This is a genomic window from Neobacillus sp. B4I6, from assembly GCF_050434045.1.
Taxonomy (GTDB): Bacteria; Bacillota; Bacilli; order Bacillales; family Cytobacillaceae; genus Neobacillus.
The window spans coordinates 6,015,858-6,073,528 of sequence record NZ_JBNPWB010000002.1 but is presented as its reverse complement, the minus strand read 5'-3'; the positions used below and the strand labels follow the sequence as shown (position 1 = coordinate 6,073,528).

At 39.1% G+C, this 57,671-nt stretch carries 39 protein-coding genes and 5 rRNA genes (2 of these 44 cut by a window edge); 15 read left to right on the top strand and 29 right to left on the bottom strand.

Annotated elements, in window-relative coordinates; genetic code table 11:
- The 8 genes from QF028_RS32055 to QF028_RS32020 form a co-directional block, all read right to left on the bottom strand.
- Window positions 1-818, bottom strand: partial view of a CDP-glycerol glycerophosphotransferase family protein gene (locus QF028_RS32055; protein WP_429471779.1) — the 5' portion only. The gene continues 331 nt to the left of window position 1, outside the view; 818 of the gene's 1,149 nt are visible here — the first part of the coding sequence; the start codon lies at window positions 816-818; its stop codon lies off the left edge, out of view.
- A 46-nt stretch (window positions 819-864) separates the two neighbouring features.
- Window positions 865-1,263, bottom strand: coding sequence for a glycerol-3-phosphate cytidylyltransferase (gene tagD, locus QF028_RS32050; RefSeq protein ID WP_214715444.1), 399 nt, complete (start codon window positions 1,261-1,263; stop codon window positions 865-867).
- Between the two features lie 168 nt (window positions 1,264-1,431).
- The gene (locus QF028_RS32045; RefSeq protein ID WP_429471776.1) at window positions 1,432-3,738 is read right to left on the bottom strand and encodes a bifunctional glycosyltransferase/CDP-glycerol:glycerophosphate glycerophosphotransferase; all 2,307 of its coding nucleotides are present in this window, start codon (window positions 3,736-3,738) and stop codon (window positions 1,432-1,434) included.
- Between the two features lie 125 nt (window positions 3,739-3,863).
- Complete coding sequence (locus tag QF028_RS32040) at window positions 3,864-5,060, bottom strand: CDP-glycerol glycerophosphotransferase family protein (RefSeq protein WP_429471773.1); 1,197 nt, start codon at window positions 5,058-5,060, stop codon at window positions 3,864-3,866.
- A 31-nt stretch (window positions 5,061-5,091) separates the two neighbouring features.
- Window positions 5,092-6,258 (bottom strand): CDP-glycerol glycerophosphotransferase family protein, encoded by a 1,167-nt coding sequence (locus QF028_RS32035; protein ID WP_429471771.1) that lies wholly within the window; start codon window positions 6,256-6,258, stop codon window positions 5,092-5,094.
- Between the two features lie 22 nt (window positions 6,259-6,280).
- Complete coding sequence (locus QF028_RS32030) at window positions 6,281-7,306, bottom strand: ribitol-5-phosphate dehydrogenase (protein WP_429471769.1); 1,026 nt, start codon at window positions 7,304-7,306, stop codon at window positions 6,281-6,283.
- Window positions 7,303-8,016 carry an IspD/TarI family cytidylyltransferase gene (locus tag QF028_RS32025; protein WP_429471767.1) on the bottom strand — a complete coding sequence of 238 codons (714 nt, stop codon included), beginning with the start codon at window positions 8,014-8,016 and terminating at the stop codon, window positions 7,303-7,305. The genes QF028_RS32030 and QF028_RS32025 overlap by 4 nt, the downstream gene beginning before the upstream one ends.
- A gap of 242 nt (window positions 8,017-8,258) precedes the next feature.
- On the bottom strand, window positions 8,259-11,234 hold the full coding sequence (locus QF028_RS32020) for a PA14 domain-containing protein (protein ID WP_429471765.1): 2,976 nt from the start codon (window positions 11,232-11,234) through the stop codon (window positions 8,259-8,261).
- Window positions 11,235-11,484: 250 nt separating this feature from the next.
- Here QF028_RS32020 and QF028_RS32015 point away from each other — a divergent pair, with 250 nt between their 5' ends.
- Window positions 11,485-11,733 (top strand): hypothetical protein, encoded by a 249-nt coding sequence (locus tag QF028_RS32015; RefSeq protein ID WP_214715430.1) that lies wholly within the window; start codon window positions 11,485-11,487, stop codon window positions 11,731-11,733.
- 74 nt (window positions 11,734-11,807) lie between these two features.
- Window positions 11,808-12,002: a hypothetical protein gene (locus QF028_RS32010; protein ID WP_410882309.1), complete on the top strand. Its 195-nt coding sequence runs from the start codon at window positions 11,808-11,810 to the stop codon at window positions 12,000-12,002.
- Between the two features lie 38 nt (window positions 12,003-12,040).
- On the opposite strand, the gene QF028_RS32005 is transcribed toward QF028_RS32010, so the two are convergent.
- The 6 genes from QF028_RS32005 to QF028_RS31980 form a co-directional block, all read right to left on the bottom strand.
- Window positions 12,041-12,352, bottom strand: coding sequence for a hypothetical protein (locus QF028_RS32005; protein WP_429471762.1), 312 nt, complete (start codon window positions 12,350-12,352; stop codon window positions 12,041-12,043).
- A gap of 53 nt (window positions 12,353-12,405) precedes the next feature.
- Window positions 12,406-13,377 carry a glycosyltransferase family 2 protein gene (locus tag QF028_RS32000; protein ID WP_429471760.1) on the bottom strand — a complete coding sequence of 324 codons (972 nt, stop codon included), beginning with the start codon at window positions 13,375-13,377 and terminating at the stop codon, window positions 12,406-12,408.
- Between the two features lie 273 nt (window positions 13,378-13,650).
- On the bottom strand, window positions 13,651-14,829 hold the full coding sequence (locus tag QF028_RS31995) for a C39 family peptidase (protein WP_429471757.1): 1,179 nt from the start codon (window positions 14,827-14,829) through the stop codon (window positions 13,651-13,653).
- 213 nt (window positions 14,830-15,042) lie between these two features.
- Window positions 15,043-16,245, bottom strand: coding sequence for a DHHW family protein (locus tag QF028_RS31990; RefSeq protein WP_429471755.1), 1,203 nt, complete (start codon window positions 16,243-16,245; stop codon window positions 15,043-15,045).
- Window positions 16,246-16,262: 17 nt separating this feature from the next.
- Window positions 16,263-17,681 (bottom strand): MBOAT family O-acyltransferase, encoded by a 1,419-nt coding sequence (locus QF028_RS31985; RefSeq protein ID WP_429471752.1) that lies wholly within the window; start codon window positions 17,679-17,681, stop codon window positions 16,263-16,265.
- Window positions 17,682-18,052: 371 nt separating this feature from the next.
- Window positions 18,053-19,324, bottom strand: coding sequence for a serine hydrolase (locus QF028_RS31980; RefSeq protein ID WP_429471750.1), 1,272 nt, complete (start codon window positions 19,322-19,324; stop codon window positions 18,053-18,055).
- A gap of 374 nt (window positions 19,325-19,698) precedes the next feature.
- Here QF028_RS31980 and QF028_RS31975 point away from each other — a divergent pair, with 374 nt between their 5' ends.
- Entirely contained in the window at window positions 19,699-20,628 is a 930-nt protein-coding gene (locus QF028_RS31975; protein WP_410882295.1) for a LytR family transcriptional regulator, read from the top strand.
- A 271-nt stretch (window positions 20,629-20,899) separates the two neighbouring features.
- Complete coding sequence (locus QF028_RS31970) at window positions 20,900-21,475, top strand: 3D domain-containing protein (RefSeq protein WP_429471748.1); 576 nt, start codon at window positions 20,900-20,902, stop codon at window positions 21,473-21,475.
- Window positions 21,476-21,537: 62 nt separating this feature from the next.
- Here QF028_RS31970 and QF028_RS31965 read toward each other — a convergent pair whose 3' ends face one another.
- Together QF028_RS31965 and QF028_RS31960 are read right to left on the bottom strand one after the other, a co-directional pair.
- Entirely contained in the window at window positions 21,538-22,953 is a 1,416-nt protein-coding gene (locus QF028_RS31965; RefSeq protein WP_429471746.1) for a L,D-transpeptidase family protein, read from the bottom strand.
- A 383-nt stretch (window positions 22,954-23,336) separates the two neighbouring features.
- Window positions 23,337-24,263 carry a CPBP family intramembrane glutamic endopeptidase gene (locus tag QF028_RS31960; RefSeq protein WP_429471744.1) on the bottom strand — a complete coding sequence of 309 codons (927 nt, stop codon included), beginning with the start codon at window positions 24,261-24,263 and terminating at the stop codon, window positions 23,337-23,339.
- Between the two features lie 428 nt (window positions 24,264-24,691).
- Between QF028_RS31960 and QF028_RS31955 the strand changes: the two genes are divergently transcribed.
- The gene (locus QF028_RS31955; protein WP_429471742.1) at window positions 24,692-24,991 is read left to right on the top strand and encodes a DUF4359 domain-containing protein; all 300 of its coding nucleotides are present in this window, start codon (window positions 24,692-24,694) and stop codon (window positions 24,989-24,991) included.
- A gap of 179 nt (window positions 24,992-25,170) precedes the next feature.
- Here the strand turns inward: QF028_RS31955 and QF028_RS31950 are convergent, their stop codons facing one another.
- From QF028_RS31950 to QF028_RS31940, 3 genes are read right to left on the bottom strand one after another with little or no spacing between them, the layout of a single operon-like run.
- Window positions 25,171-26,952, bottom strand: coding sequence for a hypothetical protein (locus QF028_RS31950; RefSeq protein WP_429471740.1), 1,782 nt, complete (start codon window positions 26,950-26,952; stop codon window positions 25,171-25,173).
- 17 nt (window positions 26,953-26,969) lie between these two features.
- The gene (locus QF028_RS31945; protein ID WP_429471738.1) at window positions 26,970-27,902 is read right to left on the bottom strand and encodes a hypothetical protein; all 933 of its coding nucleotides are present in this window, start codon (window positions 27,900-27,902) and stop codon (window positions 26,970-26,972) included.
- Window positions 27,895-28,044, bottom strand: coding sequence for a hypothetical protein (locus QF028_RS31940; protein ID WP_168245755.1), 150 nt, complete (start codon window positions 28,042-28,044; stop codon window positions 27,895-27,897). The genes QF028_RS31945 and QF028_RS31940 overlap by 8 nt, the downstream gene beginning before the upstream one ends.
- Before the next feature lie 222 nt (window positions 28,045-28,266).
- Here QF028_RS31940 and QF028_RS31935 point away from each other — a divergent pair, with 222 nt between their 5' ends.
- The 7 genes from QF028_RS31935 to QF028_RS31905 all read left to right on the top strand — a co-directional run bounded on the left by QF028_RS31935 (window position 28,267) and on the right by QF028_RS31905 (window position 41,804).
- Window positions 28,267-30,030, top strand: coding sequence for a VWA domain-containing protein (locus QF028_RS31935; protein WP_429471736.1), 1,764 nt, complete (start codon window positions 28,267-28,269; stop codon window positions 30,028-30,030).
- A gap of 95 nt (window positions 30,031-30,125) precedes the next feature.
- A complete protein-coding gene (locus QF028_RS31930; protein ID WP_429471734.1) occupies window positions 30,126-33,518 on the top strand; it encodes a tubulin-like doman-containing protein in 3,393 nt (1,130 codons plus the stop codon).
- A 303-nt stretch (window positions 33,519-33,821) separates the two neighbouring features.
- Window positions 33,822-36,167: a hypothetical protein gene (locus tag QF028_RS31925; protein WP_429471732.1), complete on the top strand. Its 2,346-nt coding sequence runs from the start codon at window positions 33,822-33,824 to the stop codon at window positions 36,165-36,167.
- A 75-nt stretch (window positions 36,168-36,242) separates the two neighbouring features.
- A complete protein-coding gene (locus tag QF028_RS31920) occupies window positions 36,243-37,487 on the top strand; it encodes a vWA domain-containing protein (protein ID WP_429471730.1) in 1,245 nt (414 codons plus the stop codon).
- Between the two features lie 66 nt (window positions 37,488-37,553).
- Entirely contained in the window at window positions 37,554-38,192 is a 639-nt protein-coding gene (locus QF028_RS31915; protein ID WP_429471728.1) for a beta-mannanase, read from the top strand.
- A gap of 13 nt (window positions 38,193-38,205) precedes the next feature.
- On the top strand, window positions 38,206-39,474 hold the full coding sequence (locus QF028_RS31910; protein ID WP_429471726.1) for a TRAFAC clade GTPase domain-containing protein: 1,269 nt from the start codon (window positions 38,206-38,208) through the stop codon (window positions 39,472-39,474).
- Complete coding sequence (locus QF028_RS31905; protein ID WP_429471724.1) at window positions 39,471-41,804, top strand: hypothetical protein; 2,334 nt, start codon at window positions 39,471-39,473, stop codon at window positions 41,802-41,804. The genes QF028_RS31910 and QF028_RS31905 overlap by 4 nt, the downstream gene beginning before the upstream one ends.
- 81 nt (window positions 41,805-41,885) lie before the next feature.
- On the opposite strand, the gene QF028_RS31900 is transcribed toward QF028_RS31905, so the two are convergent.
- The 6 genes from QF028_RS31900 to QF028_RS31875 all read right to left on the bottom strand — a co-directional run bounded on the left by QF028_RS31900 (window position 41,886) and on the right by QF028_RS31875 (window position 50,744).
- Window positions 41,886-43,247, bottom strand: coding sequence for a hypothetical protein (locus QF028_RS31900; RefSeq protein ID WP_429471722.1), 1,362 nt, complete (start codon window positions 43,245-43,247; stop codon window positions 41,886-41,888).
- 37 nt (window positions 43,248-43,284) lie between these two features.
- The gene (locus QF028_RS31895; protein WP_410882267.1) at window positions 43,285-44,028 is read right to left on the bottom strand and encodes an OmpA family protein; all 744 of its coding nucleotides are present in this window, start codon (window positions 44,026-44,028) and stop codon (window positions 43,285-43,287) included.
- Between the two features lie 16 nt (window positions 44,029-44,044).
- On the bottom strand, window positions 44,045-45,568 hold the full coding sequence (locus tag QF028_RS31890; RefSeq protein WP_429471720.1) for a MotA/TolQ/ExbB proton channel family protein: 1,524 nt from the start codon (window positions 45,566-45,568) through the stop codon (window positions 44,045-44,047).
- 293 nt (window positions 45,569-45,861) lie between these two features.
- Window positions 45,862-45,978 (bottom strand): 5S ribosomal RNA (gene rrf / locus QF028_RS31885).
- Window positions 45,979-46,053: 75 nt separating this feature from the next.
- Window positions 46,054-48,991 (bottom strand): 23S ribosomal RNA (locus QF028_RS31880).
- A 203-nt stretch (window positions 48,992-49,194) separates the two neighbouring features.
- Window positions 49,195-50,744 (bottom strand): 16S ribosomal RNA (locus tag QF028_RS31875).
- The 16S, 23S and 5S rRNA genes sit together here, the layout of an rRNA operon.
- A gap of 568 nt (window positions 50,745-51,312) precedes the next feature.
- Between QF028_RS31875 and QF028_RS31870 the strand changes: the two genes are divergently transcribed.
- The 3 genes from QF028_RS31870 (at window position 51,313) to QF028_RS31860 (ending at window position 53,464) form a co-directional block, all read left to right on the top strand.
- Window positions 51,313-52,017, top strand: coding sequence for a glycosyltransferase family 2 protein (locus QF028_RS31870; RefSeq protein WP_410889877.1), 705 nt, complete (start codon window positions 51,313-51,315; stop codon window positions 52,015-52,017).
- A complete protein-coding gene (locus QF028_RS31865) occupies window positions 52,010-53,128 on the top strand; it encodes a glycosyltransferase (protein ID WP_429471718.1) in 1,119 nt (372 codons plus the stop codon). Before QF028_RS31870 ends, QF028_RS31865 begins: the two co-directional genes overlap by 8 nt.
- 141 nt (window positions 53,129-53,269) lie before the next feature.
- The gene (locus QF028_RS31860; RefSeq protein ID WP_429471716.1) at window positions 53,270-53,464 is read left to right on the top strand and encodes a hypothetical protein; all 195 of its coding nucleotides are present in this window, start codon (window positions 53,270-53,272) and stop codon (window positions 53,462-53,464) included.
- A 454-nt stretch (window positions 53,465-53,918) separates the two neighbouring features.
- Here the strand turns inward: QF028_RS31860 and QF028_RS31855 are convergent, their stop codons facing one another.
- The 4 genes from QF028_RS31855 to QF028_RS31840 form a co-directional block, all read right to left on the bottom strand.
- Window positions 53,919-54,641, bottom strand: a complete 723-nt coding sequence (locus QF028_RS31855; protein ID WP_410889872.1) for a glycosyltransferase — start codon at window positions 54,639-54,641, stop codon at window positions 53,919-53,921.
- Between the two features lie 123 nt (window positions 54,642-54,764).
- Window positions 54,765-54,896 carry a hypothetical protein gene (locus tag QF028_RS31850; RefSeq protein WP_429471714.1) on the bottom strand — a complete coding sequence of 44 codons (132 nt, stop codon included), beginning with the start codon at window positions 54,894-54,896 and terminating at the stop codon, window positions 54,765-54,767.
- Window positions 54,897-55,271: 375 nt separating this feature from the next.
- Window positions 55,272-55,388, bottom strand: a 5S ribosomal RNA gene (gene rrf, locus QF028_RS31845).
- Window positions 55,389-55,465: 77 nt separating this feature from the next.
- Window positions 55,466-57,671: ribosomal RNA gene (locus QF028_RS31840) — 23S ribosomal RNA — on the bottom strand (it continues 732 nt past the right edge of the window).

Here is a 57,671-nt window from a genome sequence, read left to right as displayed (position 1 = left end):
GTGATAAGCAACAGTTCATTAGCATCATAACGTGAGGATGAATAATCATAAACAAAATTAGAATATAATTCATTGTTTTCCAATGAACTTTTTATCGCAGGATGGAAACGGAGCAACAAAACATATTCATCACTGAGCTCCTGATACATTTTTTCTAAATCCAATTTTAATTCAAATTGATCTAATTGATGATCCCTGTATGTTGGGGCATACAAGATCACCTTTTTGGATGTTAATTCAGGATTCTCATCTAATAATTTAGAAATAATTGCTTTATGTTTGTTCTCATCAAAAAAAAAGTCAGTTCTCGGTATTCCTGTTCGAAGAATGTTTTGATCCTTTAGGGCAAATACCTGTTTAAAAATATCAGCCATTTTGTCTGACCCAACAACAACCTTATGAAATTTTTCGTAAACTCGTAGAAATCGCTTATGAGCCCTATTACTACGATTGACATTGGACTCATCCTCCAGTCCAAACTTTTTAATCGCACCTGCTGCGTGCCAAAGCTGGATACATTCCACACCCGTTTTAAAATTAGTTGAAGCCAAAACCCCAAAATAGTTATCAATAATAATTTTTTTGGAAGTAGCGAGGTGATAGATGGAACGCAATAGATCGATAAACGATGTTTCAAATGGAATGACAGGAAGAGCAGGATATTTCTTAAAAAGTGAAAGTGAAGAACCCTTACATAAAAAGACAATTTCTTGTTGGATATTCTGGTGAAGAATTTCCTCGTACACATATTTGGCATTATCCCCAAAGGAAACCAGAAAGGTGACCTTATTTTTTAATGGGAATGCCTTACAAATCATAAAAAAGCACTTAAATATAAACAAATAAATGGATATGACAATTTCTCTAATCATTTTTCACATAATTTAAATCGGATTTAATTTTGGAGGTTGAGATACCGGTAGTTCTTGGCAAATAAACCACTTCACAATACCTTTTTAGAAAATCAAAATGACCTTTCCAATCATCACCCATTACAAAGACATCAATATTATGGTCAATTACGTCCTGGATCTTTTGTTCCCAGCAGGATTCCGGAATGACGTGGTCAACATAGCGAATCGACTCCAAAATTAATTGTCGGTCCTGATAACTATAGTAGGCTTTTTTATTCTTTTCGATATTAAATTCATCTGTTGATAGACCAACGATTAGAAAATCTCCTAATTCCTTAGATTTTCTTAATATATTGATATGACCAACATGGAGCAAATCAAAAGTCCCGTACGTTAATACCTTTTTCATTCTTTTCAACTCCTCACCGAGTTTTCATTGCAGCGTTTATTCACCACCTGAAAACTCTTGCAGAAAAACAATCCATTTCCCATTATATATCCCACTAGTTTTTATTTCAAACACTAGTGAAAGGATTCACGTTCGGTCTATGTAAAAATAAAACCATGATAGTTACTATCATGGTTTTATTAGTATATCCACAAATCTTTTTGCAGATTCTCCGTCAAGATCATCGAAGAATCGATGTTTAAAGCTTTCAATCTTTTTAAAATCAAACTGGTTTTCTTTCACCGTTTTGATAACCTCATCAGTAGTTTTTACAATTGGCCCTGGAACAAAGTCAGAGTATTCATAGTAAAAACCACGATCTTCGAGATACTCATCAAGGTCATATGCAAAGAAAATCATTGGTCGTTCCAATAAAGAGAATTCAAAAACTAAAGATGAATAATCACTAATTAAGATATCCGTATTGATTAATACATTATTTATTTCATTCGAACTCATATTTATAACAAAGTCTGCTGCTTCCTCTGGTATTTGAACTTTTTTGGTAACAGATGGATGAAGCTTTAATATCAGTACATATTCATCTGAAAGTTCTTCAGCCATTTTTACTAAATCCAATTTAATATTAAAATTAGCCCGCTTACCTGGACCACCTCTAAACGTGGGTGCATAAGTAATCACTTTTTTATTTTTAAGTTGTGGATAGGTTCCCAGATATCGCTGGTGAACGAATTCCATTAATTCCTTATCAAAAAAGACATCTGTTCGCGGCAATCCTAATGGGTAAATATTTTCTTCCGGCACTTCAAATGCCTCAGCATAGTGAGGAATAATCTCTTTACTTGTAACTACGGCTTTTGTGTAAATTTGATGAGCACTTCGTTCAAACTGGGTGGAATTACTTTCACGATACCCTACGGCACTATGGCCAAATTTCTTAAAAGCGCCAGCTGCATGCCAAGTTTGAATCACTTCCGTTTGCTTGCGCACACGAAGCTTATATAATGGACGATAATAATCATCTAAGATTAAATAACGGGAAGTCGCGATATCATAATACAGTCTACAGAAATCCCTGAAATTTCGCTTTTTCTTGAAATGACCTCTAATTTTGTAATCTGGGCGCTGATTAATTAATTCATCATAAATATGCTCAAATGAATCCGTTAATCTCGGAAATTTGTTGGTCGCCATCGTAATTTTCTTTTGTACAGGCAGGGTGCTAAAAAATGGAAAAGCCACCCGCCGAACAAGAGCTGTTTTCACCTTGGATTTTATTTTTTTTGATTTTACTTTAACTAGATAGAAAAAGATCGGGGAAAGATTATTTCTTTTCCATGCTTTCTTAACCGCCATGAACACTTTTTGTTTTTTCGAAGTCTCTAATGCATGTAAAGAACCGGGATCCAGTTTTGAGAAACAAACCTTTAGCCATTGTAGATACAGTTTTTTGGCAGCTGGACTTACCAGTTTATAGCGATCTGCAATTTCATAGGTCATCACTCTATGTAACGATGGAATCTGATTAAATAAATGATAATCTAAAGTTTTCACCCACTCCAAAACCAGGGTAAAGGATTCTACTTGAGTTTTTTGATCCTTGCTTACAAGCGCACTTCGAATAGCAGGCCAAATGTCTGCTGAAATAATTCTGGTATAATAACTTTTCTTTAAAGCAAATCGGGTATGTTGATTTGAAATATATTTATCCCATAATTGATCGGAAATACGTAAACTTTTAAAAATATCGGTTAAAACCTTTACTGAATTCACGCGCACAGTTTGTGATAAGGATAAATTCTCCTCCGCTTCCCTCGACCGATATTTATAAATGATTTTATCAACTGTATATATTTTATTTGCCTTCATATAGGCTTCAATCACAAATGGCTGATCCTCGGTTACATGAATATCTGCAGGAAACCGTATTCCTGTAACGATTTTAGAATGGTAAAGCTTATTGCACGGTCCCAATGAGAATAGTAACCCTGGATTGGAGACGAGGCTCTTTTCACCTGGAATGTATACACCATTATTCACGTGACTAGCGATAAACCATGTTTCTGTACTATTAAAGCTTAAAGAAGTTCCTAAAACGATATCTGCCTTTTCTTTTAACGCACTATTATACATGGTTTCTAAGGCATCTAGTGGTAAGAGGTCATCTGAATCAACAAAACTAATGAATTCACCTCTTGCTACTTCTAAACCATTATTCCGTGCTACCCCTGGTCCTGAATTTTCTTGTTTTATAAAAACAATATTTCTGTATTTATTTGCATATTCTTCAACGATTTCTGGACTTCGATCACTTGATCCGTCATCAACCATAATAATTTCAATGTGATCTAACGTCTGGTTGACAAGAGACTCCAATGTCTCCGTAATATATTCTTCCACATTAAAAACTGGGGTAATAATACTTACCTTTACATCTTCTAATTCAGGATGAATGATATATTGAAGTTTACTCATATAATATCTCCTCTGTTGTAAAAAAAACAAAGCACCATTTTTTGAAACGCTCATCTTTTTTAACTATTATTTACATCATTTTCCTCTTTTATTATTAAATAAAAGAATACGGATAAAATTCGATTCTATTTGGAATCTGCATCTACGATGAGTTGGTCTACTACACGATCGCTTGATTTCCCATCCGTATGATCAAAAAAGTAATCAACAAATGTCTCGATTTTTTCCATTTTGAAGTCTTTATTTTGAATGGTTTCAATTAATTCATCTAATGTCCTTGCTAAAGGGCCAGGGATAAATGAATCATATTTATAATAAAAATCTCGTGTTGCTATATATTCCTCTACATCTGGAGAATAGAAAATCATCGGTTTATTTAATAATGCAAACTCAAAGCAAACAGAGGAGTAATCGGTTATTAATAGATCTGAGATAAATAATAAATCATTAATTTCCCGATAATGTGAAATGTCGTAGAAAAAATCTTTATATTCTTCAGGGATTTGCCAATAGTCTTTTACAAATGGATGCATTTTAAATAGAAAAACATACTCATCATGTAAGGCATGATAAAGTTTATCTAAATGAAGATAATCCTTCGGATAATAGGCAGACTGCTGGCCGTCCCCTCGAAAGGTCGGTGCAAACATAATGACTTTTTTTTCAGATAAAAAGGGATACTTTCTGTATAATTCTTCTTTAACCTTCACTTGGTAAGCTTGATCAAAAAAGACATCCGTTCTTGGTATCCCAGTTGCAAAGACTCGATTTTCACTAATCCCAAAGCCTTCAGCATAATGCTTTGCCACACTCTTCGAACTGACGATTACCTTCGTGTAATTGCGGTGATTCAAAGAATAAGGGTCTGGACCGCCTGGAAGACCTACACGGCTGTATCCAAAGGTTTTAAACGCACCGACTGCATGCCATAACTGGATAAGATCGGCATCTTTCCGTAACTTTAATGGATAGACCATCGGATAAAAGTCATCCAACAAAATAAATTTTGCCGTTGCCAGATGAAAAGCTAAACGAACCATTTCCCAATAGGTTTTATAAGCACGCGTACTCTCTTTTAAAAAAAAATGGTATCGGTAATTTACATTTTTTCTTTTTAATGTCTGATATACAAATTCAAAGTTACCGCTTAAATCGGTTCGGCTATCTGATGCAAATAATATTTTTTTTTTATTTAACGGAAATAGGCAAAAAAGTAGGTAAAGCAATCGAAACATAACTTTACGGAAAAAACGGTAAACAAGACTAAATTGAGAGCTGTTTCCTTTACTTTCCGCTTGGTTTTCCATTTTATTTTTTAACATTATTAATCTCCTACTGGAAAATTTATGCGATCTAGCTTTTTTCAATTAAATTATCTACGATTCTTTTACTTGTTTTTCCATCAAAGTATGTAAAAAAACGATTTCTAAATTGCTCAATTTTTTTCAGATCAAATTCATCTTGTTGGATCCACTCAATCAGATCTTGCGTTTGATGAAAGAACGGCCCTGGAATGAATGACAGGAAAGGAAAATAAAAATCTCGTTCCTTTATATACTCTTCAAGGTCATCAGCAATAAAGGCAATTGGCCTGACTAATAAACTATAATCAAAAATAACCGATGAATAATCTGTTAAAAGAATATCAGCTAGAACTAATAATTGTTCAATATTGAATTTTTTCTTTACATGAAAGACAAAATCTTTATCTTCTTCCTTAATGGTGATCTCCGAACGCATATATGGATGTAAATGAATCAGTAGTACATATTCATCTCCGAGAGTTTCCCTCATAGCTGAAAAATCGATAGGACAGTGAAATGATTCTTGATAATGACTTTTCCCTCTAAACGTAGGAGCATATAAGATAATCTTTCTTCCCTGAATCTCAGGAAATTCACTCTGTAATTCTCCCATCAATCTTAACTGCTCTCGTTTATTAAAAAAATAATCTGTTCTCGGTACACCTAATGGGAATATCCTTGAGGATGGCATATCGAAGGCTTCAGCATAAAAAGGAATGACTTCCGAGGAACTCACAAATACTTTAGAATAGTTTGAATGAACCTTAACACGTTTTAAATAATCTGAACTGGGACCAAATTCTTTATCTACGGTGCTTAAGCCAAATTTCTTGAATGCACCTGCTGCATGCCAAAGCTGAACAATATCCGTTCCCTGTCGAGGTTTTATCACATAAACGGGGAAATAATAATCATCGATGATAAAATAACGGGATGTTGCTAAATGATAACTCGCTTTAACCATATGTAGGACATAGTGGAATTTGCCTAGTAATGAGCTGCTATACTTTTTAAAAAGAAAATTACACGTCCAATTGGGATATCTTCCGTGTAATTCCTTATAAATATAATAGAGATTTCCCTGAATCTCCGTGGCCCGATAGGAAGCAAAGGTGACCTTTTCATTATTTACTTTAAAAAGAAGGCATGACAGGTAAAAGATCATCTGAATGAATCCCTTCACCATAATTGTTGGAAAAATTCTCACTAAATACATCGCCATGCCTGCCTTTTTTATTTTATATTTTCCATTCGAGAATGGTTTTTCCCCACGAGTTTGTCAGGTCTTTTTCAAATGCATCAATAATATCTTGGATGTTCTTTACTTGGTGAACTTCTCCAATCAGCATGCCAAAATACTCGACCACTTCCGGGTGCTCAACCATGAAATTTACAGTGTTGACAAAATCATTTCGTCCACTTCGACTGCTGCCAATCATTGTAAGACCTTTTTCTAGAATCATTCTAGTGTTTATTTCAACAGGATATTCAGAGACACCGAGAATACAAATAGATCCCTCTGGATTAATATAATCAATCATTTGATTAATCGCAGATTGGCTGCCATGCCCGCCAACACATTCAAATCCATGATCAATCCGTAAATCATCCGGAATCTCATCAATTTGATACGCTTCATCAACAAACGAAAAATGATCCATTTTGTATTTTGTTTTCCCAAATATATAAACTTTGCTATCCGGATAGCGTTTCTTTAAAATCAGCGTGGTTATATAACCTAAATTCCCATCTCCCCATACCCCGAACGTATTTTTTCGAGCATGTGCTTTTGCCTCAAAGCGCACTAATGCATGCATACTGATGGTGATTAATTCCATAAAAGCCGCAACCGATGGATCAATTTCTTCTGGTAAAGGGACAATCCGATCCCTGTGAAGAAAAACATAGTCCTGCATAAATCCATCGTAACCACTTGAACGAAATTTACTCGATCGCAAGTAATTTTCTGCAATAACTTCATCTTTTTCAGTTGGGGTATTCGGTACCATCACAACCCGGGTACCAGGTGCAAACTCATTATTTGGATCATAAACGACCTTACCAATCCCCTCATGAATCAGCGCCATTGGCAGTTTTTTAGCCATGGCTTCTTTTCCACGTGTGCCGGTGTAATACCTTTGGTCGGCCGCACATATGGAGAGATGAGTGGGACGCACTACAATTTTATCGGACTGAATGGAACGATCTTTATAGGTCACTTCAAACTGCCGTGGCGACACTAAGCGATACACTTGATTAATCATCGTGAAACCCTCTCTTGTAGGATTGCATTAGCTACCTTCAAATCATATGGGGTTGTTACCTTTATATTAAATAATTCACCCTTGACAATCTTAACCTGTTCACCTGCAAGCGCGCAAATTTTACATGCATCCGTAAGAATCATTTTTTGTTCCTCTGTTAGCGCGTTATAATAAGTAACTAATTTCTTGATATTAAAGCTTTGTGGCGTTTGTCCCTGGTACATAGTATCCCTTACCGGAATGTTTGAGATAAATTCTCCATCCTCAGATTGGATAATCGTATCAATCGCCTCGATCACTGTATCAACAGCCCCAAACTTAATGGCCGCTTCGATATTCTCTTCAATAATTCGATGAGTTAGAAATGGTCTTACAGAATCATGGGTAATAATCACATCATCATCGTTAATTCCAAAGTTTTTTTCGATATAGCGGATGCCGCTCATGATGGATTCATTGCGATCTTTTCCACCTTCTAGCACAACAATCCTTGCGTCTTTTCCAATATATTTATTAATAATATCTTTGGCATGATTAACCCACTCTTTCGGTGTTACGACTAGAATCTTCTCAAAACGATCATTCAAGATAAACTTTTCAATTGTATGTATAATGATAGGTTTACTATTTAAAGTTAAAAACTGCTTGGGCATATTAATATTACCCATTCTTGTTCCTTTTCCTCCGGCAAGAATTTCTGCAAAAATCATTGTCCACACCCCTTATCATACTTAACATGCTTAATTTAAAGTAACTTTATTATTAAAATGATACATAATTAACCGTACCACTCTTCATCCTAATTAACAAAAAACGACAAATTTCTTGACAAAAACTCAATTAAAACTATACACTCTTTCAAATACATTTTCAAGCGAGGTAAGATTTCATTTCAGTGTCTTTATTGCAAAAAAAATGAAGGGAGGAAATCTTCCACTTCATTTTTTGGGGCTTAATAATATTTAGGGACATCAAAAACTAAAGTATAGCTATCTAGTAAACTATAAAGATTAAAAATGTTAGGTGTTTGTTTCACAGCCCAGCCAATATCGGTTGCATATTGATGTGTAGCTGGAGCCGCAGGATTCCATTTCATTTTATAAATGGTGTCCTGGCCTTTATCAATATAATTCAAGGCAACAAATCTTGCCCCACCCACAATCGCTTTATCCGGTGTAGTCCAGCCCTGATTAAATGCCCTTCTTGCTCCACAATGAAGCGGACACTTATCAAAAGCACCAACACCATACATATTATAAACGATCGCATCATAGGAGGCTGCATCACTTGCTAATTCGGTAATCTCTTCTTCTCCTGTAGCAGGATCAATGACAGGATTCCCATTACTATCAAGCTTTTTCTTTACCTTAACCCCTTTTGCTAACGGAGAACTACCATTTCCTGTTTCGAGCAGCGAATGGGAAATCAAGTAAATTTCATTGATGTTATACAGTGCACCTGCGTTAACAAAAATTTGCCCTTTCCCTGTAAGAGTTCCTTTATTCGTCAATATCTTTTGATTGACTTCGTACGCATCTGCACCGGCAATTTCAGAAAGCTTTAGAAATTGATAATAACTTGCAGTGCCAATTCCAAAATTGGTAGGGTTAATATAATAGCTAATATCCGTTGGGCTTGGATTAACCCATTCTTCATTATATTGAATCTTATACCAATAATATCCATCCTTTTGCATGGTTTTGGAATCGATTGTCACTTGTTCATTAAGATCTAGCTTTCCAAGGATCCAACCATCAACTGGTATTCCTCTAACGTTTGTATTGTCTGTGTTTACAACACCCACATTCGGTGTTGAGGCATTGACTGTTAATAAGTCACTTCGTACATAGGCATCATATTTTTTATCAGTTTGAGATACACCAATTTGTTTATCGAGAAGTTCTCCTAATGAAATATCATAATTGGTATATTGAGTAGTGGTTTTCTTAATAACCTCACTTAAGTTCACTACTAATGAGGCACTATACTTACTGTCATAATACTCAACCTTAATGATGTGGATTCCTTCCGACAATTGTTGGGGGGAAGAACTATAATTATTAACCCCGTCCTTCCAGCTATCCACTTTACGTACACCATCAACATATATACGCACGCCATCATCGGCTTTACCTGAAAGTTTATAATTACTTGATTTTGCGATATATACCTTTTTTTCAAAAACAGCAGAAAAATTATCTGCTGGGATATTGGTTATAGGAGATCCACTCCAATAAAAATTCAGCGCATCAAACGTTTTTTGAACAGGATTCCCTGTCAAATTATTGCTAGGATAGAATTTCGCTTCCCAAAAATCTTCAATGAGGTCTAATTTCATCGTGGCACTATATTTTGAATCATAATACTCAACCTTAATGGTATGGGTACCCGTCGTAAGAGTTACCTGATCATCGATGATATTCACGCCATCTTTCCATTTATCGACATTGAGTACTCCGTCTACATAAACTCGTACACCATCATCTGCTTTTCCTATGAATCTATAGTTTCCAGGTTTCGTCACAACATATTGTTTTTCAAAGGTTCCAGAGAAACCATCAGTTGGGAGCATAGGATCTGGCGAGCCATTTCCCCAAGAAAATTGTAATTCATCATAAACTTTTATTAATGGGGTACCTGTAAAATCCTTTGATGGATAATAAGTTGCTTTCCATTTAGTAGGATCAATCGTTTCATTCTCTTGATTAATTGGTTCTAAATTTAAATTCAATGAAGCGCTATATTTTGAATCATAATACTCGACTTTAACGGTATGGGTCCCAGGCTCTAGCGTAATCGGAACATCAATGTAATTCACGCCATCTGTCCATTTATCCACATAACGGATTCCGTCAATATACACTCTTGCTCCATCGTCCGCTTTTCCTACGATTTTATAATCGCCTATTTTATCAACAACATAATTTCTTTCAAAAATACCTGAGAAATTATCAGTTGGAATAGTAGAATCTGGTGAGCCGCTTCCCCAAGAAAATTGCAATTGATCATATTCTTTCTTAATAGGTGTACCTGTAAAATCCTTAGTAGGATAAAATCTGGCACTCCACTTATCAACTGGAATTGTTACCACTTCTTCTGGGATGGATTCCACTACTTCATTCATGTTAAATGCAAAGGAAGAACTCCATTTGTCATCAAAATACTCTATTAATATCGTATGACTGCCAGATGCTAGATAAACCTCTTGATTAAATGAATTAATTCCCGACTTCCACTTATCAACTTTTTTGGTACCGTCGACGTAAACACGCACTCCATCATCTGCCTTGCCTGTTAAGCTGTAATTTCCAGATTTAGTAACCTGTACTTGTTTTTTAAATACAGCCGTAAAATGGTCAGATGGAATGCCTGAAATTGGTGATCCGCTCCCCCAATGAAAGTCTAAGTTTGGATAAAATTTCTTTACTGGACTCCCAGAAAAATCAGCTGACGGATAAAATTCTGCTGACCACGAATCTGATCCAATACTTTCAGAAAGTTTTACCAAATCAATGGCTAGAGCAGCGCTCCACTTTTTTTCATAATATTGAACCTTTAGCGTATGAGTGCCTGCGGTTAAATAGATTTCTTGATTAATAGAATGTACACCGTCACTCCAAAAATCTATTCTTTTCTTCCCATCTACATAAATCCGTACCCCATCATCAGCTTTTCCTGTTAGGCGATATTTCCCTGGACTTGAGATGGTTACCGTTTTCTCAAATATTGCCGAGAAATTGTCTTTTGGAATTTTTGGATCAGGCGAATTAGCCTTCCAATCGAATTTTACATTTGTATATGTTTTAGTTATCCCAGTTCCAGTAAAATCAATTCTGGGGTAGAAAGTAGCTTTCCACGCTCCATCCTCAGCCTTAGCGGAATCATCGTTTATAAAAAGTAATCCGAAGAATCCAAGAAAGAATATCATTAATGGAATATTCAATTGTCGAAATTTGATTTTTAAGCCCTCCTAAATAATTTTTTTGTCGATATATAAACTATTATCTTAAAGTTTCATAGAAATGTTAATACATAATATAAATATAGTAAAAAAGACCCAGTATAACAACTGGAGATATGTCCCAACTAGGAATGTTTAGTTAAAATGGTAAATTTTATGTACATTTATTAATTAATATCGAATAAGTTATAGATAATCCTAGAAAGAGGTGGAAGGTATGAGTAATCAAATGTTGGAAATTCAAAAAATAAGAATTTTTTTTGAAACTGTTGATCAGGATACTTCCGTCGAGAAAATAAGAGCAATGGGACTAAGTTTGATTTCCATTATTGATGAAATGATACAACAAAATCAGCTCCTCAAGGATAAATGGCTTGAGGCCAATGAAGATCTCCACTGGCTAAGAAAAAGGGCTGATGACTGGATGTTAAGGGCTATGGAAAAGGATTCCCAAGTTAATAAATAAAGTCTACTTTAGTATGATTAATAATTTATAGGACAAAATATTATACAAAGTTAACTGAAATAGAAGGTGGTACTATGGCACTATGTGCTGATTGCGGACGGGAAGATATTTCATACTACTTAATAAATGGTTTTTGTGAGGATTGTATTGAATATAATAGTATTTCTGAATGGAATGATGAGGATGAAGATGGAGATGAAAATGGAGATACTGGCAATGTAATGCCCTTAGATCCTGTCCTTCATTTATTACAAACAGATGAAATTTGAGTTGAGTTTTTTGGAATCGGTGAGGAGTATAGTATTCCTCACCTTTTGCTTTTTACCATTGCACTTCTAAGAAATTTTATTGTTAGAGGTTTAATTCTCATTAGACGTCTGGCTTTTTCTTTCATAACAAAGATCAAATATTCCGTACTGTACCGGATATCTTCTTTCCGAATAAATTCTACGGTCTTTATATTATCTTTATCGACTCTCCTGATCTCAAACCAACCTTTTATACATGGATAAACAATATGCTCCTGCCCAGGTATTTCATAGTGATTGGCTGGTATAGATTTAATGGAAGGTCTAGTATAAGTGATTACATTTGCCCGTTTTGTTTTCATTTTCCACATGGTGGTCACCTCTATATTTTTTCTGTATTCCTCTCATGTCCAGAATAAGGTTTCTACATTTGGACTGAAGCCAGTTTATGAATATCATTTTCTTTTGCCACTTCCATAAAGTAATGGAACCGAGGTTCTAGAGAAGTAAGTAAGCTGTCATCCACATGGTTGTCAATAAATCTTTTTGTTTCACTTAACCAGTCTTTTTTTTGTTCTTGTGTTAACCGGGAAGTTAATAGATGCCCACGTAAACGGCTGGCATGTAGAAACCGATTTAAGAAAGCAACCTTTAACCTTGTTTTATATGATTCATCATGGTTACATTCATGTAAAAATTCCATGAGTCGATTAAAGGAAAAAAAGAATTGCTCTGCAGGGAAATACTTTACACTCAGATTCTCTTTCCCACGCGATACAACGAAGTAATAATGATAGTCCGCGAGTACGGTAATAACCTTAGCTGTCACATAGCATTGCATGACAAAAAGCTGATCTTCACCCACTACGGCCTTTGGATGGAATCTAAAATCATTTTGTCTCAGAAAAGAGAGCTTAAACATCTTGTGAGGTGCTAAAGAGTTAACTAAATTATCTTTGATAATATCAGCCTTCGGACGGTTCCCTTTTTTAAACATAGACCCAGGTACTTTGCGCCCATTGATACCAACATACTTGCCATAAATGACATCGGACTGATTTTTTTTTGCTTCTATATAAAGGCGTTCTAACGCTTCTTCTCCTAGGAAATCGTCATTGTCCAGGAAAAGAATATATTCACCACGAGCCGCATCTATCGCATCGTTTCGTGGAATCATTGGGCCTCCTGAATTATCAATCCGATCAATTAGAACAATGTTACTCATTAACTTACTAAAGTTCTCAATAACTTCCTTACTATTATCTGTAGAGCAATCATTCACACAAATGACCTCAAATTCTGACGCATCCATCGTTTGGTGCATTAAGGAATCCAACGTTACATTCAAATGTCTTGCCGCGTTATATACAGGTATAGCCACTGTAACCTTTAACAAGTCCATTCCTCCAACTAGGTAGTCCAAAATAAATTTATATGTATTACTTTTTCACTTTTTGTATCAATATATAACAGAAGCTTAAAAATAAGAACCTAACTTCGGGTTACATTCATTATTCCCGTATTAATCTCGTATTAATCTTGATTGTCTGTGTTATAACGCAAAAAAGGCCGCCAAAAGGCCGCCTTAAGTTTTGTATTCACGTATTTAATACCATAAATTCCTGGAAAGCACGCGAATAAGATGACAACCGGATAAAGCAATTGTTAATTAATAAGATATGGCTCGCTTACTTTGGTTGCCCCATAATCTATTAAATTCCGCTTTGCTGATTTTGGCATTCTTTTCCCCTGTCCAGCAATCATTATAGTAATAATTAGATTGATCAAATCCTGTTAGCACCAATGCATGCACTGAAAAACCATGCATACGTGAAACCAAAACAACAACCGGTTTATTATTTACTAATTGTTTTTCTATTGTTCCATTACTAGCACCTGTTAGGTTTTTGGCACTTCCAGCATATTCCTTTACTAATCCCATTAGGGCAGGAGGATAAATAGTCCATCCTGATCTTGTAAACGGATTCCCAACATAACCAAGGTTTGGATTACTTGAATGCCTTGGCATTTTTTTCGCTAAGGTGACTTTATCGACACGCACGCCTTTATACTGAAGCATCATTGTGACTGCAGTAATTTCACAACCTGTTGGCAGCTCTGGCCTTTGATTGATCAAGGGTACATTTAATTTAAGACTACTGACCTTAGATGCGTGGTTCCCGTAAACCGTTTTTGCTTGATATTGATACCATGAAAGAACGCGTTGTGTTCCTTTTTCTCTTTGAGTAGCCTGGGTCACATATCCTAAATTATTTAGGGTATAGCTAAACTTGATATTTTTCCCGTGGGTGCCATACACCGTATTAGGGTAATACTCGTATCTAGTAAGATTTCGCTGGGTTCCTTTTTCTCGTAATAAAGCATTTGACACATACCCGGAGGCATTAAAGTTCTGGACATATTTGATATTTTTCCCATGGGTACCATACACAGTGTTTGGGTAATACACATACCTCGAAAGAATTCGCTGCGTCTGTTTTTCTCTTAAAACAGCATTGGTCACATATCCAGAGGCATTAAAGTTCAAAACATACCTGATATTTTCCCCATGGGTACCATAAACCGTTTTGGGATAATAAACATATCTAGCTAGAATTCGCTGCGTTCCCTTTTCTTTTAAAACAGCATGGGACAAATACCCGGAGGCATCAAAATATAAGATATACTTAATATTATTTCCTTGTGTTCCATTTACAGCGGCTGGGTAATACACATATTTTTGAGTGGACTTATTTGGTGTCGTCGGGCTTATTGCTTGAGCATAATTCCCTAAAGCAGGGAATAAAAGCACAAGGATCAGTAAAGAAACAGATAATTTTTTACTCATTATTTTCCCCTTCCTAAAAAACCTTAGATACTATTATTATAGCATTATTCACTTATAAGGCTTTCTATAAATTTACCAAAATTCAAAAAGTTAAAAGCCATACTATACGGGTGAAGTTTGCCTAAGAACAACATCCTTATCAGAACCTGTCAACGAAAAAAGCCCTCCATTTCAGCAAAAGGCTTAGATGGAGAGCTTTTTTTACAAAGTTGTTTATTGATTTTCACCCTGCCCTGGATGGTCAAAATTTGTTAAAGCAGGAGTGACAAAAATCGAGTTAATATTATTTAACAGGACAATTTGATCAATTTTATTTTCATCTACATATTTCTCGATTGGCATTTTATTATAATGGCGTAAATCCAATACATGTATCTCTTTATAGTGAGGAACTAGAAATTGAACAAATGCATTGGCATAGGAATCTTTAATGACTAAAAGTTTTTTATTATTCGTTTGATTCGGATTTGTAATCGTCAGTTGCGCAAAATCTCCGCCTAAATAGGCCTGGTAACGATTTGTATACAGATCCTCCATGGTTAAAAAGTCCGTATTGTATAAGCCACTGCGTGATTTTATTCCCCACTTCATTACGTACGGCTTGTGGTTTTCTTTAAGCTCCGCTACAAGGATTTTATCCGTTTTTTTTGCATTTGCACTTGTTGTTTTCCTTGCATCTGAACCATAGAACGGTTTGCCTTTTAATTCCCAAGAATAATCGTTATACTGCGAAATTGAATCCTTCATGTTTTCCTTATCAATAATTTCAGACATTACATTCTGGTACGCGTAAAAAGCGGCCTTAGCTTGCCAGTGATGGTCTGAATAGAAAAACATATAGTCCTCATTCATATGTTTTTCTAAAGTAGCACGCGAGTCAATCGGATGGGTATTCTCATCTAGCTCCTTATATAAGAGGTCCATATTTTTTTGACCATAGCTTGGAAAATAAGAGGGAAATTTATTCTCCATCATCGTCGGTTTATTTGGCATTAATGCGGTATAAACACTAATGTTCTTTTTAGCTAAACTATCGGCCAACTCATTGATTCCACTAGCTATTCCTTTGGCATCAGCCGACGTTCCCTCTGCTATCTGGGATAACAAATAACCGTCTTCCGATACATAGACATCATCAATAATATTTTGTCTAAGAACATTCTTATTAATTCTGCTGTTGGTTTCAATAAACGTATCACGCATCGGAAATTGATCATTGTAATACTGCTCAAATCGCTTGGAATACTCACCGGTAAGTAGATTTTCAGAGTTTAAATCAGGTCTTTGTGCTAAATTTCTATTTTCTAAAAGCGACATTGACTTTGATGGCGTTACAAAAGTAAAGATAAAGAATCCAAAGATCGTTAGTAGGAAAATTGTAATTAAGGCGAGACCTTGTATATTAGCTTTTTTCATAATATCCTCCATACTTATTAAAACCGAAAATAAATAAATGGATTGAAGGTGGATGAAACCACGCTTACAAGCGTTAAGAAGAAAATAACAGCGTAACTTGCTGTGACAATGAAATCCCTGCTGCTTGTGACACCGACTGTTCCCTGCTTTAAGAATCTGTCTTTGATGAATGGGATAACAGGCATGGAAGCGATGATCGCAATCAAAAGGATGATTCCATATTGTGAAATATAAAAACTAGCCTGGCGGTCCCAGACAGGGTTTCCATTGGCACCGAACAAAACCTTCAGATAATTAAACCCATAAGTAAATGTCTCTGCACGGAAGAACACCCAGCCAATCATAACGGCTAATAGTGCATAAAGATGTTGGAATACCCTCGGAATATTTTTTATAAATTTCAGCAAAAAGGCTTTTTCTAACATAATCAATACACCGTAATAAACACCCCAGGCAATAAATGTCCATGCGGCGCCATGCCAAATCCCTGTAGCCAGCCAGACAATGAACAAGTTCCGATAGGTCTTAAAGGTTCCGCCGCGGTTCCCGCCTAACGGAATATATAAATAATCCTTAAACCAGGTACTTAGTGAAATATGCCACCTTCTCCAAAATTCCGTGGCCGAACGAGAAATATAGGGATAGTTAAAGTTTTCAAGGAAATCAAAGCCAAACATTTTTCCTAAACCTATCGCCATATCGGAATAACCCGAAAAGTCAAAATAGATTTGTAAGGAATAAGCAATGATGCCAATCCAGGCCAGACCAACAGATAACTCACTTGCAGGCATTGAGAAAATTTGATCAGCCACCCAGCCGCAATTATTGGCTATAATCATTTTTTTCGCTAACCCTATGATAAATCTTTTGGTACCTTCAGCAAATTTCGGTAACGATTCTTTTCTGTCGGTAATTTGGTCGGCCACCGTTACATAGCGAACAATTGGTCCTGCAATAAGCTGAGGAAACAAAGCTTTATACATCGCCATGTTAATCAGATTTTTTTGCGCCTTCCCGTCTTTCCTGTACACATCAATAACATAGCTTAGTCCCTGAAACGTAAAAAAGGAAATCCCTAACGGAAACGGGATGTTGCCTAATTCAATCGTCGTTCCAAACAAGTTATTTATGTTATCTACAATAAAGTTGGCATATTTGAAAATAATCAGAATGGAAAGATTTGCAAAGACAGTAAGGCCTAACACCCACTTTACCAATACACGTTTCTCTCTATTTTGATCGACTAACAGGGCAAAAACATAATTAAGAAGAATGGAAAGAAATAAAAACAACACAAACTTTGGTTCGCCCCATGCGTAAAAAAACAAACTTGCCAAAAGTAAGACCGTGTTCCTTAACTTTCTGGGTGAAAAAAAATATATAGTTAGTGTAAGAGGCAAAAATAAAAATAAAAATACTGTTGAACTAAATAGCACGATTCTTATCCTCCGTATATGTACCTTTTAAGCCTTTTGGGCTTTTAACCGCATTTTACAAGTTTCTTGCATGATTAATAACTGTTTCGTTGTAAGTCAGGATTTGATTGATGCCGTCTAGACTTGTTTAGTTTTCATACAAATTTTGTCACACTCCCTGAAATTTCGACAATATTTATATAAGATTTTATCAATGATTAGTTGATATGTATAGAATTTGTTAACTTATTAAAAATATACAACTAAAGGAATACACTACTTCTAAAACCATACGGTTACCGTTTTTCCCTTTAAATTTTAATACCTTAAAGGGCTCCCAAACGGAAGCCCTTTTGACAGATATCCAATTCGCTCTTGCTAAAACGGTAAACTTACTTGCCAACACTAAGAGCCGTAATATATTTACTAGCTACATAACCAACTCTCCCACCTATGTCAACAACATAGTAGTCTTTTTCCTTTTTGAAAAAATAGTATTCTTGATATTTATTAATATAGCCAATTACCTTACCTGCCGTGGATTTGTCGACAATAGGTGCCTTTTCTCTCATTTTAATCATACCGGTTTTCGGCTGATTCGTGACCCAGCCGCTTTGAGCATGCTTGATCAGCGCGATCACCGATTTCTTTTCGATATAACCGGTTCCTTTACCAAATTTAATCCCATACCAAGTGCCTTGATTCGAAACAATATGAAGGATTTGGTATTTAGTCAAGGTTCCAATTGCAGCTGTTTTTGACATACTTTGATAGATTGTCACATCTGCTTTACTCTTAAAATATATGGCTGACGCCTTAGCTTTATGATTTTTATTCACGATGGCTGCTAGATCGGCAATTACCCTCTGTGATTTCTCATAGGAAATGCCTTTTGTCATAATTGCTAAAACAAAGGGAGTTTTATCATAAACGATGGCCGCGTCATTATAGATTCTTTCATTCGGGATCATACCCACCTTGTGTGCGACGGCAACTCCCTTAATCCCACGTGGTATAGTAGAATTATAGACTGTCTGTTTCAAATAACCAACGAGTTCTTTGCCAAGCGGACTCTTTTCAGAAAATTGATAAAGTCTTTTCACATAAATCGTTAAATCATTGGCAGAGGTTAAATTTCGTCCATTCGGATAAGCATACTGACCGCCAACGCTTTTCATATACTTGATAAAATTCCCCTGGCCCACTCGTTCCTTTAACATAATGAAAGCAATATTATCACTATACATCATCGCTTTTTTCACAAGATCTCTGATTGTATAATAGGTTCCTACCTTTTGTTTTTGGATAACGCCGCTGCCGCCATAATAATGATAGCTTTTATACTTTAGTTTCTGATTTAGATTGATCTTTCCTTGAGAAGCCTGCTCCATGATAAAGAGGGCGAGAGGCAGTTTAATGGTACTAGCGGCCCGTCCGGAGGTTTTTCCTTTCATTTGGAACACTTCCCCCGTCACTAGATCCTGGTACTGCAGCGTAACTGTCCCGCCAGATTTTTTTATGTAATTAGTTAGTTCAACAGATAACTTATTTGAAAAATCCTGATGTGCCGTTATTTCTGCTGCACTTGCATGTTTACTCGGCATGATTACGGAAAACAAAATAAATGCAATAAAAATTCCCTTTAAAAAATGTCCTGCCTTCAACTCTTTCCCCATCCTTACCCAAATTTTATTTTTCTTAAATTTTACTAAAATTGGCAATATATTAATATATGTTTTGAGTAGAATCTCATCGATTTCTATGCAAAAAAGAGCCTATCTAAAAATCAATATTCTTGATTTTTAGATAGGCTCTTCTTAAATAAACTTCATTTCTAGCATATTGTCCCTAGGGAATTTTTATTTAGCATACTCTATTATGATGGATTACACTATTTAGTTAACAACAATTTGTGTAAAAAGTTTTTCCAAATTATCCAGTTAAAGAATATGTAAGTACTTCAAATAAATGTATTAAATTTCGATAATTTCTGCTATTCTTTAGGTTGGTCCAAAATAACGTTATGGAGGAAAACTAGATGAGAGCTGAAAAGAATAAAAAGAAAAAGAAAACATGGCTCCGCGTAACTGGAATTGTTTTATTACTACTTATAATTGGAATAGGGGTTTACGCCTATTCAGTATATAGCTCATTAACAACTGCTGTCGAAACGATGCATCACCCTGTCGATCGAAAATCCGACAAACGTACCGAGGAAGTATCATTACAAGAAAAGGAGCCTTTCTCGGTATTGCTCTTGGGTGTGGACCAGCGTAAAGGCGATAAAGGTCGTTCTGACACCATGATTGTTTTGTCAGTGAATCCAAAACTAAATTCTGTAAAAATGTTAAGTATTCCACGTGATACCCGAACAGAAATAGTTGGTAAAGGCACCGAGGATAAAATCAACCATGCTTACGCATTCGGCAACGAAGAAATGGCAATGAACACGGTTGAAAATTTCTTGGACATTCCCATTGATTATTTTGTAAAAATAAACATGGAAGGCTTTGAGGATATTGTTGATGCGGTTGGAGGCATAACGGTAAACAATGATTTAGACTTTTCTCAAGGTGGTTACCATTTCCCAAAGGGGCAAGTAACTTTAGATGGCAAAAAAGCGTTAGCCTTTACTCGGATGAGACATGAAGACCCTCGTGGTGATTTTGGGCGCCAATTACGTCAGCGTGAAATTATTCAAGGTGTTTTAAGAGAAGGTGCGAGCCTCTCATCGCTTACTAAATATCAAAGTATTTTTACAGCCCTTGGCAATAATGTGAGAACAAATCTTACATTTGATCAAATGATGGATATTCAAAAGAATTACCGTAGTGCGGCTGGTAACGTTGAGCAAATGACAATAAAAGGCGGCGGGACGAAAATTAACGGAATCTATTACTACATCGTTCCGCAAGACGAAAAACAACGGATTCAAAGTGAACTGAAAACACAATTAGATATTAAATAGTATCAAAAACCTCTGCCGAGATAATAATTGGCAGAGGTTTTTTTGCTATTTAATAATTCACCCGAATAGAAACACAAAGGAACAAATTATATTAAAATGAACTTCCTTGCCTTCATTGTCCGTCACCGACAGACAAATCAATGGTTTTGTCCACGAGTGGTGCCTGACACCTTATTATCATGGTTTTGTCATGAAACTAGTAAGCTATTGAAATATTTGTGTAATATTATTGTGGTAACTTTTATATAACAGAAGGAAGGGGTTTTCAGTTATGAAGAAATTCCTAGTCATGTGTAGTTTGGCAGGTATGTTATTATTCGGAAGTAGCAACGGCGCATCAGCAGCATCCAATACATATAAAGTTAAGAGTGGCGATTCGCTTTATCGTATTGCAAAAACATATAAAATCTCCGTGAACACATTAAAACAATGGAATAAACTTAAATCAAATACTATTCACCCGAATCAAATATTAAAGATTACTAATGTACCAGCTAGTAAACCGGTTGTTAAGAAAGCCAGCACTAGTACGAGTAAAGCACCGAAGTTAAAGGTAGTAAAGACTTTAACAGTTAGTGCAACTGCCTATACAGCGAATTGTAAACGATGCTCTGGCATCACAGCGATCGGTTTAAATATAAAGAAAAATCCAAACCTAAAGGTCATCTCTGTAGACCCGAAAGTAATTAAGCTCGGAACAAAGGTCTATGTTGAAGGTTATGGCTATGCAGTTGCCGGCGACACTGGCGGTGCAATTAAAGGGAAAAAAATTGATATTTTCGTTCCTTCTCATAAAAGTGCGATTCAATGGGGTAGGAAAACAGTGAAAGTACAAATATTAAAATAAGCAAAGTCCCAAGTGAATGAACTCACTTGGGACTTATTATTGTTTTAATGAATTGTTAAAACTTAAGGCAATATTGGTTCTGTTATTGGATCTGTTATTGGTTCTGCTATATCAATAATAAACACTACAGTTGTTTTGTTGCCGGCCGCATCAGTAACCACTAATGTATGTGTTCCCTCTGCACTAACAACTGTTCCTGTTTTCACTGCTTCTCCATCCAATGTTGCTTTTCCTTCATTAAAAGAGATCTTCACATCTTGGCTGTAGCTTTCGTTATTACTTACTCCGCTAACCACTGGTGCTGTTTTATCAATTGTAAATACAACAGTTCTCTTATTGCCAACAGCATCAGCTATCGTAACTCTGTGTGTTCCTTCTGAAGTAACAGCCTTTCCTGTTTTCACTCGATTTCCATCTAACCACGCTGTTCCTTCTTTAAAGGCGATAGTAACATCCTTGTTGTAGAATGCGTTATTACTTACTCCGCTCACTACTGGCGCTGTTTTGTCAATCGTAAACACAACAGTTGTCTTGTTGCCAGCCGCATCAGTTAACACCACTGTGTGTTTTCCTTCTGCTTTCACAACGGTTTTTGTTTTCACTGACTTTTTATCAATTGTCGCTTTTCCTTCTTTAAAGGAGATCGTAACATCCTTGTTGTAAACTCGGTTATTACTTACTCCGCTAACCACTGGCGCTGTTCTGTCCAGCACAACTACCGTTTTAGCCTTGCTGATATTTCCAGATTTATCTTTAGCAGTAAAAGATAATTTTAGGCCAGCCTTTTGTTTCGGAATCTTGACCTTAAATGTTCCTTTGGAATCCGCAGGTTTTGCTGTATACCTTTTTGACCCAATCGCAACAGTGACCGTGGCTCCTTTTTCTGTTTTACCAGATACTTCAATTGTTTTGTCTGAAACAGTATTAACCGTTGGAACGGCAGGAGCTTTGATGTCCATATTTTTGTAATATGGTGCGGCTAACTGATTAAAGCTTTTTTTCGAGGAAACGATCATTACTTTCGTCCTCGACTTTACCTTACTGAACAATTCTCTTACCTCTTTATTATGCATCCGGATACATCCGCCAGAGACATATTTTCCAATCGAACTTTCATTATTGTTACCATGTATTGCGTACGGATATCCGCCATTCTCCTTTTTACTTAAACCCATCCAGCGGTTTCCTAATGGATTACGAGGATCGCCGCCAGCAATATGTTTTTTATAATAGGGTCTGTTTACAATTTTTTCTCTTATGTAAAAAGTTCCCTCCGGGGTGAGTCTTGAAGTTCTTCCTGTTGCCACCCTATATGTTTTTATTAATTTACCATTCTCGTAAAATGCGAGTTTATTAACCTTTTTGTTAATAATAATTAGTTGTTTCTTGGTGGTACTAGCCTCAGCCTCTTGGGCGTTGGGAAAAACTGAAAATCCCAAGCATAAAATAATAAATCCAATCAGAAAACGTTTAAACACAAGTACTTCCCCCTTAAAAATTTCCATTTATTACTACAATACCATAATTAATGTTTTAATAGAAAAGATTAACTCTATATATATTTCGGCAATTTATTACAAACTTCTCGCATCATAAAAAAACAAAATTCACCATAAAAAATAAGAAGATCCATTGAATCATGGTGCCTGACACCACAGCAACACCAATAACACAAATAACGTCATTTCTCGGGAAATACCACCAATTATTTTGGGATTGACGGGCATTGTTTACTTTATGTAGAAAAGTTAGAGAAAATATGGATTTATTGTCGCTTTTTGTAGTAGGATATTAATAGTTTCAAATCATTCTAAAAAATGACAAAAGAGGTTGCCGGACTCACCTGGCAACCTCTTTCCTTTTATTCTACACTTTGCGTCAATTCTGCCATTTGACCTTCCTGAACCATCGTTAACTGGCTCATTAATCGTTTTTGGTGTACTTTTTCTAAAATAAAGAGACTCAAGTGGATAAGTAAAACACCAAGAGTGAAATATTCGACCGCATAATCGATATAGTACCATGAAAGAGTTGCTGTGATATCGTATAAAGCGTGGACAATAACTGTTAGCCAAAGGTTCCGGGTCCATAATAGGATAATTCCAAACATCAATCCCATATTTGCGAAGGTTACAATCGCCCCAATTCGGATCGCCCATGGCTCCTCTGTATCGAGCGTATGGTCTATGCCGAAAAGAATAGAGGTGATAAACAGCGCAGCCATTAGAAAAACATCTCTTGAGCCACTTTCCCAACGCCGCGGAAACAACTTTTTACATACTACAAGCAGGAGAATGATATAAGCTAGCCGCCAAACCTCTTCCAGGCCAGCCAATGTGTCGTTATATAGATCATATCCAATTGTATCTACCTTTTCAAAAATGGACCAGACTGGATCGTCTGGAAGGCCAGCATCCACTCCATCTTCCACATCAAAGGCTTGCGACTCCGTATAGTCTTGAACATATTGATCATAATCCTCATTAAAATCCTCAAATGTGATACTAGAGTACACATTAACAATCGTACTTCCAAGGAAGAAAATGAGAAAAGCACCAGTGAATTGCAGCATGATCTGGCGTGGGCTTTTCTGATGACCCTGCTGATTCCCAAGCCTCCGGTAAAGTTTCCAACCGATAAAAAAGGAGGACACCATGACGGCATCATATAAGGTGCTGGCCATAGAACTGTAACGAGTAAGATAAAGAAGAACCTCTGCCCCGATGGTTACAATGATCATTGCAAATAGCAGCTTTTTTGAAATCGGTTTTGTTAAATTCGTTATCATTCTCATCATTCCCTACCTGAAAAATTTGGCGGAGAAATCCCGTTTCCCCTTACCTGCCCAATATCTTTACTACAATGATCCCGAACGCATTAAATAAAAGCAGGAAAAAGAAACAAGCAATCGTCCACTTCCATTTTCTCGTCACGAAATGATCCCCTCTTTTTCAAAAAATATATTAGTAATAATTTAGCATATTGGTAGGTAAATATCACTAAAATAATAATTGCTTTTTATTACCATAAAAAATTTACCGATAGTCTTCTATTCCAAACGTTCGAAACATATATTTAATCAAAATAAAAAGTTTGATAGAGTCTCAAAAACCGATCAAGCTTTTCTTTTTAAAATTTACAAAGGGATCCTTCCAATTTATACTTATTTATATAAAAATTTACAATTAATAATTTACGAGATAGGAGAATGTTACTATGAGACGTTTTTTTTCGATCATTGTTTTAATCGTTTTGATTTTTATTCTATCAGCCACAAATCCTGAGCGCTCTGCCTATATCGACTGGGCCAATCACAAAACAATGGATAAATCTTCGAGTCTGATAGAAAAGGGATTATTATCTGTTGCTGGGAAATCCATTTTTGATGCGGGAACAACGCAAAAGGATTATTTTATTTTCTCGATCTACAAAACCGATTTTTCCGAAGTAGGTCTGGGAAAAGTCACATCGATTGGCATCTTCAATAAATTCATTACCATCTCGAGTAAAAAATAATCGATAATCAAAAGCCGGTCTCATTAGGGACTGGCTTATTTTTTTTCAAGGCTATGTTAAAGCTTATTGTTAACTTTGGCACCCTGTTGATTGGAGCGGAAATCAACAGGCAAGTTTAACAGCGCCAATCAAAAAAATGACCAAACATCAGCAATAGCCCTTGTTTGGTCCTCTTTCATTTATTCAACTTTTTCTACTTGAAAAACGGGTACGCGAACAGATTCGCCGTTTTCGTCGGTAATATTCTCATAACTATTGAAAGTACCAATGACGGTATAATTCTCATAGATTGTGAAATCGGAATCTCCCTTTAATAATAAATACGTTTTCTCCCATAGTCCCGTGCTATTGTTATAGGTTTCCGATAAGGTTACCAAGGCCCCTCCATTTTGGACTGTATCTGCGAAAGCAGTGAAGCGAACCTTCTCCCCATAATAGTTGGCTATATCAGTGACTTGTATATCAACATAGTCTACCTTTATACTAGAAAACTGATATTCCCCGCTACCATCGGGTTCGAAGAAAGCAAGCTCCCCTTCACCCTGTCCAACAGGATTATCTACAACCAATACTTGCTTTGATTCGAAAGTTAGCTTATCCGCTTCCACATCGAGGATCTTTACCATCGAACCGCCGCTAACTTCATAGGCTATATAATGATGCTTCCGTTCGGATGACTTCGCCTCAATATAAAGGACTGGATTGTCAGAAGTGCTGAAGTTACTATTAAAAGCCAACTTATTAATGGACGCTGCCCCTTCGATCGACCCCTCGGTTACAACCATTGCTTCCTCTCCCGTAAGCTTGCCAAAATATATGCGGCCGTCCGTGGAAATTGCTGCAACAACGCTGTCTGCGCCCCATTTGTTTTTTGCATTTACAACGTTCGAAAACTCTTTTCCTGGATACAGACGTTTTAAAACGCGAATGGGTTCATATTTATCCCAAGCAAGATTGGCACTCGCAATTGATTCAGTCGTGTCCTTTAGTGGTTTTAATGCTTCATAAATGCTAATTGCATCCTCGTATTTATTAGCCTCTATGCGATTCTCCGCTTTAACGAGTAGATCAGAGGTTGTTTTTTCAATATAAGCAAATACATCGGCACCATTCATATTCGCTTCTAACCTTTTGATTGAATTTGCGGCTTCGGCAAATGCGCCATAATCCTTTTTATCGATCGCAGCCGTTACAATCCTTAACAAGTTCGAATCAAGAGTTTGCTCAAGCCAGCTAGAATCCAACGACAATATTCTTAGTGCACTAAACTGCCTGCTCCCCTCGTCAATAATCGATGAGACAGTGCCAGTTTCAACCACTTTTTTTATCTTTGCCGCGTAATAGTTTTTGAATGAAGATTGGATTGCCTCTGTCTTAGCTGACAAACGACTGCCGTAATATTCTGCAGGAATCTTATGGAGGACGGTAAATATCTCCTCCTCTTCAGAAATGTCATTAGCCGTTTCATTCATTAATTTATCCAGATTTTCCTTTTTAATCGTGGAAAAATAACCCTTCATATCCGTATCTAGCTTCGTCAACGCCACCATTTCCCCGTACATATCCTTTTGAACATTGGTGCCTGACACCCACTTTTTCTCGCTTGCCTTCCAACGATCGTATATTTTAATGAGGTTGTCGAGGTCATTTCCTTCATTATAACCAGCAGCTTTTTTATCTAGATCTTCCATGACTTCACGAATCGGAGACAGAATGGATAGCATGAAATTGATGTCTTTGTTATGGTCAGTGACAGAAACATTTAGCTTTGCGGCATGGAACTTTTCCTCTGCAGCGACTAATTCACCGGACTTAAATAATTTTACTGCTTCATTGTAGGTGTCAATTTTTTCATGTGCCAAAACGATTTTTGCGCTAACCAGCCCAAGCAAGATAACCAGCATTAACAAGAAAAAATTCCTAGACATATTCACTTTTCGATAAACGGTAAATTTAAACATATTGAGTAAGATCCTTTCTACGATACGAACTGCTTGAAATCAGGATCGTAATGATACTTCACCATAACTAAACGCTTGGTTTTTTCCTCTAGACTGCCCCAATCAACTTCCGGGTTGGTATAGATGATACTGCACAGTCGCAAGAACCGGTCCCTTGGGAAATATTCAAGGAATTCCTCGATGAACTCTGAAAATTCTAGGATGTACAGTTTCATTCGTAACGCTGAGCCGGCCACATAAATGAGTGAATCCATTCCAAAATCGCTGACAATCGCCTCTCGATACTTAATAAAGTAGGCAATAGACTTTTTCGTAAAAAGCGTCCGATTAATTTTTAACACCTCAAGTGCATATTTTACAAAATTCGAATCATAGGATGAAGGAATAAGGGGTTCTAGTTCAAGCTCCATATCACTTCTTAGAACGATTTCATTCAAGACCATGATACGGCGGATTTTCACCTGGTCACTCGCAATAAAATCGCCAATATCGCGGAGCTTTTCATATGCTGGGGCTAGTCTCTCAGCATGAACATCCTCTTTGGCTAGTTCACTGTCATATTGAATACCTGCGGCAATTTTTCTTAGGTCAATTCGAAGTAGTTTTTTCAGTTGCATGAAATACTCACTTTTCATGAAGATGGAGGTAAGAATGACATATCCAATGACAAACACTACCCCGGCAATTAACGAGTAATATAACATTTTTACCGTTGGAGCTGCCAAAATACCTACACAAACAAACATTAAGATCCATATCGCTTCTGTTAATAAACGGTTTTTAAAAATCGACTTCACGAGTGTTTCAATTCCGATAAAATCCGAACCGCAATTCTGGCATTTTTCATCCCCTAAAACGGAATAACGGTTGCATTTTTTACACATCTTTAGCTTTTGAAATCGATATTTTGTTCTTTTTTTCTTGGAGAGCTGGACGGCCTGTTTAACCAATCGAATCACCTTCATTTAGCATGATGACTAATTCATCATCAATACCTTCAAAATCACCGCTATTTCGTTTATTTTTCATTAATTTATAGGTTTTCCAACAAAGGATTAAAACTAGAAGACTAGTGAATACCACACCGTACATTTTACTTCTCCTTTTGAGATCATTTTATGAAAACTAATTATCCACAATCAAACCCAGATATTTTCCAATAAATACATTAACTTATATTATAATAGTAGAATTATAATATATCTAGGGAATAATTGTTTCGGTATATAATAGGAAAGTGGTAGAATAGTTGTACAATGCAAGAATTGTAATTATTACCCGAAATAGGAAAAATGCAGTGGGGGTTGCACACAGATGTTAAGAAAATGTATCAGTAGTTTAATCATAGTTGCGTGTCTATTCTGGAATATTTCCTTATATAATGTACACGCTGCAAGTCCGTTAAATTCCACTTCTCGAATGGAGGGAATGCTTGTCGTTGATGTGAGTAATTCCATGAAGAGCAGTGACCCAAAGAATATCAGTAACGAAGCGATGAAGATGTTCATTGATATGGCCTCCTTTAATGGCGATAAAATTGGTGCCATCGCTTACGCTGACGAAGTCATGCGTGAAAAAGCGCTTGTCAAAATCAAGTCAGAACAGGATAAGAAGGACCTAAAGTCGTTCATCGACTCCGTTCAAAAATATATGTACACCGATTTATCAACTGGGGTTAAGGAAGCCGTCAACGTATTAGATAGTAGTCACGAGCAAGGTTATTACCCATTGATCGTGCTGCTTGCCGATGGGAATAACGAACTAGACCCAAAGAACTCCAAAACCGAAAAGCAAGCGGAAAAAGACCTAAACCAAGCAGTCACCGCCGCTAAAGCGAAAGGATACCCAATCTATACGATTGGCTTAAACGCTAATGGCAAGCTAAATAAACAGGTTCTCACAAATATAGCCAAGAGCACGAATGGGGAATTCTTCGAAGCAAGTTCTGCCGATAAATTGCCCGGCATCCTTAGTGAAATTTTCGCCAACCATTTAAAATTAAAAATCGTTCCGATTAATCAAATAGTAGGTAATGGTGATTTTCAAGATATCAAAATAAATGTTCCCAATGAAAATGTATTAGAAGCCAACATCTCATTAATGTCCAACCATCCGGTCGAGGTTAAGCTCATTGATCCTTCCGGTAAAGAGCTCGCCATCCCTTCAGACCAAGTCCTACTTTCAAAATCGAGGACCTACTCTATGGTCAAACTGTTGAAACCAGTTCAGGGAGATTGGACACTGAAGGTTAAAGGGGTAGCAAAGGACAAAATCGATATCAACCTTGTTTTCAATTATGATTTACAGTTGAAGCTAGATAAGCTTGCTAAGCAAAGTTACAAGCCGGGTGAAACAGTTAAGATCCATTCCTTTTTTGAAGATAATGGTACACCTATCGCTGATAAAAGCATTTATCAATCAATGAAATCGACTCTATATGTGAAAGATCTCGATCAAGGGAAAACCGAGGAAGTAAGCTTATCAGCTGATGACCAAGGCTTTTCAGGTCAATTTAAGTTAGGAAACTCAAGCAGTTATGAAGTAGTGGTAAAAGCGGAAGATAATAGCTTTTTCCGTGAAACGCAGCCGCAAAAAATAACGGTCCAAAACACAGCCAAGACATCTGTAGCAGCTAAAACCACTCAACCAAAAGAAGAGACGCCGTTTTCATGGCTTTATGCGGCTGCTGGAGTGATTGTACTCATTCTTCTTGCCGTATTTGCTTACAACAAGTTAAGGAAAAAGCAAGGTTTTAGTGGTCAAATCGTTGTGGAAGTAAAAGACGAGGATACTGGTGAACGCTCAAATCCGCAATACAAGCCATTAAAAGGTTTTAAAGGGAAGTTTCAGCTGCATCAGCTGCTAGGACTGCATCCTGAATTCGCTGAAACCAATCAAATTATCTTCAAGCCGCATGCCGGGGATTCTCTCCTGCTAATCAACAACTCGGACTGTACGATTGAAAAAAGCGGCCGGGCAATCGATGCCAAGAAGGGTCAGCAGATCAAACGAAATGACCGTCTGCGCATTGTGTTAAAGAAGGTAAATAAGTCCATTTATATTGAGTATATAACCTAAGCGGTTTTCGGTGTCAGGCACCGAAAAAGGAATCCTTATCAGATTATTTTTCGTCTATATATATTAGTAGTTCACAGCTAGGGAGGAATAGTTGCATGAAAGCAAGTGTTAAAGAGCATATATCACAGTTGGAAGTCGCCCATGGCGGCGGGATTATATCAGAGAAAATCCGCGTTGATACGATTGACAATCCGATGCTTGTCATTGGACTTGGCGGTACAGGAATTGATGCCCTATTAAGACTCAAATACCAAGTAAATCGCCGTTTTAAACTTCCAGAAGATCCCTTATCGAAAAAGAAGAAAGATAAACCAAGTAACATTGAGTTTTTAGCATTTGAAACGAATGAGCATGATCGTAATAAAAAATATAATGGGATTGGCCTTGACCCCCATAAAGAATTCGTCCTGCTTTCCAACCCAGAAATCGGCAGCGTTCTTTCAAATCGCAGCACGATTGAACCTTATATTAAAGACTGGTTATCACCCGAATTGTCAATAACGGATGGAATCAGCGGGGCTTCAGGCGTACGCCAAGCGGGCAGACTGCTCATGTTTACAAAAATCAATCAGGTTGTAACGATCATTCAAAACAAAATGGATGCCGTACTTGAAGGGTCTGGAAAACGATTATACGTCTTCCTGCTTACCGGACTTTCTGGTGGGACTGGCAGTGGCTGTTACCTAGATATTGCCTACATTATAAGAGGAATCATGGATAAAAAGTTTGGGGCAAAAGGTGTTGACCGTTTAAGTATCCTTGGCTACCTTTTCACTCCTGACGTGAATTTGTCTAAAAAAGGAATCAACCACCATACGGCTGAATACATCCAGAAAAACGGCTATGCTGCCTTAAAAGAACTCGATTACTGGATGAACTGTGATGAAAGAAATGAACGTTTTATTCAGAAGTACGGCAATTTATTAACCGTAAACTCACAAGTGCCGCCGTTTAATCTCTGCCATTTAATATCAGGTACGAATACTGAGGGTAAATGGCTTGAGAATGCCTACGATTACTGCATGAATGTAACAGCTGAAAATATTACAAACTTTATGGCTAGTGAAGATAAAGGATCCGGCGAGGAATTTGCCATTCATGACTATATCAGCAATATCAGATCCAATATTGCCGGCATGCATAAGCCGTATCCAGCTAACTATCAATACAACATTATCGGCGCTTCCATGGCAGAAATTCCACTGGAAGAAATGACAACCTACATTGCCTACAAGCTGTTTGAAAAAATGGATAATATGTTTGAAGCAGGTCCTGAGCAATCAGATGTGGAGCAATTTGCTGAAAAACTGCGGATTGACCCTGATTCCGTCCACCAGCGCTTTAATGAACGTGTACCAGAACCGCTTTCAGGCTATGAGAATAGTGACCGTTTCTCCTACAACAATGTCATCAAAACATCGGTAACCAATATCAATGATGAATTAGACAGAGAGTTTCTTTTAAAAGCAAAAGATCAGTATCGTAAATGCAAAAAGCAGCATCCAGGCGAAATCATGGAAGAATTCCGCCGGCAAATTGAGAAAATGTTTTTAAATTCCAAAAAAGGCCCTATCTATGCATCACGTTTAATCTACCAGAAAGACGGGTTTTGCTTATTAACGACCCTGCAAACCTATGTAGAAAGCTTACGCGAACGTCTAGAACGTATGCCTAAAGCCATTCAATCGGCTGAGGAGTATACCTACAATAAACTTGAAGATGCCAGAAGTGCATTTATATCTAAGGAAAAGAAAAAGAATGCCTATATCGAGTCCAAGTTGAATGAGTATGATCTTCGCGCCGAAAAAGAACGAATGGAAGAAATGATTGAATTCTATGAAGATCTATATCAGCTAATCAATAGTCAAAACAACAAGATTTATGTGGTCTATAAAGAAATCCTCGATGCACTTAGAGGGATATTTGAACAGAACGCCAATATTCTTGTGAATGGTGAGGAAGTCAAACAACAAGATAATGTCACCTATTACTGGCATTTAGTCAGTGTACCGGATGTGGCCCGTGAAATTGAGAGCATGTTCGATTCAAAGGATGGAGAACAACTTGTCCAGCAATGGTCAGAAATGCTCCTCGAAAAGTCATCCTATTGGGTCAATGAATCAGATATCGATATCGTAGGTACCGTTTCAGAATTCCTAAGCGACCAGTTTGGCGAGTTGATTACGAAATCAATGGAAGACTTTTTAAGGCTTAAACATGGCGAAGATATGCCAATTGATCGAATCATCCAAGACAAAATTGCTGCACGACTTGATGGTGATGCAACACCAGTGTTCCATTTAGATAACGGTCGTGGTGCCCTTCATTTCCCAGAATGGGGATTTGTATCCGTTCCAGTAAAGGCTCCTAATATTTTAAAAGGAGTGAAGGAATACCAAAAGCATTCGATTAGTGAATCTCATTTCACCATTAAAGAGAGTGAACTGAAGAATCGGATCTTCTGGTTAAACACAAAAAATGGTATTCCATTGTTCTCGTACTCCCCACTCTCCATTTATGAGGAGTCCTATGAAAAAACGATTTTAGAAAGAGAAGGCGTTGGCCGCCACCTTGTTCAAACAGATAAAGAAAACTGGGCCTACCTCCCTTCACCGATTCCTGAAGAATCATGGGGAGATACGTACCGCAACAAGCGCGTTCAGCAATACAATGCCAGTATCCGTTCCATGTTTGAACAAGCGATGGAATTTAAAGTCATTACGGTGAAGAATTCCGATCACAGCACTAGTGCTCGCTACGAATGCCATTTTACAAAAGAAATGAACATTTCGGACTTATTTGCTCAGTACGAAATAGATCCAAAACAGTTAAACAAAGCAACCCTTGGCAGCCTGAAGCAAATCCTTCGCCAGCTTAAAGACATGTTTAACGGCGCCATGGAGTCCGACGGTGTGAGTGATATCTTTGACAGCACCAACTTGGAATTGGCAAAAGAAAATCTCATCCGTACACCTAAACTAATTGAAAAAGTAAAACTAGAAGTTAGAAAGTATCACTTAATCAAAGAGAAAATCTCTGAGATTGAGCAATATATTGCCTCACAAGAAGAAAAAGAGGTTTCTTTAACTCAATTCATTCAAGCCGTTTATACAAAAACAATTCGGAAACGCGGCGCCTTATACGTGTACGATAAAGAGATTGAAGAAGATGCATGGGAACCATTTGTGAATTTAATGAAGACAACGAAGTTTGTTGATTATGAACTTTATCATGCCTTCAAAGCATTGAGCCAAAAGAAAATGGATCAACTGCAAAAGAAATCAGATCGTCGCAGCAATGACATGATCAACCAAGAAAACACGACCGAACTTGTTACTGCTTTAGAGGAAATGGCTGCAACCTATTCAAGGGAAAAAGAAGCCCTTGATTACGATTACCAGGATTTAGTCAATGGCGAAGAAATATACAGTTTCTATAAAGAAATGATGCTCAAGGTTAATGACATGCTCCGTCAATTGAAATCATAACAAACAATTACAGATAATTTTATTTAGGCCACTTGCAGCTTTTGCATGTGGCCGCCTCTAATCACACCCATTTTTTAATGGCTCTGTTAAATCTTATTGTTGATTTTGGCACTCTGTTGATTGGAGCGGAAGGCGCGAGACTCCTGCGGGAGGACGGGGCAGGGGAGACCCCGCAGGCGCGTAGCGCTGAGGAGGCTCCCCGGACCGCCCGCGAACCGCACGCGCCTGGAGCGGAAATCAACAGACCAGTTTAACAGAGCCTTAAATAGAATAGGGGAATGTTTTCAACGGGGGGAAACAGCTTTGAAAGAACTCTTACAAAAATACGCAAACACCTTTTCAAACCAGCTGGAAAAAATGACATTAGAGGAAAACGAACAGCGCAGTGTAAACCATCCCATTGTCTTTTTATTTCTAGGCGACTCTGTCAAGGAAGCCATGACATCCATCATGACTATTAATGAAGAAAAATGGCATAACAGCACGGGTGTGTTATATTTTCATGCCTATCAAACCAATACCATCAGCCACGATAACGTGTTATCCATTCAACTTCCAGGCAATCAGTTTGATCCCAAAACCATTCGTAGAAGCATTTACGAGACCTTTTATCAGGATGAGAATTTGCTGATTGAACTAAATAAAACCTTCCGTAAACTTTCGTCAAAAATTGCTGAGTACGGTAAGGTCTATTCCTCACTAGTTAAACTAAACCTATGTGTGGTGACGGCCGTCGATGACCCTGCAAATATCCTGATTCAAGAATTTACTTTGCTGTTAAAAAGTATTTTACAAGAGTCTTTTCGTCAAGTGGAAGTAGATTTGTATGGATTAATAAAGGAAAAGCAGGATGGCGAAAATTTTGCCCTCTCTACTTCACTAGGGATTAGTTTTTTTAATGAGTTAAATCAGTTTCAACACGATAAATACACCTTTGAAAAAGAACTTCAGTTGGAAGAAGATCTGCGGCTGCCAGTCGTTCACCCCCCTTCCCCGCTCTTTGACATGGTGTATTTGTTAAGCGATAAAAATGAAGATGGCTTAATTTCAAGTGATGCCGGGAAGCAAAACTACGAAATTATTAGCAATCTAAATCTCTTAAAAAACCGAAAAATGATTACCGATTATCATGAAAAGATGGACAGCTATAATCATCAGGACTTTAAACGTAGTTTCAGAGGAAACTCTGAGGAACCAGTATTCGCCTCAGCTGGCTTTTCCAAAGTGAACCGCCCCAATAAAGCGATTGCGCTTCATGCGGCCAGCCATTTTTTCCATGAACTGCTGACATCATTAAAAGCAGCCAGCTCCGAGAAACGCGAAAATGTACTCAGCTTATTTGAGTTGACGGAGGCTTCTTTCCAGAAATATTATCATGACATTATTCCTTCGGACGAAAAGCTCGTGGATATGAATGACATGATGGGAGTGTCCAATTCCTATCAAACGGTAAAAAGAATGTCTGTCAAGGAGGCAGAAGAGCATCTGTATGAAGGTGGTACAGAACGCTTTTTCCATACTAACTTTAAAGAGCCGGTCAGTGAGCATTTACAAACCATGAACTTGAAAGCACATATTGAGCGGTGCCTCCATGAAAACGTAATTAATAATGAAAAGTACGGGTTATATTGCGCCTATTTATGGACCTCTGATTCCACAGGCTCGAATTTTAGCATACTGGATGAAATTCATAAAATGATTCGTGAAGCCAAAAATGAACGAGCAGAAGCTGAAGCACGGCTCGAGCAGCTCTATCATCGAATCGTGGATAGCTGTGATTTTAAAAAAAGCTATCTCCCATTTTCAGACAAGAAAAACCTAACTAGCTTTTTACAGTATTTTTTTGAAGAAGCTTACGGTTTAAAGTATCAAATGGTCAAACTTGAGGTAAAGCAAGCCATCTTAAAGCAATATCATGAAGTATTACAAGAAAACCACCAGTATCTGCGCGCGAAAATAGAGATTGTCGATCAGGTGGAATCTTTATTGAAACAAACAGCTGCGGAGAGTCTATATGATTCGGATGAGTATTTAGATAAAAATATAGCGGAATATTATGGACAAATGATTAGCAGCATAACGAAAAAGCTGAAGGAAAAACGCGGTCCTCATTTCTTTTCTGATGAGCACTTTTTTGGAAACCTGCTAACATTCCTTGAAAACGGTGCGACCGAACTGATCGAAAGATTGCTGTTTGTATGTAATCGTGAGGTATTGACCCAAGAGGAATTCCAGCGCAGCTTTGAAGATGAACTGTTAGAACGGGCGAATGTTATGACGCACTATGATAATCAAGACGTTCTAACCAAAGAGGATTTGTTTAAGCAATTAAACACGCGCTTAAGCGAAAATTCATCGATTCATATTGAAGTGTTTAACTACAAACAGGAACATCGCTATGAAGAAAAATACTTCTTCGGTGACTTTCACAGCAAATTCATGAAGTTCGCTTTAGAAAAAGAACAAGAAACACGCCATTTTAAGGTGGGCTGTGCCCATGAGAAGAATAGCAGCGGAATCGAAAAGCTTACCCTGATGGGCGGCTTTAAGCTGAGTGACTTAATGTACTACCAAAGAGGGGAAAAATACTACAAGGCCTATACAGAAAAAGGATACGAATTCCACTCCAAAGCGGAAACGCCCGCATAGCAGTGTACTAGAAAACCCAATTTATATTTTAAGGAGATTTGAACATGCCTGTTCGGAAATTTAGTATCCTGTTTTTTGTTTTTAGTATCATTGCCCGGGCTTCTAGGTGCTATCCTTGGTGAGTGGTTAATCGAGTCCTATTATGGCGTTTGGCCTAATATCCTTTTAATGGGCGCCTATTTTGGCCAGCTAGCCCTGATCGCAGGTCTCTTCTGCTTAGGTGCTGAGTTAATTAGTCCCATTATTAATGGACGCAGTTGGCGATTGGAATACTCAGGCCTTTCTTGGAAAATGCTTGTACCTGCCACTCTCGTCATGCTGTTTGCTGCCGGCCTTTTATTTCAATTCTTATATTCTCTTAATTTCTCAAATATCAAACCGCCCGATGATATCGTGATGGTCATGGATATTTCAGACAGCATGAATGAAACGGACCCTGGACACGAAAGCTTGAAGGCTGCTGGAAAGCTCATATCCAATATGAAGCCGACCCATCGTGCCTCCGTTATATCATTTAACGAAGACGCTGTTATTACAAAATCGATGTTTAACGTCAGTGATAAACAAGAACGCACCGATGCGATTGAGCAAATCAATCGTTTACAAGCTACAGGAAGCACCGATATTGGCAACGCCTTAGACACAGCTATTCAAGAGATAGATGACCACCCTAAAAATGGACGAAAACCAATGGTCATTCTGTTCTCAGATGGTTATAGCGAACTTGACCTTGATGCAGTGGTAGAGCCATACCAGAATAAGGACATTGTCATAAATACGATTGGGATGAGCAAGATTGATAAAAGCGGTGCCCAATTACTTAGATTAATTGCATCAAGTACCGGCGGTTCCTTTTATGATGTTAAAAATGCCAATGAATTAACGAACGTATTTGAAAAAATCTACTTAGAAAACCAGGACCGTTTGCTTGTGACCCAAAGACACGGATTGTTTCAAGACAGTACCTATCTCGCCATTCTCCGAGTGGTCTTAATCACGTTAATCGGCGGATTATTTGGTCTCGCGCTTGGAATAATTTTCGACAACCGTTATTTAGCGAAAAGCTATGCTATTACTGGGGTGTTTGCTGGACTATTAGCAGGATTGGTGCTCGAACTTGGTTTGCAAGATAGCCTGCAGTCAGGATTTTCTTACCGCCTCGCTGCCGATATTCTCTTAACTGCGTTGACTGGTCTTGGAACGCTGATGATCCCGATCCGTGAGAAGTTCTCGGGCAGTGCGCCGCGTAACACCAGTGGGCCTGATTTTTCCGTAAAAAGAAATTCATTAAAAAGGAATCATTTTAAAAAGGGATTTTGATGGACAGCGTTTAGGAGCGGCTTGGACCTCTCCGTACCAATTAGAAAAGATAGTGGGTGATTTCTGGTGAACTGGGAAACCCTTGCTTCCCCTGATTATGAAATAAAGGATATACGAAAAACAATAAGAGAATCAGAGGTTCACTTAACTTGGTTCTGGTCTAAAGATATCGACTTTGTCTATATTTATAAAACGCCCTCAGAAAATGTAAAACCAATCAGCGAAATCAATGAGCAGGATTTGAAACTCTATACCCGCGAGGAATATAAAGCCAATCATGGATATGTTGGAAGACTGGATGCGATTGGCCGCTATGCCTATCGCATCTTCCCCTGCCAAAAACGTAACGGAAAGCTGGCTGTTTTTAGTCAGGAAAACGATAACAATCTCATTTATATAACGGGATCGAAGGCAAAGATTTATTTTTCAATTACCTATAAAAATAAATTCCTTCAGCCGAAAAAAAGAGTCCGCATGTCCATCATGACAGAAATCGTGCTTGATAAAGATCTGTTAGTCTATGTTAAAAAAACGGGCAGTCCTCCCATGTCCATTGAAGATGGAACCGTCTTCCCATTTATTCGTGACTTCCCACCTGGAAAAACGGAGCTGCTCGAAAAGGAAATCGGCAAGGATGAATATATTAGAATCTTTTTTAGTAATGGAAGGAAATCAGCTGAAATTTTTGAACTGATTCCACAATAAGGAGAGACCTTACATGTTTGGACTACTAAAACGAATGTTTGAAAAAAAGCAGCAAGAACCTACCAGACTGCCTTTTTATGATATTGTCTGCCCCTACTGCTTTTCAAAATTTCATCATGAAGATGTCGTCTTCCGTGCCGCACACCACCGTGATGATGATGAGGTATTTTACCTTCAGGAAGATGATAAATTGAATGATTATCGGGCGAAATTTGGGCTTGCCCCCATTGATGAACTGGAGGCAATTGTTTATCCTTCGACGATTCCAGATGAAAATAAGATTTACTCCGACCGTGTGCTTATGGGTGTTTCTGATAAATATGCGGTTGTGACGAGAAAGCGACTTTGCCCAGGGTGCCATAACGAACTCCCCGTTACAGCAGGTAAATATCCAAGTAATATTCTTTCCATTGTCGGTGCTACTTCTGTCGGGAAATCTGTTTATATTACGTCTCTCATTCATACCTTGCAGCATGTAACAGCTAATAATTTTAATGCGGCATGTATTCCGCTTAATAACGCGATTAGCAGAAGATTCAGGGATGACTATGAAATTCCTTTATTTGAAAATGGAAATTTGCTTGATGCTACCGCTGTGACAAAGCGTCAAGAACCGTTTATTTTCCAATTTGTGTTTAAAGATGAAGACAAAGCACCACTGACACTCGTATTTTTTGATGTAGCTGGTGAGGGTATGACTGAACAAGAATATCTTCAACTTCATGCTCCCCATATCAAAAATTCAGCGGGAATTTTATTCTTAGTCGACCCAATGCAAATTCGAGCAATCCGTCAGAAAATGCTTCATCAAATGGGTGAAAATCCGGGGGAGATAGTTGGACTTGCTCGTGAACCCCGCGAGGTTGTTGTCGCATTATTTGAGGATTTCATTTCCCAACAGGAAAACAACAAAACGAATATTCCGACTGCAGTCGTGCTGACAAAAAGTGATTTATTGTATACCCTAAGTTCCGACGAGGGTGAATATATTCGTTCTAATAGCAATGTGTTCCGCAATGTCACACATAGTGGATACCTTAACCTGGATGAATACGAGAATATCAATGGAGAGATTAGAAGATTTCTATCAAAGGTAGATACTCCGTTCGTCGGTTCCATTGATGTTTTTTTTAACGAGGCTTCCTATTTTGCCGTGTCTGCCCTCGGAAGCAATCCAGTCGATCGACAAGTTAGTGGGATTATTAGTCCGATTCGTGTGGATGAACCGTTTATTTGGCTCCTGTATAAGCTGGGCTATGTTGAAGGGAGACATGTGCAGTGACCGGAAAGTTAATTCAACAACAAATGTATACCAGGGAACGGGGCGGAATATTCCTCTCAACGGACGGATATGATACCATTGCTATTTCCGAAGGCTTGGATAAGTCATTTGTGAAAAAATATTTACATCCCTTTTGCATTTATCAATCGCCAAAGGCTTTAACAACACGTGGGGAAAAGGACAGTTCCCTCTACCCGGAAACTGTCACACTATTTCAGCCGGAAACCGGTGACATGGTCATTGGTCAATCTGTATTTGTGCCTGCTGATTTTACGGGTCAGCGCAGCGCTTATTTCATGCATAACTATGTACTCCCGCCTAATCGAAAGGAAGAATGGATTAAACATCCTGAAAAGCTATTTCAAATAAATGACTTTCAGACTTCCTATAAAACGGAGCAAGGCCATGTTCTTCCGGCACTGGAAGAAACCGAATATGATGATATGGATGTTCTTGCCGGAAAAGATACTCTTTTGGGGAATTTAGGAATTCGCGAAGAACAGTTTAAACAACTATTATTTGCAGTCATGTCGTCCATTGCTGGGAAGAAAAAGGTGTTTATCTCATTAAATATACCTTTGCAGGAATATTCGAAGGCTGCACTTCAACTGTTGGAGTTAGTTTATCTTTATTTGCCCTATGCACACCGCCGCAAATTAGGCGCAATGACCTTTTCAAGTGAACCAGAGAGTAAAAACTATATCCATGTGATGTTTTATGAGCCAGGTACATTAAACATGAATGATCGTTCGATTGAAAAGCAATTCATTTTTGATTTTGCAAATGATAGGATTTCTGGCCTCGGTATTTCTGGTCAGAAGCATGAGTATCTAGACTTTGCACTCGATCATTTTTCCCAATCGAAGCGAATGGATGATTTCTTTGCGTTCGCAGAAACAGAGTTATCAGGCTTAACTGAGGAGCAGAAGCTAGAGGTGGCTAGCTACTATCAGTTGACCTCCCTTTATCAAACACTTAATAGTCATGATGACTCCTTTTATAATGATAATAAACTAGGCTTTTTAAATAGTTTGCAGAAGTTTCTACAGGTGAATAGTGACGAGAAACAACCTTTGATTGAGCTATTTTTAAAAATCCTAGCGATGGAAAAATATGCAGGCGATCCTGCAACAGCTCTAGATTACATTCACGCTGTAGTGTCCATCAATCAAGTGATACGAAGCGATGAGGCTCTCTCATTCATACTAGAAACACTCAACTATTATCAAAATGCTCAACTTTTCCATAAGCTCTGGAAATTGGTTGAACAGGACAATCGCTCTTATAAAGCGATTTTGATGTTTATTAATGAGCATCCCAACTATGACAGGCTCCTTGAGCTTTATCTGGATGAACGGTTCAATCGGATCATTCGAGTCGAAGACATTCTGTGTGAGCTCAAATCAATGCTTGGCTCACCATACCTTTTAGCTATTGAAAAATTTAAATCGGTTGTGATTACCAAAATTGAAGCCTCGTTAAAACAGGAGATTAATGCTTTCACCGCTGTTCTTGCCATCAAGGACTTTAAAGTGGATATGGCAGACAAGGATTTTCTCGATTTTAAACAAAAGATGTTTGGGCGGTCAGTATGGGTCATGTTAGATCATATTCGTCCAAAAGAGCTGACGGCTCAGGATATCATGACATTCGGTAAAATTTTCAACCAACCGATAAACACGAGAGATATGAAGGATGGCAAGGCAAAAGATAATTATCTAATGACTGATGCCCTATACCAGGTGCTCAGCATGCCATCTCAGGCTAGTCCTAATCAGCTTAAATCGTTATCAAGATTGGGCCGGGAACTGGTGCGGGAGATTTTGCAGCAGCTCTTACAAGTCAAGGTTACCACTGAGCACATTCCAGTTCTAAATATTGCCTTTGGATCGGAACATGGTGAAGTAGATTATGGGATGCTATTTAAACACTTGATCCAATACGGCGATGACAAAACGATGATGGCTTTTATAAAGGATCATTCAAATTTAGTTGGAATTGACTTACCCTATCGAAGTGCTTTACGAAGCTATTTAGTTTCCGATCCAAAATCAATTTGGCGGAATAAAAAGTACAATAAAGAATTGAAATTAATCCGAAAGAGCAGCTTTAAGAACTTTTTGAAGGAAGTTGAAACAGAAACAGCAAGTCCTCTTGTCAAATTCTTTAAAAAGTATGGGGTAAAACTGTTAATAGCTTTAGTTGTTCTTGGCGGAGCAACTTGGTTTGGAGTTGACTATTATGCAAGTAAACATACAAAAACAGAGGAAAAAAAGGAAGTTGCTTACGGAGTCCCGTTTACAGGGCAAGTGAGCGACGAACAAGAATAGCACAAAAAAGAGCATCCCTCGTGGGATGCTCTTTTTACAGCCAAAAGAACTGCAACCCCTGCTTTATTTTGTAATGTCGCATTACTCCTTGGTCTTCACAAGTGTAAACGTATTATTTTTCAAAGAAAGATTGGACAATTCTGTCCCTGTCACGCTGATAACATCTTTGCTCTGCTTAACCTCAGTACCATAGTCACTCCATACCTGTTTGGCACTTCCATTTGCTTGTACTGTTAGTGCGATCACTTCTGAAATTAAACCACTATCATCTGGAAGTTCAAAAACCAGCAGACCGGTTTGCCCATTTTCTGCTGTAATTGTTAGTAACGAATCTATATATGATTTTGTTTCGGAAGAATTGCCATTATACTCAGGCGATACCCCTACCTTCTTGCCTTGGGATAAAACAAAAACTTTCACCTTGCCTGATGAATCGTCTTGTTTCTGGGCAGCGGCAACTAAAGTATAATCATGACCTGCTACTTTGATGGAAGCATGTTTGATTGGATCCCAGCCAGAAACTACTTGCGTGAATTGACTTAAATTAACCTGATCTTTTTTCTCCACTGCCTTCGCCTTTGGCTTGTCCTTCTCCACAGCTGTTTCTTGCTTACTTTCACTCGCTTGATTCGAGGTTTTTTCCGCTCCACCCTTTAAAAAGTTAATGGAAAAGATGAGGATTATAAGTATAGCAGCAACAGCAACGCCTATAAACAATGAGCCGGATTTCCGCTTTTCTTTAGGGGGCGAAGGAGCAGGAGTTACAAACTCTGGCTCTTCCCTTTTGTTTTCCTCCTGAATAACTGATTCAAAAACGGTCTTTGAGGATTCACCTAGATTCACTAATCCCGGCTTGGGAATCGCTAATTTCCTTAGAATCCACCCTTGCAGTTCCTCGATGTGATCAAAGCTTATCCCCTCAAAATGCGATTCAGCAAGGGAAGAATGATTTTTTAATACGGATAGTACTTGTTTGAGGTCATCCTGAATGGTTATTTTTCTATCTGGTTGAAAAACGGTTCTCTCACCTGCGCCATATAAGATAATCTCTCCATTTTCTTTTATCCAGATATTAAATCGATTGATCTTACCATGAAGAATTCCATGTTTGTGCAAATATACGACGGCATCGACGAACTGATCAATTTGTTTCCCGGTAAGCATCTGCTCTTTTTCTAAAAAGTTTCCTTCGTTTCCTTCCATCACAACAAAGGGCTTACGGTCCCATACATCTAGCACCTTCACTGCAGGAAGGTGCTTATAATTGGTAATCTTCGCCTCGTACTCATGATAGAACTGATTCCACTCATCACGAAGCGGCAACTGATGGATCAAGCGAAGGATTCCTGATTCTCCGTTCTTTGGATCTTCCACTTGATAAACGGTTAATTGCTCACCAGTATATAGTTCTTTAATGATCTTGAATTGGTTAATGTCAGCCATTTTCACAGCTCCCTGGTCATACTAATACCGAAGGAACCTACTTCCCAGTTTGGGTTTCGCTTCCCTCATAGCTATTTTTCAGCCTAAATTTGAACTCAACCCGCCTCGACTGTGCACGGTCCACCTTGCCTTTGACGATCTTCAACTGGCTCTCAGACCGTCCGTTGGCGGTAATATTTTTTGTTACCTGATTCTTATATGGAAAATCTCCGAATTCATCACTTAAAATGTATTTCACGACACTGAAGGCCCTGCGCTGGGATAGATCGAGGTTATACATATAGTCGCCTTTATCATCGGTATGCCCTTCGACCACGACTTCAGCAATACTGTTGTTATACTTTCCGTAAAGTGTCTTAAAATAAATGGGGATAAACTTATCCAGCTGTTTTTTAAATTCTGGCTTAATAACATCCTTGCCCTTTTCAAATAACAAGTCATCCTTAAACTTAATTGCACCCGTGTCTTTATCGATTGAAATTTCCATATGCTGCTTTTTAAATTCCTTGTCTAAATCTTTGACAATATCCTTTTGAATGTAGGATAACGCCTCAATCTGCTTTTCTTTGTCAGCAATTTGCTTTGCTTGTTTCTTAATTTCCGTCTGGCTTTCCATCGCTTTTGCCTGCATCGCTTTGCTTTCTTTATTAATACTAATGATGATCGCGACAAAGATAATTAAGACAACTAAAAGGATGGTTGATAACAAATCTGTAAACGTGGGCCAGAAATCTGATTCTCCGGAACCGTCATTGATTAGTCGTTTATATTTTTCCTTCATTGCTCAGACCCTTTTCCTATTTTGATAGATTAACTGCATATTGTTTTTCATTCATTTTTTCTGAAAAAGTCTCTAGACTCTTCATTAAATCATTCAAAGTTGACTCAAGAGAGTTTAAAGCTTCAGGTGTCTCCTTAGCCCCTTTTGAAAAGCTTTGGTCCAGTTTTCCGATGAGATCATTTGTATTTTTAATATTGTTGCTCAGGGCGTATAGGCTCGTTTCTAAAGATTGATTAGATGACTCTTGAATGCTCATATAATTTCCCATACTGGTCACGGCATCCTTAAACAAGTCCTTCACTTCTCCGTTTTCTGTATTCGTCTCTTTCAGCTGCTTCAATAGACCTGCTTGCTCTTTTTTAATTTGTTTATAGATCGATTCAGTCAATTGCTTATGCATATCTACTTGTGATTCATTTTGAGTTACAATTTGAGAAATTTGAGACGTTGTACCTTCGAAAAAGTTGGCCATTTCCTGTTGTGAACTATCCACTAATGATTTATATGAATTGTGTAAGTTATAATTGTTTTTCATAAAACCATCAATCACATTGTTTTGGTTCGCGACAAACGACTTAATGTCATGGGCTGTATTTTCAAACGTCATCTTAATTTCGTTATTAAGATTGTGCTGATTATTAAAATAAGTAAACATTCTCTCAAAATCATCATGAATTAACGCGGTCTTTTGATTAAACAATTCAGTAATAGCCATCATGTCTTTAAATAAACCACTAACTGCCATCGTGTTTTGCTGAAAGTTTTTATTAAATTTTTGTAAATTATCAGTAGCTATTTTAAATTCCTTCGAAAAGCCGGCGACCTCCAGGAAGGCATTTCCCATATTGTGAACGGCTTCTTTAACTCCACCAATGGCCTCGACCACATAATAGTCAGACGTCTTTTGATCCTTCTGGTGAATAAAGTTTTCAACTTTCAACATAACTTGCAATAGTAATTGTTCCGAGTTTCTTACCTTTGAATGAAGATTGATCGCGATCGAAAATAGAATTCCACCGATACTAGTGAAAAAGGCAGTATGGACGCCGCCTAACACCTTTAAGATGGATTTATCAATATCACTTGGGTTAAGGGCAGCTAGCGTGATTACGAGGCCTGTAAAGGTACCGAGGACCCCGACGAGTATGGAAATCGATGCAAACGTATGAATCAGTTTCATTCGTTTGACAATACTTGTTTTATTATCAATATGATATTCAGACATAAACACCTCAATAAACGATGGAATATTGAGCTGTGTCTTTGTTCTTTCTTTTTTATCATTAAATGCTCGCCATATCGTTACAGCAAGTTGATTATTTTCTGGATTTTTCGAAAGATCTTCATCCTGTTTATTTAAAAATGTAAAGATGGTGTTATTACTTCTTATTGAGAAATTGGCAATCGTGCCAAGAACAATTAAAACGGCTAGTACAAGAAACTCATTTGCACCAAGCTTGGTGGCCCCTCCACTTAAATAATAGATTAATAGTAAAAAAGTCGGTAAAAACATTAAAAGAGGTAATAAAAATCGATTCATTCTATTTGTCCCTTTCCTTTAGATGTAAGTAATTTGTCAATTTGTCTAGAATTCCATCTTTAATTGTAACAAAAAAAAGTAATTTTTAGGGAAAAATATAAATTTTTGTCGATGGAAACTACTGGTGAGGGGTTATTTTTTAAGGCATAAGGTTTATAAGTGGTTTAGATTTTCTAAATAGAAGAGATTGGTAAATTTCGAGGCTTTTTAATTAAGGCTTTGTTGTGTTTATTTTAGTGGAAATTCTTAAAAGAAGACAAAAAAGACAACCTTTTTCAAGTTGTCTTTTTCGTGCCTGGCAACGTCCTACTCTCACAGGGACGCGTGTCCCAACTACCATCGGCGCTGAGAAGCTTAACTTCCGTGTTCGGTATGGGAACGGGTGTGACCTTCTCGCCATTGCTGCCAGACTATTTAATTGAGGAATCATTCCCTCAAAACTAGATAATGCAGAAGAAGTTTGTAAAAACGAGTGTGCCTTAAAATTGGTTAAGTCCTCGAACGATTAGTATCAGTCAGCTCCACATGTTACCACGCTTCCACCTCTGACCTATCAACCTGATCATCTTTCAGGGTTCTTACTAGCTTGCGCTATGGGAAATCTCATCTTGAGGGGGGCTTCATGCTTAGATGCTTTCAGCACTTATCCCGTCCGCACATAGCTACCCAGCGATGCCCTTGGCAGAACAACTGGTACACCAGCGGTGCGTCCATCCCGGTCCTCTCGTACTAAGGACAGCTCCTCTCAAATTTCCTGCGCCCACGACGGATAGGGACCGAACTGTCTCACGACGTTCTGAACCCAGCTCGCGTACCGCTTTAATGGGCGAACAGCCCAACCCTTGGGACCGACTACAGCCCCAGGATGCGATGAGCCGACATCGAGGTGCCAAACCTCCCCGTCGATGTGGACTCTTGGGGGAGATAAGCCTGTTATCCCCGGGGTAGCTTTTATCCGTTGAGCGATGGCCCTTCCATGCGGAACCACCGGATCACTAAGCCCGACTTTCGTCCCTGCTCGACTTGTAGGTCTCGCAGTCAAGCTCCCTTGTGCCTTTACACTCTGCGAATGATTTCCAACCATTCTGAGGGAACCTTTGGGCGCCTCCGTTACTCTTTAGGAGGCGACCGCCCCAGTCAAACTGCCCACCTGACACTGTCTCCCACCCCGATCAGGGGTGCGGGTTAGAATTTCAATACAGCCAGGGTAGTATCCCACCGACGCCTCCACCGAAGCTAGCGCTCCGGCTTCTCAGGCTCCTACCTATCCTGTACAAGCTGTACCAAAATTCAATATCAGGCTACAGTAAAGCTCCACGGGGTCTTTCCGTCCTGTCGCGGGTAACCTGCATCTTCACAGGTACTATAATTTCACCGAGTCTCTCGTTGAGACAGTGCCCAGATCGTTACGCCTTTCGTGCGGGTCGGAACTTACCCGACAAGGAATTTCGCTACCTTAGGACCGTTATAGTTACGGCCGCCGTTTACTGGGGCTTCGATTCAGAGCTTCGCTTAGCAGCTAACCCCTCCTCTTAACCTTCCAGCACCGGGCAGGCGTCAGCCCCTATACTTCGCCTTGCGGCTTCGCAGAGACCTGTGTTTTTGCTAAACAGTCGCCTGGGCCTATTCACTGCGGCTCTTCGAGGCTATTCACCTCAAAAAGCACCCCTTCTCCCGAAGTTACGGGGTCATTTTGCCGAGTTCCTTAACGAGAGTTCTCTCGCTCACCTTAGGATTCTCTCCTCGCCTACCTGTGTCGGTTTGCGGTACGGGCACCTTTTATCTCGCTAGAGGCTTTTCTTGGCAGTGTGGAATCAGGAACTTCGGTACTAAATTTCCCTCGCTATCACAGCTCAGCCTTATGCGAGAAGCGGATTTGCCTACTTCTCAGCCTAACTGCTTAGACGCGCATATCCAACAGCGCGCTTACCCTATCCTCCTGCGTCCCCCCATTGCTCAAACGATAAAGAGGTGGTACAGGAATATCAACCTGTTGTCCATCGCCTACGCCTTTCGGCCTCGGCTTAGGTCCCGACTAACCCTGAGCGGACGAGCCTTCCTCAGGAAACCTTAGGCATTCGGTGGATGAGATTCTCACTCATCTTTCGCTACTCATACCGGCATTCTCACTTCTAAGCGCTCCACCAGTCCTTACGGTCTAGCTTCAACGCCCTTAGAACGCTCTCCTACCACTGACATCTAAGATGTCAATCCACAGCTTCGGTGATACGTTTAGCCCCGGTACATTTTCGGCGCAGAGTCATTCGACCAGTGAGCTATTACGCACTCTTTAAATGGTGGCTGCTTCTAAGCCAACATCCTGGTTGTCTAAACAACTCCACATCCTTTTCCACTTAACGTATACTTTGGGACCTTAGCTGGTGGTCTGGGCTGTTTCCCTTTTGACTACGGATCTTATCACTCGCAGTCTGACTCCCACGGATAAGTCTTTGGCATTCGGAGTTTGTCTGAATTCGGTAACCCGATGAGGGCCCCTAGTCCAAACAGTGCTCTACCTCCAAGACTCTTACTACGTGAGGCTAGCCCTAAAGCTATTTCGGAGAGAACCAGCTATCTCCAAGTTCGATTGGAATTTCTCCGCTACCCACACCTCATCCCCGCACTTTTCAACGTGCGTGGGTTCGGGCCTCCATCCAGTGTTACCTGGACTTCACCCTGGACATGGGTAGATCACCTGGTTTCGGGTCTACGACCACATACTCATACGCCCTATTCAGACTCGCTTTCGCTGCGGCTCCGTCTCTTCAACTTAACCTTGCATGGGATCGTAACTCGCCGGTTCATTCTACAAAAGGCACGCTATCACCCATTAACGGGCTCTAACTACTTGTAGGCACACGGTTTCAGGAACTATTTCACTCCCCTTCCGGGGTGCTTTTCACCTTTCCCTCACGGTACTGGTTCACTATCGGTCACTAGGGAGTATTTAGCCTTGGGAGATGGTCCTCCCTGCTTCCGACCGGATTTCTCGTGTCCGGCCGTACTCAGGATCCACTCAGGAGGGAACGAAGTTTCGACTACAGGGTTTTTACCTTCTATGACGGACCTTTCCAGGTCGCTTCATCTACCCCGTTCCTTTGTAACTCCATGTTGAGTGTCCTACAACCCCAAGAGGCAAGCCTCTTGGTTTGGGCTATGTCCCGTTTCGCTCGCCGCTACTCAGGGAATCGCGTTTGCTTTCTCTTCCTCCGGGTACTTAGATGTTTCAGTTCCCCGGGTATGCCTTCCATACCCTATGTATTCAGGTAAAGATACTGTTCCATTACGAACAGTGGGTTCCCCCATTCGGAAATCTCCGGATCAAAGCTTACTTACAGCTCCCCGAAGCATATCGGTGTTAGTCCCGTCCTTCATCGGCTCCTAGTGCCAAGGCATTCACCGTGCGCCCTTTCTAACTTAACCTAAAAGGTTATTCTCTTACTTATATAAGAGAGAAAACTAAAATGGCATTGACTCGGTTCTTACATTGACTTCTTCATTATGATTATCTAGTTTTCAAAGAACGAAAATATCTTGAGAGAATTGCACTCTCAAAACTAAACAAACAAGAAACGTCGATCAAACAAACTGTTTTGTCTGGCTCATATGTCCAGCTTTATCCTTAGAAAGGAGGTGATCCAGCCGCACCTTCCGATACGGCTACCTTGTTACGACTTCACCCCAATCATCTGTCCCACCTTAGGCGGCTGGCTCCTTGCGGTTACCCCACCGACTTCGGGTGTTACAAACTCTCGTGGTGTGACGGGCGGTGTGTACAAGGCCCGGGAACGTATTCACCGCGGCATGCTGATCCGCGATTACTAGCGATTCCGGCTTCATGCAGGCGAGTTGCAGCCTGCAATCCGAACTGAGAATGGTTTTATGGGATTGGCTAAACCTCGCGGTCTTGCAGCCCTTTGTACCATCCATTGTAGCACGTGTGTAGCCCAGGTCATAAGGGGCATGATGATTTGACGTCATCCCCACCTTCCTCCGGTTTGTCACCGGCAGTCACCTTAGAGTGCCCAACTGAATGCTGGCAACTAAGATCAAGGGTTGCGCTCGTTGCGGGACTTAACCCAACATCTCACGACACGAGCTGACGACAACCATGCACCACCTGTCACTCTGTCCCCCGAAGGGGAAATTCCTATCTCTAGGAGTGTCAGAGGATGTCAAGACCTGGTAAGGTTCTTCGCGTTGCTTCGAATTAAACCACATGCTCCACCGCTTGTGCGGGCCCCCGTCAATTCCTTTGAGTTTCAGCCTTGCGGCCGTACTCCCCAGGCGGAGTGCTTAATGCGTTAGCTGCAGCACTAAGGGGCGGAAACCCCCTAACACTTAGCACTCATCGTTTACGGCGTGGACTACCAGGGTATCTAATCCTGTTTGCTCCCCACGCTTTCGCGCCTCAGCGTCAGTTACAGACCAGAAAGCCGCCTTCGCCACTGGTGTTCCTCCACATCTCTACGCATTTCACCGCTACACGTGGAATTCCGCTTTCCTCTTCTGCACTCAAGTCCCCCAGTTTCCAATGACCCTCCACGGTTGAGCCGTGGGCTTTCACATCAGACTTAAAGGACCGCCTGCGCGCGCTTTACGCCCAATAATTCCGGACAACGCTTGCCACCTACGTATTACCGCGGCTGCTGGCACGTAGTTAGCCGTGGCTTTCTGGTTAGGTACCGTCAAGGTACCGGCAGTTACTCCGGTACTTGTTCTTCCCTAACAACAGAGCTTTACGACCCGAAGGCCTTCATCGCTCACGCGGCGTTGCTCCATCAGACTTTCGTCCATTGTGGAAGATTCCCTACTGCTGCCTCCCGTAGGAGTCTGGGCCGTGTCTCAGTCCCAGTGTGGCCGATCACCCTCTCAGGTCGGCTACGCATCGTCGCCTTGGTGAGCCGTTACCTCACCAACTAGCTAATGCGCCGCGGGCCCATCTGTAAGTATCAGCCGAAACCGACTTTCAGCTTTTCCTCATGAGAGGAAAAGGATTATCCGGTATTAGCACCGGTTTCCCGGTGTTATCCCAGTCTTACAGGCAGGTTGCCCACGTGTTACTCACCCGTCCGCCGCTAACCAACAGGAGCAAGCTCCCATTGATTCGCTCGACTTGCATGTATTAGGCACGCCGCCAGCGTTCGTCCTGAGCCAGGATCAAACTCTCCAAGAAAGTTGATTAGCTCATAAATGTAACGTTGGCTCATGTTCTTCATATTATAATAGAAGGAACACGATTATTATTGTTTGTTGACGTTTTTGTTTGTTTAGTTTTCAAAGAGCAAATAATTACTTTTCCGAAAAACCCTAATAATTTATAATTCCAAATAGAATATCAACAACTTGTTTATTAACTTATCATCTTACTGACGACTTTTCTAATATTACAGGATATTAATAAATCGGTCAATAACTTTTTAAAAATATTTTTCAAGAAAAAATTTGTGACCTTATCTTCTTCTCAGGATTCCATACATTAATAATATGATTTTAATTTCTTAACATTTATTTTTTTCTCATTTTTTATTTTAAGTCCAATCAAGCTTGTCCACTGATTCATACATTATCGTGTATTAATTATAATATTGGGAAGGAGAGAAAAATTGGCCACATGAACAATCTGGATGTTCTGATTGTTTTTGTTTTGAGCTTAACGAGCATCATGGTCAAATCGTTACATTTTTCAACTGTCCAATATACATTATTTTTATTTTAAATATGTAATTATGAGGTGATAAGTAGTGTTATTTAATAGACAAAAGGGGCTTGTTAGCATAGTTATTACTTGTTACAACGTCGCCTCTTTTATAGAAGAATGCTTAGACGGTATATTTGATCAGTCCTATGAAAATATTGAGGTTATTATCATAGATGATTTTTCTAACGACCCCACTAAGCGAAAGATTAAAAAGTGGATTAAAAAAAATAATCCATCCTTCCCTATTGATTTAATTACTCTCCCAAGAAATGTAGGTTTTGCTGGAGCCATTAATATAGGCTATATTCTAAGTAAAGGTGAATATATTGCCGTTCATGACGCTGATGATATTTCTCATAAAGATCGTATTCAAAAACAAGTTAAATTTTTGGAGGAAAAACCAGAAGTTGGTTTAGTAGGGACCACATATGCTGCATTTCAAAATGGTAACATTGAAGAACAACAAATAGCAACTTGGATCAGATATGGGGAGGATATCAAAAAAACTTACGGAAAAGGCGGTCATTGTGTCTGTCATGGGACAATAATGTTTCGCGGAGAAATTTTTGACCGTATCGGGGGTCCTACTAGACGTATAAAGGGGGCCGAGGACTACGAGTTTATTGCAAACTGCATAAATGCAGGGATAGAAATATCAAATATCCCTGAAGTCTTATATTATTATCGGGCACACCCTAATCAAAGATCTCGACAATTTTATAGTCGAGGTGAAAAAAAAGATGTATAAGGATAATATTTTGATGGTTTTAGATAGTTTTGACATAGGTGGTACGGAAACACATGTTTTAAGTTTGGTTGAAGAAATGGTATCTCGCAATTTAAAAGTAATAGTAATAGGAAAAAACGGTTTAGTAAAAAAGTCTTTTTTAGATTTAGGTTGTAAGGTGTTTGAAGTTAATTATCCAAATCATAATAACGAACAACAATTAGCTGAATTCTCTACAATGGTCAGAGAAATGATAATTAATGAAAAAATAAACATCATCCATGCCCATCAAACTCCCTCGGCCTACCTGATATTTTCGATTGCTAAGGATTTAAACATCCCTACTGTTTTTACTGTCCATGGTACGTACTATCCTATTGAGCAACTAACTGAAGTGCTAAATCTCACTTCAAAAATTATAAGTGTTAGTTACCCAGTCTACAATTATATACAAAATAATACTTCTTTAAATTCATTTATCGTTCCAAATGGAATAAATACTCAAAAATATACCTTTCGAACCATTACCAATTTGAGAAACGAATTAAATATTCCCCCAAATACAACTTTATTGATGTACGCTAGCAGGTTAACATGGGCTAAAGGGAAGATTTGCTTGACATTACTTAAAGCTTGCAAGAAATTAAAATTAAGAGGCTTTGACATCCATGTCGTCATTGTAGGAAAAGGACCTTATTTTAAGAAAATTAATAAACTTGCAGATAAAATTCATGTTTTATGTGAAAGCAAGTTTATTCATATTCTTGGAGAAAGACAAGATATGGAGACTTTATTATCTAGTGCAGATTGTGTGATTGGAACAGGCAGGGTTGCTTTGGAGGCTATGTCTTGCGGAAAACCTGTTATTGCAGTAGGGAATCATGGTTATTTTGGTGTGATAGACAAAGATCATTATGAGGAAGCTTGGAAATGTTATTTTGGTGACCATGGATCAATATCCAAAAGCAGTAGGCTTATTTTTTTCAGAGATATTTCTAAACTTATTTCTAAAAAAAAAGATTTTCTACACAAAATGGGTGTAGATTCAAGAGAATGGGTCGAAACTGAGTTTAATATAAAGGATATGACCAATAGAACTCTGGAAATATATGAATCATGCAAACGAGAGTGATTATTCAACATGGCAAAAAAAGGTTTTGTATATTGGATGGATAGGTTTTAATAACTTAGGGTATGAATTATTATGGAATGTTTTTAAAAGAACATTTATTGAATATTTGAGCAATAATGAAATGGTGATCCTGGCCTCTTATTGGAGGCTCCCAAACAAATTCAAGAACAAAAAAAGGAAAAGTTAATTGCGATCAATTGGGGGACAACCTATAATCGTTTATACAGCGGAAATGAGAAGGAAATTGAAGATAAACTAGCTCTAGTTGCAAAAAAACTTATTAAAAGAGGCTATGGACAGCCGGAGTACCTTCAATACCCTTGGGATACCGTTTAAGGTTTTCGATTTATGCTATTCTCTTGGACTTGAAAAATATGTAGTTTCCACCGATTCTCCTAAATTTACAACCGATATAATGAATAGAGTCTATAATATAGAGCAAAATAGTAAGAAAATTCAAGAGCAATACAATAAATCACAAGAAACCTATTCACCTTTATTAATTCAACCCTTTAAGGACAAATTATTTAAAAATAAAAAAGGGTTATATCCCCTTGAGAATATAGGTTTAGTTTCGAATCAAAGCTCACTTAAATATTAATTAAGTGAGCTTTTTTTAGTTCCATTAGGGATCGTTTATTTTCATATAAGATCAATATGCTCACCCGCTGTCAAGGTAAAGTGGTCGGAGCAATCTATATCGGACTTCAAGTGCAACTAGTACTTCAGAGACAATAAAAGTAAAAAAGGGAAAATAAAATGAAGAATCGACATGTCCTTTTTTATTAGATTAAGATAGCCATTCGGGGTCAGCATATTTTTTAAAATCGGTTGTAATGGATATTTTTTCCGATGTCCTAAATAGGTATCCTAGATCAGGGTTCCAAGTGTGAAATATTTGATCTCTTCTAAAATAAGTATAATTATATCGACTGGTCGAACAGATTCGAATCCCTGCGGCAACACATTTTTTAAAGAATTGCTTATCTTCTCCAAGAGAAAGATCAGGAAAGGATACCTTTTCAAAAACTTCCCTTTTTGCTACAATTGTACCCCCATGAACCATGTTAATTTTTCTATTTTCACGGTTTGGAAAGCGAAGGATCAACTGGTTCTTATTTTCAAAATACAAATAATAAGTTCTTTTTCCGACAATTTGTACATTGTCTATAAAACTATTCATGGCTTCTGTTAAATACGCTGGGGCATAATAATCGTCATCATCAAATTTAGCAATAGTGTCATACTTTGCTTTGGAAATTCCGTAGTTAAGACAATAACCAAGCGATACATCCTCCGGCAGTTGAAAAATAGTGACGTTTTGAAACAGTTCCGCCTTCTTCATCCATTCTTCTATATTTAATCGATTATTATTTAAGATGATAATTAATTCTTTCATTTTCCATTCTTGATTGCTATAATTGTCAAAAATGTTTTCCATGAAGTAAAGCTTATTTGTACAGGTTATGATCGAAACGCCACTTCTTTCTTCATCAATCATTTGTTCTGTCATTGGAAACTAACCCCATTTCAATTGCTTTTCCACCATCTTTTATTAATTACCATATGAAGGCAAGCGTTGGATGGACACAGTTTCAGTGGGATTTTTTTAAGTTTCCTTCCTTTTCCCTAAGGTTCATAGGCATCCCTTTATCTGTCCAATAAAGGTACCGAGGACCCCGACAAGTATTGAAATCGACGCAAACGTATGAATCAGGTTCATTCTTTTGACAATACTTGTTTTATGATCAATTTGGTATTCAGACATAAACACCTCAATAAACGAAGAAATATTGAGCTGTGCCTTAGTTCTTTCTTTTTTACCGATAAATGCTCGCGATTTATTCAAAGCAAGTTGATTATTTTCTGGATTTTTCGATATCGATGGAAACTACTGGTGCGAGGGTTTTAATTTTCAAGTCATTAGGGGAAGCACTGCTCTGGTATTCGCGGGTCTGGTCTTTAATAAGTCACGATGTAAAGTATCTTTCATTTAAATACGGCAAAGGTGCTCACACTTACTGTGGGTTGTTCCATTTACCGTGAAACGAAAAAATATGCAACCTCGTGCGATGAAAGGGCTCTTTATTAAAACTTAAAAAGAAGACAAAAAAGACAACCTTTTTCAGGTTGTCCTTTTCGTGCCTGGCAACGTCCTACTCTCACAGGGACGCGTGTTCCAACTACCATCGGCGCTGAGAAGCTTAACTTCCGTGTTCGGTATGGGAACGGGTGTGACCTTCTCGCCATTGCTGCCAGACTATTTTCTTTTGAGGTATCATTCCCTCAAAACTAGATAATGCAGAAGAAGTTTGTAAAAACGAGCTGCCTTAAAAATTGGTTAAGTCCTCGAACGATTAGTATCAGTCAGCTCCACATGTTACCACGCTTCCACCTCTGACCTATCAACCTGATCATCTTTCAGGGTTCTTACTAGCTTGCGCTATGGGAAATCTCATCTTGAGGGGGGCTTCATGCTTAGATGCTTTCAGCACTTATCCCGTCCGCACATAGCTACCCAGCGATGCCCTTGGCAGAACAACTGGTACACCAGCGGTGCGTCCATCCCGGTCCTCTCGTACTAAGGACAGCTCCTCTCAAATTTCCTGCGCCCACGACGGATAGGGACCGAACTGTCTCACGACGTTCTGAACCCAGCTCGCGTACCGCTTTAATGGGCGAACAGCCCAACCCTTGGGACCGACTACAGCCCCAGGATGCGATGAGCCGACATCGAGGTGCCAAACCTCCCCGTCGATGTGGACTCTTGGGGGAGATAAGCCTGTTATCCCCGGGGTAGCTTTTATCCGTTGAGCGATGGCCCTTCCATGCGGAACCACCGGATCACTAAGCCCGACTTTCGTCCCTGCTCGACTTGTAGGTCTCGCAGTCAAGCTCCCTTGTGCCTTTACACTCTGCGAATGATTTCCAACCATTCTGAGGGAACCTTTGGGCGCCTCCGTTACTCTTTAGGAGGCGACCGCCCCAGTCAAACTGCCCACCTGACACTGTCTCCCACCCCGATCAGGGGTGCGGGTTAGAATTTCAATACAGCCAGGGTAGTATCCCACCGACGCCTCCACCGAAGCTAGCGCTCCGGCTTCTCAGGCTCCTACCTATCCTGTACAAGCTGTACCAAAATTCAATATCAGGCTACAGTAAAGCTCCACGGGGTCTTTCCGTCCTGTCGCGGGTAACCTGCATCTTCACAGGTACTATAATTTCACCGAGTCTCTCGTTGAGACAGTGCCCAGATCGTTACGCCTTTCGTGCGGGTCGGAACTTACCCGACAAGGAATTTCGCTACCTTAGGACCGTTATAGTTACGGCCGCCGTTTACTGGGGCTTCGATTCAGAGCTTCGCTTAGCAGCTAACCCCTCCTCTTAACCTTCCAGCACCGGGCAGGCGTCAGCCCCTATACTTCGCCTTGCGGCTTCGCAGAGACCTGTGTTTTTGCTAAACAGTCGCCTGGGCCTATTCACTGCGGCTCTTCGAGGCTATTCACCTCAAAAAGCACCCCTTCTCCCGAAGTTACGGGGTCATTTTGCCGAGTTCCTTAACGAGAGTTCTCTCGCTCACCTTAGGATTCTCTCCTCGCCTACCTGTGTCGGTTTGCGGTACGGGCACCTTTTATCTCGCTAGAGGCTTTTCTTGGCAGTGTGGAATCAGGAACTTCGGTACTAAATTTCCCTCGCTATCACAGCTCAGCCTTATACGAGAAGCGGATTTGCCTACTTCTCAGCCTAACTGCTTAGACGCGCATATCCAACAGCGCGCTTACCCTATCCTCCTGCGTCCCCCCATTGCTCAAACGATAAAGAGGTGGTACAGGAATATCAACCTGTTGTCCATCGCCTACGCCTTTCGGCCTCGGCTTAGGTCCCGACTAACCCTGAGCGGACGAGCCTTCCTCAGGAAACCTTAGGCATTCGGTGGATGAGATTCTCACTCATCTTTCGCTACTCATACCGGCATTCTCACTTCTAAGCGCTCCACCAGTCCTTACGGTCTAGCTTCAACGCCCTTAGAACGCTCTCCTACCACTGACATCTAAGATGTCAATCCACAGCTTCGGTGATACGTTTAGCCCCGGTACATTTTCGGCGCAGAGTCATTCGACCAGTGAGCTATTACGCACTCTTTAAATGGTGGCTGCTTCTAAGCCAACATCCTGGTTGTCTAAACAACTCCACATCCTTTTCCACTTAACGTATACTTTGGGACCTTAGCTGGTGGTCTGGGCTGTTTCCCTTTTGACTACGGATCTTATCACTCGCAGTCTGACTCCCACGGATAAGTCTTTGGCATTCGGAGTTTGTCTGAATTCGGTAACCCGATGAGGGCCCCTAGTCCAAACAGTGCTCTACCTCCAAGACTCTTACTACGTGAGGCTAGCCCTAAAGCTATTTCGGAGAGAACCAGCTATCTCCAAGTTCGATTGGAATTTCTCCGCTACCCACACCTCATCCCCGCACTTTTCAACGTGCGTGGGTTCGGGCCTCCATCCAGTGTTACCTGGACTTCACCCTGGACATGGGTAGA

Bases quoted from the DNA above. Each gene is read 5' to 3' on its own strand.
- tagD (WP_214715444.1), bottom strand. From the start codon at position 1,263: ATGAAAAAGGTATTAACGTACGGGACTTTTGATTTGCTCCATGTTGGT.
- QF028_RS32045 (WP_429471776.1), bottom strand. From the start codon at position 3,738: ATGAGTAAACTTCAATATATCATTCATCCTGAATTAGAAGATGTAAAG.
- QF028_RS32040 (WP_429471773.1), bottom strand. From the start codon at position 5,060: ATGTTAAAAAATAAAATGGAAAACCAAGCGGAAAGTAAAGGAAACAGC.
- QF028_RS32035 (WP_429471771.1), bottom strand. From the start codon at position 6,258: ATGTATTTAGTGAGAATTTTTCCAACAATTATGGTGAAGGGATTCATT.
- QF028_RS32030 (WP_429471769.1), bottom strand. From the start codon at position 7,306: ATGATTAATCAAGTGTATCGCTTAGTGTCGCCACGGCAGTTTGAAGTG.
- QF028_RS32025 (WP_429471767.1), bottom strand. From the start codon at position 8,016: ATGATTTTTGCAGAAATTCTTGCCGGAGGAAAAGGAACAAGAATGGGT.
- QF028_RS32020 (WP_429471765.1), bottom strand. From the start codon at position 11,234: ATGATATTCTTTCTTGGATTCTTCGGATTACTTTTTATAAACGATGAT.
- QF028_RS32015 (WP_214715430.1), top strand. From the start codon at position 11,485: ATGAGTAATCAAATGTTGGAAATTCAAAAAATAAGAATTTTTTTTGAA.
- QF028_RS32010 (WP_410882309.1), top strand. From the start codon at position 11,808: ATGGCACTATGTGCTGATTGCGGACGGGAAGATATTTCATACTACTTA.
- QF028_RS32005 (WP_429471762.1), bottom strand. From the start codon at position 12,352: ATGTGGAAAATGAAAACAAAACGGGCAAATGTAATCACTTATACTAGA.
- QF028_RS31995 (WP_429471757.1), bottom strand. From the start codon at position 14,829: ATGAGTAAAAAATTATCTGTTTCTTTACTGATCCTTGTGCTTTTATTC.
- QF028_RS31990 (WP_429471755.1), bottom strand. From the start codon at position 16,245: ATGAAAAAAGCTAATATACAAGGTCTCGCCTTAATTACAATTTTCCTA.
- QF028_RS31975 (WP_410882295.1), top strand. From the start codon at position 19,699: ATGAGAGCTGAAAAGAATAAAAAGAAAAAGAAAACATGGCTCCGCGTA.
- QF028_RS31970 (WP_429471748.1), top strand. From the start codon at position 20,900: ATGAAGAAATTCCTAGTCATGTGTAGTTTGGCAGGTATGTTATTATTC.
- QF028_RS31960 (WP_429471744.1), bottom strand. From the start codon at position 24,263: ATGATAACGAATTTAACAAAACCGATTTCAAAAAAGCTGCTATTTGCA.
- QF028_RS31955 (WP_429471742.1), top strand. From the start codon at position 24,692: ATGAGACGTTTTTTTTCGATCATTGTTTTAATCGTTTTGATTTTTATT.
- QF028_RS31950 (WP_429471740.1), bottom strand. From the start codon at position 26,952: ATGTTTAAATTTACCGTTTATCGAAAAGTGAATATGTCTAGGAATTTT.
- QF028_RS31940 (WP_168245755.1), bottom strand. From the start codon at position 28,044: ATGTACGGTGTGGTATTCACTAGTCTTCTAGTTTTAATCCTTTGTTGG.
- QF028_RS31935 (WP_429471736.1), top strand. From the start codon at position 28,267: ATGTTAAGAAAATGTATCAGTAGTTTAATCATAGTTGCGTGTCTATTC.
- QF028_RS31930 (WP_429471734.1), top strand. From the start codon at position 30,126: ATGAAAGCAAGTGTTAAAGAGCATATATCACAGTTGGAAGTCGCCCAT.
- QF028_RS31910 (WP_429471726.1), top strand. From the start codon at position 38,206: ATGTTTGGACTACTAAAACGAATGTTTGAAAAAAAGCAGCAAGAACCT.
- QF028_RS31900 (WP_429471722.1), bottom strand. From the start codon at position 43,247: ATGGCTGACATTAACCAATTCAAGATCATTAAAGAACTATATACTGGT.
- QF028_RS31895 (WP_410882267.1), bottom strand. From the start codon at position 44,028: ATGAAGGAAAAATATAAACGACTAATCAATGACGGTTCCGGAGAATCA.
- QF028_RS31890 (WP_429471720.1), bottom strand. From the start codon at position 45,568: ATGAATCGATTTTTATTACCTCTTTTAATGTTTTTACCGACTTTTTTA.
- QF028_RS31865 (WP_429471718.1), top strand. From the start codon at position 52,010: ATGTATAAGGATAATATTTTGATGGTTTTAGATAGTTTTGACATAGGT.
- QF028_RS31855 (WP_410889872.1), bottom strand. From the start codon at position 54,641: ATGACAGAACAAATGATTGATGAAGAAAGAAGTGGCGTTTCGATCATA.
- QF028_RS31850 (WP_429471714.1), bottom strand. From the start codon at position 54,896: ATGTCTGAATACCAAATTGATCATAAAACAAGTATTGTCAAAAGAATG.